This window comes from Planotetraspora silvatica, from assembly GCF_016863315.1.
GTDB classification, from domain to species: Bacteria; Actinomycetota; Actinomycetes; order Streptosporangiales; family Streptosporangiaceae; genus Planotetraspora; species Planotetraspora silvatica.
Genome location: NZ_BOOQ01000021.1, coordinates 1 through 57,433 on the forward strand (window position 1 = coordinate 1; position 57,433 = coordinate 57,433).

Consider the following 57,433-nt stretch of genomic DNA (forward strand, 5'->3'; position numbering starts at 1 on the left):
CCCGCCGAGTGGGCCCGCCGTACCGGATCGGTCACCGGCGGGTGTTCATCACGGGAAGTTCACCAGGTAGCTGGGAACCGTCGCCGTGCCCTGCGCCGGGCCTCCTGTGTTGTTGATGACGTGGGCGATCGTGCCGTTGCCGCCCAGGGATACGGTGAGCAGGTCGTGGAACTTCACGCCCGCGGCGGTCGGCGCCTCGAAGCCGCGCGCGGCCACGATCGAGGGATCGACGTTGAAGTAGCAGTAGCTGCCGAGTCCCCAGGCCTCATGGGTGGTCACGTTGCCGGCCACCTTGTAGGCCGCGTACCCGACGGTCGACCCGTTCATCCAGGAGCCCGCGTTCGGCGGGTCGTAGGGCATCTCGTTCTGGAAGAAGATCGTCCGGCCGCCCTGGCCGTTCCAGATCACCTCGTATTTCTGGTAGTGCTCGACGAACAGGCCGTAGGCCGTGACGTTGTTGCCGTTGACGATCAGGCCGGTGTCGGCGGGGTTGGTGGTCCAGCCGACGCCCGCGCCGTGGTCGGCGCGCCACGCCCAGATGTGGTCGATGATCGCGTTGCCGCTGTTCACCACGAGGCTGGTCGTCGCCTTGCCGGGGCCCGCGCCGCCGATCCGGAAGAAGACGTCCTGGATGGAGCTGGGGTTGGCGGCGTGCGCGGCCGACGACCCGTCCTGCCCGAGGCGGAGCAGCACCGGCGAGTTGACCGTGCCGGCGTCGAAGAGCAGTCCGGCGATCTTCACGCCGTCGACGTCGGAGACGCTCATCGGGACGACACCGTTGTCAGGGATGATCGTGGCGTAGCCGAGGCCGAGGACCACGGTGTCGGCCCTGGTCACGTTGATCGTCTGGTTGACGTGGTAGATGCCGGGGGTGAACAGGAGGTTCAGGCCCTGGGCGAGCGCCGCGTTGATCGTCGCCGCGCTGTCGGACGGCTTGGCGACGAAGAACTGGGTGAGCGGGATGGACGTGCCGGGAGTGGCCCCGTTGGCCCAGCTGGCTCCGCTCGAGTTCTGCCGCAGCGACGGGACGAACACCCGGTAGGCGCCGCCCGCGTCGAGGTAGAGGTACGGCTTCTCCCGGGTCACCGGGCTCTGGGCCAGCGTCGTGTACGGCGGGTTCGGGAAGCTCTGCGCGGGAGCGCCGACCACGCCCGAGAACACCATGTTCCATACCGCGTTGGTCCATCCGCCGATGTTGCTGTTGCGGGTGAACCACTGCTGCTGGGAGTACGGTCCGACCGTGCCGTCGATCTTGCTGTCGGCGATGTAGCCGCCGCTGGCCCAGCCGTAGCCCGCCGGTGCCAGGTTCAGCCCGCCGCGGACGTGGACGCGCCGGAACGGCGCGGCCTGCGACACCGCCCACCGGTCGGTGCCGTTCGACGGGACGATGGCCAGATTCTCGACGGAGCGCCAGAAGTTCTGGGTGGCGTTGCCGCCGAACCAGCCCGCGTCGACGGTGACGTCACCGTTGATCGTGACGTCGTCGGGCGACTGGCCGAGGCCGGCGATCGAGGTGTAGAAGCCGGTCTGGGCGTTGATGTTGTTGTAGGTGCCCGGCTTGAACATCAGCGCGTACCGCTGCGAGCCGAACTGGTTGGACTCCTGGGTGGCGAACACGCTGTTGAGCTGGCTCTGAATGGTGGCCGCGGGCTGGGACGGGTCGAAGACCAGCACGTTCGGGCCGAGCGGGCCGCCGCCCTGGATGGGGCCCCCACCGCCCCCGCCGACGAGTGTGCCGTAGACCTGGAACTCCCACAGGGAGTAGCCGTAACCCGTGTTGCGGACGGTTCCGTACATCCGCACGTAGCGGCCGGTCCCCGACACGGCCAGGGTCTGCGTGCCGCCCGTGCCGGTGGTCGTCGAGTAGACGTCCGTCCAGGCCGACCCGTCGGCCGAGACCTGGATCTTGAATGCCTTGCCGTACGCGGTCTCCCAGTTGAGCACGACGCTGCTGATGGTGGCGCCGGCGCCCAGGTCGACCTGGAGCCACTGCGGGTCGCTGAAGGCGCTCGACCAGCGGGTGCCCGTGTTTCCGTCGACCGCGGCGGACGCCGGCGTGCCGCCGTTCTCGGTCGACGAGGCGGTCGCCGGCTTGCCCTGCGACAGCAGTGTGTCCGCCGCGGCGGCGGGACCGATCGTGAGATAGGACGCGACCAGGGTGAGGGCCGCGACGAGGGTGGCGAGGAGGCCTAATCGGCCTGACCTGCGGGATGGATGCACTGCTTCTCCTCGGGGCGGGGGGCCGTCGCATGAGCGGCGACGGGCGGGGAGAGCGCTCTCTACCGGGTAGAGCGTGCACTTGTGCAGTCAAGGCTGTCAATACTTAATTTAACCCTTCGGCAATAGGGTCGACTTATCCGCGAAACGCACCGGCAAGCAGGCATGGCCAGGCAAGATCGCGAAAATCTCACGGTTCGGACGGCCGCGAATGACGGCGTCCGGGGACGTCAGGGCACTTGACCGCAGCTGGTCGAGGCGTGCGATGATCGCGCTCTCAGAGCCCGCCGCGGCCCGTTTCCGGCGCGCCGCACCTGGCGCGTTCCTGGCGGACCGTTACGGCGGACCGTTCCCGGCGGGCGCGTGAAGCGCTCCGGCCGCCGTCGGCCTCAGACCACCGCCGGCGTGCGCGCGGCGCCGCTGTCGCGCAGGAAGTCCTCCACCACGAGGGCCGCGGCCCCGAGCGCCACGGCGTCGGGGCCGAGGCTGCCGAGCACGATGGCGCCGGGCGGCAGCGGATGGACGAGGCAGTTCTCCGCCACAACGGCGCGGATGTCGTCGAGCCGGTGCCGGCCGAGCATGAGCCCGGCCCAGCCGCCGATGACGACCCGCTCGGGATCGAACAGATGGATCATGTTGGCCAGGCCGATGCCGAGGTAGGCGATGGTCTCGTCCACGACGGGTGAGCCCTGCTCCAGCAGGCCGGCCAGGGCCTTCTCCTCGTCGGCCGCGTCGACGCGGATCCCGGCGCGGTCGAGGATGCCCTCGGCGCCGGCGTACGCCTCCAGGCAGCCGCGCCCGCCGCAGCGGCAGGTCCGCCCGCCGATGGTGACCTTGACGTGGCCCAGCTCGCCCGCGGCGCTGGCGGCGCCCCGGTAGGTGGTGCCGTCGGTGACGAGCGTGGCGCCGATGCCCGAGCCCAGGAAGACGATCACCGCGTTGCCCGCGCCCCTGCCGGACCCGAACCACAGCTCGGCCTGGCCCATCGTCTTGGCCCCGTTGTCCACGAACAGCGGCAGCGAGGTGCCCTCGCGCAGCAGCGCCTTCAGCGGCACGCCCTCCCAGCCGAAGGTCTTCGCCTGGACGAGCCCGTCAGGACCGCTCTCCACGATGCCGGGCACGCCGACGCCGGCCCCGAGCACCTGCTGGGTGGTGACGCCGCCCTCCGCGAGGACGACGTCGATGCCGGCGAGGATGTGCCGCACGACGAGTTCGACCTCGTGCCTGGCCGTACGCAGGGCGTACTCGACCTTCGCGCGCTCCTTCATGTCGAGGTCGAACAGCTCGACGCGGACGTGGGTCTCGCCCACGTCGACCCCGACGGCGAAGCCGAACTCGGGGTTGACGCGCAGCAGGACACGGGGACGGCCGCCGTCGGAGTCGACCTGGCCGGCCTCGACGATGACGTTCTCGGCCAGCAGGTCACCCGTCATGTTGCTGACCGTCGCGGCGCTCAGGCCGGTGGTGGCGCTCAGTTCGTTCCGGCTCGCCGGACCGCCGAAGTACAGCGCTCGCAGCAGCACCGCCCGGTTGCCTCGCCGAAGATCGCGGACGGTCCTGCGCACGGGCCTCGTCATGCTGCTACCTGCCTCCCCTATCTGCCCGGACATGTTAGTTCAGGGTCCGAAACCAGTCATCAGCGGGCCATGCGTGCAGGCCGAATTCCGCCCGATTTCGAATAACGGAAAGCGTGACGGCGCGTCTCGGCCGCGTTACCGAAGCGTTTCCAAGAGAGGTCATGACTTTTTTTTACACTTACATTATCTTCTGATCACCCCCCAATGAGGAGAAGTGAGATGAGCCGAAAAGTCGCAGGAGCCGCTGCCGCCATAGCTCTGATCGCCGGGCTCACCGCATGCGGCGGTGGTTCCGACGCGGGTGACGCCCCCACTCTGACCTTCTGGATGTACCAGCCGCGCACGCCCCAGGCCGGCCAGATATACGAGGATCTGCGCAAGGGCTTCGAAAAGGCGAACAACGTCAAGGTCAAATACGTCCAGATCGCCAAGGACGACTACAACACCAAGCTGAGCAGCGCCATCGCGAGCGGCACCGCCCCCGACGCGGGCGTCCTCGACCAGCCGCTGGTGTCGCGTTTCGCGCTGGACAAGACGACCGTGGAGGTCCCCGCGGGGACCATCGACGAGAGCGCCTTCTACAAGGGCGCGCTCGACACCAACCTCTCCGAGGGCAAGCTCTTCGGCCTCCCGCTCGACCAGACCACGGTCGGCCTGTTCTACAACAAGAAGCTCGTGCCCACGCCGCCCAAGACCTGGGACGAGCTGAAGGCGACGGCCAACCAGGTGCACCAGGCCGACTCCAAGATCGCCGGCATCGTGGTGCCGAAGGGCGACGGCTACGGCGCGTGGATGTGGCCCGGCTTCGTGGCCGGCGCGGGCGGCGCGCTGACCGACGACGCGAGCAAGAAGGTCCTGTTCGACCAGCAGCCCGCGGTCGACACGCTGCAGATGTGGGTGGACCTGCTCCCCTCGTCGCCGCGGCAGATCACAGACTCCGACAACGCCTTCGCGAACGGCCTGGCCGCGATGATGATCTCCGGGCCGTGGGACGTCGCCACCATCAAGGACCAGTTCCCCGACCTCGACTTCAACGTCGCGCCCCTGCCGTACAAGACCGAGCCCGCCGGCAACATCGGCGGTGAGAACGGCGTGGTGTTCAGCACCAGCAAGAACACCGCCCTGGCGTGGAAGTTCCTGCAGTACATCACCAGTGACGCGAACAACGCGAAGTTCGCCGACGCCTTCGGCGGCTACCCGACCAACATCAAGGCCGCCGAGCAGACCGCCGCGACCATCGAGCCCCAGCAGGCGGCGTTCCTCGAGCAACTCAAGGTCGCGCACGCCCGCCCCGCGGTCCCGCAGTGGATCCAGGTCAACGACGAGATCATCGCCCCCGCCCTGGAGAAGGCGCTCAGCGGCAAGGCCACCCCGCAGGAGGCGCTGACCGAGGCCGCCGACAAGACCCGCAGCCTGCTCGGCTGGAACAGCTAGCCGAGAGCGCGAGGATTCTCCGTGGCAAATCCGGTGCAGGCCGACAGGCCCGCCGCGACGCCTGACCGGCCTGGGCGGCGACCCCGCCCAGGCTTCGGGCGCCGCGACTCCATCGTCGGGTGGCTGCTGATCGCGCCCGCGTTGGTCTACTTCGTCGCCTTCCTGCTCTACCCGGCCGTCGCCGCCCTCTACTACAGCTTCACGGACTGGAACCTCCGGTCCAGCCCGAGCTGGGTGGGCCTGGCCAATTACACCGACCTGCTGTTCGACGACGTGAAATACCCGCACTTCTGGAAGTCGGTGCAGGTATCCCTGATGTACACCGTGGTGGCCGTGCCGCTCACGCTGGTGGCCGCGCTCGGTCAGGCGCTGCTCGTCAACGCGATCCGCAAGGGCTCCAACCTCTTCCGGCTGTTGCTGTTCCTGCCCGTGGTCACCGCGGAGGCGGCGGTGGGCGCCATCTGGCGCTGGCTGTACGACCCCCAGTACGGGCTGATCAACGTCATCCTCGGGTGGTTCGGCGTCCCCCCGCAGAACTGGCTCAACAACCCCGACCTGGTGATCCCCGCGCTGGCGTTCATCGCGGCCTGGCAGTGCGGCATCTCGATGATCATCTACCTCGCCGGGCTGAAGGGCATCCCCCTGTCACTCAGGGAGGCGGCCATCATCGACGGAGCCGGGCCCGTGCAGCGGTTCCGGAAGATCATCATGCCGATGCTCAGGCCCACCACGTTCTACCTGCTGGTGACGGGGGTGATCGCGGCACTGCAGGTGTTCGGCCTGGTGTACGTGATCTTCTCTGCCGCCAACAAGAGTGTGACGGGCGGCCCCGAGCAGGCGGGCCTGACCTACGTCCTGCATCTGTACCTTTTCGCGTTCCGCTACGACGCGATGGGCGCGGCCTGTGCGATGTCGTTCATCCTGCTCGTCTTCATCATGATCATCACGGCGCTGCAGTTCAAGTTCGTCAAGCAGGAGGCGGCGTGAGGAACGTCAGGCTGGCGCCCATCTACATCGCCCTGATCCTCCTCGCGGCGATCTCGGTCGTGCCGTTCATCTGGATGCTCGCGACCTCGTTCAAGCACGGCCACGACGTCTACACGAAGGTGCCGAGCCTGCTGCCGCTCGACCGCAAGACCGGCGAGTGGGCTCCCACGCTGGAGAACTACGAGTACGTCTTCGACCTGAGAGGTCTCGGCACGGCGTTCCTCAACAGCGTGTGGGTCTGCCTGATCCTGATCCCGGCCAAGCTGCTGATCGACGCGCTCGCCGCCTACGCGTTCGCCCGCATCCCGTTCCCGGGGCGCGACAAGCTGTTCGTGCTGATGCTGGGCGGCATGATGGTGCCGACGATCACCCTGCTGGTGCCGCGTGTGTTCGTGACCCAGGAACTCGGGCTGTTCGACTCGCAGTGGGGCCTGATCGTGCCCAACATCGCCTCGGTGCTGGACATCTTCCTGTTGCGGCAGTTCTTCATGTCGCTGCCGGGCGAGTTGGAGGAGGCGGCGCGGATCGACGGCGCGGGACGGATACAGATCTTCTGGCGGATCATCGTGCCGCTGTCCAAACCGGTGTTGTCCGTCGTCACGATCACGAGCTTCATCTTCCACTGGAACGACCTCGTGTGGCCCCTCGTCGTGCTCAATGACCCGGAGAAATACACTCTGCCCCTGGCACTGCAACAACTCGCCACCGCGGAGGCCGGGCGCTCATACTACATCATGGCCGGCGCGGCGGTGGCGGTCATCCCCGTGATCGCCGTCCTCCTGGTGTTCCAGCGCCGCATCCTGCAGGGAATCGCGTTCAGCGGGCTCAAGAGCTGAACGCCGACCACGGCCTCAGCGCCAGATCACGAATGGGAGTGTGAGCGTGACCATCGAGGTCCGCGACGGAGTCACCGTCATCGACGGGCGGCCCCAGGTGCTCGTCACCGCCGACTATCCGTACTACCGGGACGACCCCGCCGTGTGGGCCGACCGTCTCCGGGCGATGCGCGACGAGCTGGGCATCGAGGTGATCACGAGCTACATCCCGTGGCGGCACCACCAGCCGGAGCCGGACTCGGCTCCGGACTTCACCGGCCGGACCCACGCGAGCCGGGACGTGGTGGGATTCATCGAGTTGTGTCACCGGCTCGGGCTGAAGCTCGTCGCCAAGCCGGGGCCCTTCATCCACGCCGAGGTCACCTACGGCGGGCTGCCCGACTGGGTCTGCCCGTCGTCGGATCCGTCGATCGAGCCGCTGCTCGACGCGGACGGTGCGGCCTCGTTGTGGTCCGACGGCGCGAACAGGGCCGGCCGGCCGCTGCCGGCCCCGTTCGGGCCGGTGTTCTCGGCGAAGGTGACCGAATGGTTGTCCGCGGTGGGCAAGCTGGTGCTCGACGGCACCACCCACCCGGACGGCCCGGTCATCCTGATGCAGATCGCCAACGAGGGCATCTACACCAACGGAGCCCGCGCCCTGTCGGCGTACGACTACAGCGCGTCGGGCCTGTCCTTCTTCCGCGACCGGCTCCGCGCCTGGTACGGCACGCTCGACGAGTACGACCGCGTGCACGCGACGACCTCGGGCAGCTGGGACGAGATCGAGCCGCCGCGTTCGTGGACCGGGGCGGACAGCCCCGAGCGGATGCGGGCGTACGCGGACTGGGGCCGTTTCCACGCCGACTACACGGCCGAGGTGTACCGCCGCTGGGCCGACGCGGTCGGCTGCTCCGTGCCGACGGTGGTCAACCTCAACCCGCCGACGGTCGAGGAACTGGACGACTGGCTCGCCCGGGTGCGGCCGGAGACCTGGCGGGACATCGCCTACGGGTTCACCAACTGGATGGGCGTCGTCTCCACGGACCCCGACTCCCAGGCGCGCTACGTCATCGCCGCCAAGCGGGCGCCCGGCCCCAACCTCGAGGAGAACTGGGGCTTCTCCGTCCTCTACGACCAGGCGTACTCCGACGCGACGACGAGCTACCACCAGACCCTGCTCGCCCTCGCCGCCGGAGCCACCGGGTTCAACGTCTACACGGGAGCCGGCACCTCCGGCTGGCTGCCCGACCTGGACACCGCGCACACTCCGCCGTACCCGGACTGCGCCCCGATCTCGGCCGACGGGTCGGCGACGGAGAAGGCGCCGGTCGTGCGCGTCCTGGCGGACTTCCTCGCCCTCCACGGCGAGGAGTTCCTGGAATGCGGCCCGGTCACCGGGGGGGCATTCGGGCTCTACGCGCCGTACGCCGGGATCGCCGCCTGGGCGGGACCCGGGCAGGACGGGATCCCGAGGTGCGGCGGTGCGCTGCGGGACTTCCACGACCGCATGCGCGAGGCGGGTCTCGACTACGCGCTCCTCGACCTGGAGACGGTGACGGCGGAACGCCTGGCCGCGCACGCGTCGGTGACGGTCCCCGGCGGGCCGTTCCTCCACCGCCACGTCCAGGACCTGCTCGCGGGATACGCCGCGAGCGGAGGCAGGGTGGTGCTCGACGGCCCGGCTCCGCACCTCGACGAGGACCTGCGCCCGTACACCGTGCTCGCCGACGCCCTCGGCTCCGCCGTCGGGACCGGTTCGGGTCCTGTGCCGGGCGACGTGCTGGAGGATGCCCCGGTGGCACGGGTCGTGTCGGGTCACGCGGACGCGTTCCTGCGGGCGCATCCCTCGCGTGACGTTCAGTACCTGACGGTGCTCGTGCAGAGCGACAACGACGGGCCGGTCCGGGTGGAGACCCCGCACGGCGTCGTGGAACTCCTGTCCGCCCAGGGCGGGGCCGCGGTGGTACGGCTGGCCGGCGGCGCCCTGGACGACTTCGTCGTCAAGGGGCTCAACGGTTTCCTGGACTCGGCCGTGCCGGCCCGCATCGCGATGAGCGACGCGGAGTCGCAGGCGGACCGTCCCGCCGACCTCGCGCGCGTCGGCGGGACTCTCCGCCTGCTGTTCTGACCACGGACAGGTGAGGGCCTCCGGGCGTGGTGTGAGCCGACCAAGGACTCACAACCGCCGGAGGCCCTCCGCCATGTCCGGGGGCATCCGCCGTGCCGCGACGAGGGCGCGCACACCGGCGAGGGCCTCCGGCACGGCCGCGCCTGATTCCGGTTCATGCCGTCCGTGCCGGCTTAGTGAACGGACGGCATGAACCGGCGTCCACCTTAGGGATGTCCGACCCGATTTATCCCTTTATTGTCGGAAATATGTCGGGCGTATTCCGTCTCGCCACCTGAGCGCGGCGAAAACCCGGCCCGCGGTGACCAGCCGCGGCGACGACCCTGCTCACGGTGACCGGCCCACCGCGAGCAGCCCACCGTGATCGGCCGCGCTGACCAGGCCGCACTGACGCATCGGTGAAACCCGTATTTATCGGGTGTCTCGCCTTCTCCGCTCCCCCACGCTGAGCGTGTTCGCCCCAACCGGAAGCGTGAAGGAGAGGAATCGCGGCCCATGGCGTACGACATCGACCCTGGAGGGCCTGCGGAGGAGGTCATCACCTGCGAGTCGGCACGCGAAGCCGGCGCCGCGGATGGTCGCAACCAGGCTCTCTACCAGGTGTTCATCACCGATCCCACATTCCAGCCCCCGTTCGTCGCCCGGATCTCGGCCTACTTCAACTCGCGCCAGGGCCGCCTGCTCATCGAGCGGGCAGAGGCCCTGGGCCTGATCGAGCGGGACGCGCAGACCTCGTCGGTGTCCCTCACCAAGAGGGTCAACGAACTACAGGCGATCAGCGGGGCGGTGAATCCCGACATCCTCGCGCTGGGGAAGGCCGGCGGGGCCTCGGCCGAGTCCTGGGGCGAGGTGCGGCCCCTCACCGTGGAGGAGGCCGACCAGGAGCGGATGGAGAAGAGACTCCGGCAGTACAACGCGGAGATCGAGACCCGGGTCACCTCCCTGTCGACGGCGAGCAACAACTGGCTGCAGTGCTGGACGTCCTTCCAGGAGAAGGCGCGCATGACGCTGGACGAGGCCAACGCCCTGGTCGCCTGTTACAAGGACGGCCTGCTGAATTCCCACCAGCACGCCGAGGAGATCGCGCGGCGGTGGCGGCCCCAGGAGTTCGCCCTGCGCGACACCTGGTTCCAGGACCCCACCGCGCAACTCCAGATCGCGATACCCCGTGGCGTCCGGGACAGCGTGAGCCAGGCCTGGGAGCAGTGGCTCGACCTGTGGCGCCGCGACCATCACCCCCACTCCCTCGAGAGTGGCGACTCCTACGACGGCAGGTGAGACCCCCATGCACATCCCGGCCACCGCACCACGCCCCGCCATCGCGGCCCTCGCGGTCGCCTTCGTCACCTCTCTCTCGTCGATCACCGGCTGCACGGCCGCGGACGCGAAGCCGACGAAGGCCGCCTGCGGGGCGGTCATCGACATCACCGGCTTCCGCGGGTACCCCCAGGCGGAGGAGTTCCTCAACCAGAACCTGCGCAACTTCCTGAAGGGCTGCGACTGGCTCGCGTACGCCGCGATCACCGGGAACTCCGAGGGGTCGCCGTGCCAGGCCTCGCCCGTCCCCCTGTACGCCCGGCCCGAGGAGAACCCCAACGACAACCCCAAGATCGCCGCTGCCGTCACCAAGGCGCATCTCGCCGAGGCCGTCACCAAGGCGAAGCACCTGCTGACCTGCGACGAGGACGACGCACAGGGGTCGGACGTCCTCGGCGGGCTCCGGGTGATCGCCGCCCAGGTCGAGGAGGCGCCCGACGAGGACATGGAGCGGCGCGTCGTCGTCTTCAGCGACATGATGAGCAACGTCGGCGCCCTCGACCTGTCCTCAGGCGACTACGGCGCCGAGGCCGCGCGGACGGCCAAGGTGAAGGAGCTGAAGGAAAAGAACCTCCTCCCCGACCTCACAGGCGCCACCGTCGACATCTACGGCTTCAACCTGCTGTCCGAACGGGAGCCGGACCGCGTCCCCCCGCTGAAGCTCCTCTGGAAGGCGATCCTCGTCGCCTCGGGGGCCGACGAGTCCAGCGTGAACGTCCACCAGTGATCCCTCAGCCGTCCCTCCGGCCTTGTGACAGATCGGAACGACCATGGCCATGAAGCAGACCGTCTCCCGTCAGCCCGCCCACGACGAGCCCCCCGCGCCTCCTCCAAGCTGGCGACCCGGTGCTATCCGCCTGCCGGACTGGGACAGCCTCAAGAACACGGCCGAGGCCAAGGGCGCCGACGACGCGGCGAGCCCCGGCTTCGACTCGATCACGTTGAAGACGCAGGGCTACGAGCCCCCGCACCTCCTCGTGCTCGACGCCCAGCGGCAGCTGGCCATCGACGACCTCAACGCGCAGCTCGCCCAGGAGGAGCTCGCCGCCCGGGCCGCCCAGGCGGCGCACGCCAAGCGGGCCGAATCCGTCGGCCACGACTACGCGCGGGCGAGAGCCGTACACGAGACGGCGCGTGGGCGGGTGGAACGCCTGGAGATCGGCCCTTCGCAGTGGCCCGGGGACGGCAAGCCCAGCTCGATCGCGCTCCGCGGAGGCTGGCGCGAGGTGCTCAAGCAGTGGGGCGTGCCCCTGCTCCTGCTCCTGCTGCTCCTCACCGTGGAGGTCCCCATCTACTACCAGACCTTCCTCATCTGGGGCGACACCACGACCATGACGTACGCGTTCGCCATCGGCGCGATCTTCGTGTTCGTCTTCGGACCGCATTTCTACGGCCGGAAGTTCCGGGAGTGGGAGGAGTTCCGCGGGTCGCGCAGGCACGCGGCGGACCGCGGCGGCGACCGCCGCGGCACAGAGCGGGATGGCGGGCGGCAGCGGCGCAGGGGCCTCGCCGGGCGGCCCGTCATCCTCTTCCTCATCCCGGTGATCTGGCTGGCCGCGATCGCGGCGGTCGCGGCACTGCGGCTGCTCCTGATCGACGGCGTGAGCTACACCGACTCGAACGGCGTGGAGCAAGAGGCGCCCTCACTCATCGAGGGGTGGGGGCTGATCCCGACCGTGATCCTCGTCTTCACTCTGATGATCTTCACGGCTCTCATCGCCACCGAACTCGGCCGCCGCATGGGCAACCCCAACGACCACGACCTCAAGGAGCAGCGCGCCGGGTTGCGCCGCGCGGCACAGGTCCTCAAGGCCGCGGAAGCACGCCAGGCCGAGTCCGACGCGTACGCGTCCGAACTCGCCCAGTACCTGTCGACCGCCCGGCAGAACCGGGACATGCACACGATGCGGATCGAGGGCGGCTTCGACCACCTCGAGACGATCTACATGGACGCGCTGATCCGGAGGATCGACGACCCCAAGGCCTCGCTCTACGGTCCCTCCGTCCTCGACAGGCATCAGCGGCGCCGGCACGACTACAACCAGTCCGACACCTGAGGAGACCCCCGATGGGTGTGAACCTTTCCAAGGGCGGCGACGCCCTCCTGTACGGTCCCGGCCTGACCAGGGTCCTGATCGGGCTCGGCTGGCAGGCCGCGGACACGACCGGCCGTGACGTCGACCTGGACGCCTCGGCGCTGATGGTCGGCCGCAACGGGCGGGTGCTCACCGACGAGCACTTCGTCTTCTACGGCAAGCTGACCAGCCCGGACGGCTCCGTCGAGCACACCGGCGACGACCGGACCGGGTCGGGCGCCGGCGACTGCGAGGTCATCCGGGTGGACCTGGAGGGTGTGCCCCCCCGGTGCGTGCGGATCGTCTTCACCGTGTCGATCTACGAGGGCGACCGGCACGGTCAGACGTTCGGCCAGGTCCGCGACGCCTACATCCGCGTCGTGGACGAGGCGACCTCCGCCGAGTTGGTGCGTTACGACCTCAGCGAGGACGCCTCCAAGGAGACCGCGGTGATCTTCGGCGAGCTGTACCGCCACAACGCCGAATGGCGCTTCCGCGCCGTCGGCGAGGGATACACCACGGGCCTGCGCGGCATCGCCGTCAGCTACGGGGTGGACGTGACCTCATGATCCTCCGCACTTTCGGCTGGTCCTTCGGGGTGACCGGACTCGGGCTGGTCGCGGCGCTCGCGCTGGGCGGCCCGGGCGCCCTGGCGCTGGTGGCGATCCTCGCCGTACTGGAGATCTCACTGTCGTTCGACAACGCGGTCGTGAACGCCCGGGTGATCGAGCGCATGAGCCGCTTCTGGCAGCGGATGTTCCTCACCGCCGGCATCGTGATCGCCGTCTTCGGCATGCGGCTGGCGTTCCCGCTGCTCATCGTGGGCGTCACCGCGCACCTGAGCCCGGGCGAGGCGATCGGCCTGGCGCTGAACGACCCGGCCGAGTACGGCAGGCGCCTGCACGAGGCCCATCCGCTGATCGCGGCCTTCGGCGGCATGTTCCTCCTCATGATCTTCCTGGACTTCGTCTTCGAGGAGCGCGAGTTCGCGTGGCTCGCCTGGCTGGAGCGCCCACTGGCGAAGATCGGCAAGCTCGACCAGTTGTCGGTCGTGGTCGCCCTGGCCGTTCTGTTGTCCGCCACGTCCGTCGCCGCGAGCGAACCCGGCGGGGTCCTGGGCGCCGGCGTGCTGGGCATCGTCACGTATCTGCTCGTCAACAGCCTGGGAAAGCTGTTCGAAGCGGGCGGCGCCGACTCGGACGACGCCGGGACCGTGGACAGTTCGGCGGGCAGGACGGTGGGCAACGCGGTGGGACGGGCCGGGTTCTTCCTGTTCCTCTACCTCGAGGTGCTCGACGCGTCCTTCTCGTTCGACGGGGTGGTCGGAGCCTTCGCCATCAGCGACGACCTCCTGGTCATCGCCCTCGGCCTCGGGATCGGGGCGATGTACATCCGCTCCCTCACGATCTTCCTGGTCCGGCGCGGGACGCTGAACGAGTACGTCTACCTCGAGCACGGCGCCCACTGGGCGATCGGCGTGCTGGCCGCGATCATGCTGATCGGGCTCGGCCATGACGTGCCCGAGATCGTGACGGGACTCATCGGCCTGGCCTTCATCGGCACCGCGATGCTCTCCTCCACCCTGCGCAACAGGCGCGTGGCCGGTGCCGCCGGCGACGGACAGGACCTCGCCCGCGGAACCGTGCTCGCGGGCGCGCCCGCGAGTTCCGCCGACCCGGTCGGCACGCTCAACACCGGGACCCCCGGCCGGAACTGACCGGCCGACCGAAGTGCCGCGGGGGACGACCGCGGCGGAAAGGCGGGACGGCGATGGAGAACTACCGGGTCGTGCTCACCAAGGAGGCACCGAGGATGTCGCTTCCCGCCGAGGCCGGCCGGATGCGCGTCACCCTCAACTGGAACGCCGCCGGGCCCACCCCCATCGACCTGGACCTGTGCTGCCTGTGGGAGTTGGCGGACGGCTCACGCGGCTGCGTCCAGGCCTTCGGCGGGAAGTTCAGCGCGCCCCGGAACGCCGCGGTCCCGGTGATCGCCCACGACGGCGACGAGCGAAGGGGCGGTCCCGAGGGCGAGAGCATGACCATCGACATGTCCCAGGTCGAGCTGATCCGCCGGATCCTCGTGTTCGCCTACATCTACGACGGAGTGCCCAACTGGGCGGCCGCGGACGGTGTCGTCACGGTCTATCCGGTCAGCGGGCCGCCCGTCGAGGTCAATCTGGACGAGTCCGACCCGCGGGCGCGGGTGTGCGCCATGTTCCTGCTGCGCAACGTGGGCGGCGAACTCCGCATCCGCAGGGAGGTCCGCTACTTCACCCGCGGCCACCGGGCGATGGACGCGGCCTACGACTGGGGGCTCACCTGGGGGCGCGGCCGCAAGTGACGCGGGCCGGGCCCCGGCCGGGTCGCCCCGGCGGGCGGTCAGCGCGGGAGGCCGGGGTCCTTCGGCCTCCTGAGCGGCGGCGGCACGAGGATCCACGCCGTCTCCTCGAAGCCCTTCTCCGGCAGCTTCGCGGTCACCGGCTGGAAGTCCGCGGGATCCAGGTCGCCGCTCCCCTGGGCGATGACGTCCATGAAGACCGAGTCGGACACCGCGAGCACCAACATGGCCGCCTTCTCGTCCTGGAGCGCCGCGCGGACGGTCGGCGCGTCGAGCATGCGATGCACGGCGATGGCGGTGGTGCCGACGTAGCCGTTGGCACCGCGCCGGATGTTGCCTCTGCACATGGCGACCCGTAGCCGCAGAACCGCGTCGGCGTTGAGGTCGGCGTTCACGTCGTGCAACTCCATCCGCAACGCCCTGACCAGGTCGGGGATGACCTTCGCCTCCTCGATGCCGGGCGGCAGCACGGCGAACTGGCCGTCACCCTGTTCCTGCAGGTCCACGCTCGTCTCGTCGATGCCCGCCCTGCGCCGGGCGGCCGTCAGCACGGCGACCAGCCGCTCCTGGGCGCGCAGTGCGGCGACGTCGGTGAACCGGCTGTACTTCTCGATGTCGGTCGCCACGCACAGGCGTACGGCGGCGCCCGCGACGGGACGGGACGCCGGTCCGGTCACCTCGGGAAGGACCTCGCTGAACGTCTCCGCCGTCGCCAGGGCCGCGTCGAAGACGTCCGACCAGGTCCGCCGCACCCGGCTGATGGTCGTGCTCACGAACAGGCTGCCGGCGAGATCCGGGACGTCGCCGGGCAGTTCCAGCAACACGCGCAGGCCGTACGAACGGCGGGCCAGCGGACGCCCGGGATCCGCGGTGAGAGTGAACCCGAACGCCGGCCGCTGCGCGCCGAAAACCCGGGGCTCCGGGTCGCCGGGGACGTTGCGCAGCCGGTTGACGAGTCTCCTGAACCTGCCCTCCGCCGGGGTGCTCTCCAGGCCGTTCCCCGCCGTGCCGGGCGTCGTGCCCGGTGTCGTGGCGGGCGCCGTGCCCGGTGTCGTCGTGGCGGGTGTCGTGGCGGGCGTCGAGCCGGGCCAGGGGCCGACGATGTCCTCCAGCGCGCCCTCCCCCGCGCCGAGGCGAAGGGCGAGCGCGTCGTCGTCGGTGAGGCGCACCTCGAACCGCAGCCCCGTGTAGTGCCGATCGGGCGGCAACTCGTCGAGGTCGAACGCGAACAGCGCCTCGTAGTGCCGGACACCCGAGGTCGCGGCCCGGCTGCGCAGCGCGGGCGAGAGCATCTCGCCGGGCACGAGGTAGACGTAGGGCCGGGCGACGTCGACTCCGGTCTCGCGCGGACGCTGCGTGCCCGGGCCGAGGAGCTGCTCGGCGCCGTAGAGGTCGGAACGCGCCAGGATCTCGGCGTCAGGCAGAGGGGGTTCGGCTGTCTGGTCGGTCATGGGGTGCCTTCCGCGTTCGGGGTTCGGATCGGGACGCCGGGCCGGGTGCGGGAACCCAGGCCGAAGAAGGTGAACGCCGCCCACAGGTGGGGTTCCCGGGCGGAGGCCCGCTGCGACGACGCGGCTCGGGCCTGGGCGTGCCGGAGCGCGCTCACCGGCTCCCTGCCGTCGAGCAGCCAGCTCTCGTGGAAGTCGGCCATCAGCTCGAGGCTCGCCCGCTCGCCGACGGGATAGAGCGTGGTGATCAGCCCCGTCGGCCCGCCGGTGAGGAAGGCGCGGCTGAGCCCGATGACGCCGTCCGCCGTCACCGCGCCCGCGCCGGTCTCGCAGGCCGCGAGGATGACCAGGTCCGCGGTGATGCCGAGGCCCGGCACGTCTCTGGCGTGCAGGATCCCGTCGTGGTCCGCGGACGGCGCCAGCACCAGATGGGACGCCAGCGGATCGCCCCGCAGGTCGGGTACCGCACGGGCGTGGGTGCCGAAGTACAACACGGTCCCCCGCCCCGCGACCTCGCGCAGCGTGGCCACGCTGGCCGCGGGGCCGGTGTGGAGGACGTGCTCGCCGTACATGCTCGTGATGACGTCGAAACGCCGCTCGGTCCAGTCGAGAGGCTCCCCCTCGGCCATCGGCGACGGATTGACCAGTGCCACGAGAGTGGGCCGCCCGCCTGGGATCGGGCCGGTCGTCACGTCCGGGGTCAGGGCCAGCGCGGGAAGCACCCGGATCGCGTGCCGCTCGACGAGGTAGGAGCCGGACCCGTCCATGAGGGCGGAGAACGGCACGCGGAACAGCTCGGCGTGCGGGACGACGGTGACCGGCTCGTCGGGGTCGGCGGGCAGCAGCCCGTCCGGGATGACGTCCCACAACACGGCGCCTAGGCGGCTCAGCACACCGGCCGTCGCCGTACGCGATGCGGCGTCGTGCCGGGGGGTGCGGGCGAGCCGTCCGAACTCCGCGACGTCCTCGGTCAGCCGGGCGCGGTCGATCCTGCGGGTGACCGAGGTGACCCGACCGCCGCGGGAGCAGACCCAGATCGCGAGGAGGTCCCCCGACAGGAAGTACTCCACGACGGCGGCCTCGTGCGAAGTGAGCAGGTCGAGCAGCGCGGCCCGGTTCACCGGTCCGGCGCCGGCCAGGCCGCGCGACGGTCCGGCCGCGCCGGCCGCGTGAAGGGCGTCGGCGAACGCGCGCGCCCTGGACATCTCGGACACGGCCAGGGCGTCCACGGGAAGGTCCAGGTCGAGCAGGAGCGTCACCATGCGCTCGTAGAACGGCAATGCCAGGTCGGTGGAGAGGATCTTCTCCCAGGTGTCGTCGAGCAGGGCCCGCCAGGTCTCCACGTAACCGGCGGTGATGTGCGACGCCTGCCGCGCCTGCTCACGGACGAACCGGGCCGCGGACGCCGGATCGGACCGGCGCAGGTGGGTGCGGAGCAGCGCGAGCGTCTCCACGCCGTCGCGGATCGCGATCGTCACCGTCTCGTGTGCCGTGGCGGCTTCGGCTCCCGCCTCCGGCGGCCCGCCGGAGGCGAGCCGGCGTGCGGCCGCGCCCAGTGTCTCCTGCCCCCTGGCCAGGAGGCCGTCGGCGTGCACCCACGACGTCTCGACGGACTCGGGATCGCCGGGACGAGAGCCGATCTCGCGGAGGGCCGCGCACATGGACCCGGTCGCCGCGGCGGACTCCTCCGCGGCCGCGTGCAGGGCGTCCGCGCCGGGAGGCCCGGTCCGTCCCCGCCAGGGTCTGCGCCGGTACGCGCCGGTGAGGTCGGCCAGCCGGACGAGCGTCTCGTTCAGGGCTTCGGCCGACGACCTGACGAAGCGGAGCGCGTCCAGCCAGGGATTGAACGCGCGAGGGCCGACTGTGAGCTCCCTGCGCGACTCGGCGGCGGTCACGAGCAGCCCGGGCAGGCGCGTGTAGGCGGACTCCGCGAAGGCGCAGCGGATCCGCGCGTCAGCCAGGACGAGACGATCGATCAGCTCCCCCGCTCCCTGCGGCGGGTCATCACCGTACAACTCGGCCGCGAGGTCCAGCACGGGCGCCGCCTGCGCGTGCCGCCCCGCGGCCAGCAGGTCGGCGCCGAGCCGCCGCAGCGCCGGACGGTCCTCCACCGCGAATCCGGTCAGCGGGGCTTCGAGGTCGCGGACCAGCACCACGAGGGACCAGCCCTCCTGGCCGGGTGCCAGCCCGACGGCGACGTCCGGACCCCGCGCCAGTCGCAGGAATCCCCCGCCGAGAGCCTGCCCGCCCTCGATCAGCCCTTCCGGCTCCGTGACGGCCAGGCTCTCGACCGGTCCCAGTGCGCCCAGCCACCGGCCGCGCAGCGAGGCCCGGCTCAACCGCGTCCTGAGCTCCCTGACCGCGGCGGACTCGTCCGCGCCCACCGCGTCCGGCTCCGGTTGCGGCTCCGGCTCTCCCGGCGATGCTGACGGCGACGCCCCGGAGTGCCGCCCCGGCGGTGGTTCCGACGGTGGTTCTGACGGCGGCGACCAGGGCTGCGGCTCCTGTGCCGGCTCCTGGCCGGACGACGATGCCTGGTGAGGAACGAGTCTCTGCCTGACGTGGGCGATGACTCCGCCTACGCGCCCCCGGCCGGTGTAGACCGCGTCGAACTCCCAGGCGGCACCCTCCCCCGGTGCGCCGTCGGAGCCATCGCCGTCCAACCCACCTCTGGCGTCACCGGCCGGGAGACGACCGTCGAGCGTGCTCCCGTCGCCGGACCGGGTGGTCACCAGAACGTGCCCAGAGCGGGACCGCCAGGTGCCGGCCAGCGAGGTGCCCGTGCCCAGCTGCGCCTCGGCGGAGCCGTCGGGACGAAGGCGCAGTTCGAGACCGGTGAACAGGCGTGTCAGGAAGGAATCCCGCGGGCGAGGTGCGACCTCCCGCCAGCCCGCGGGCCCGCCGTCCGATGCCCGGGCGGGCTCGGCGAGCGTGATCGTGGGAGTGCGCCCGATCAGGCTCCGTCCGCCGGCGGCCATGTCACCCGCCGAGGGCGTACACGTAGGCCGGCAGGGATCTCCCGGGCATGGCGGCCGTGAGCGCGACGGAGACGGGGCGGAATTGCCCCCGGTGCAGGTCGGCTGACTCGGGATAGGCCAGCTCGTCGAGGAGCTGGCCCGAGATGATCATCGCGAGGTCGCTCCGCGGGCTTGCGCCCAGCTCCGCGTGCAGATGCTCGCTGGCGCACAGATCGCCGACCACGGTCACCGCCTGACCTTCGAACCCGTCGTCGGTCAGCCTCACCAGCCCCTGGTGGAACGCGATGCGGCAGCGCAGCCTCGCCCCGGCCTCGCTGCGGTTCCGCCGCCACAGGCCGTTGTGCAGCTCACGTGTGAGGTCGGCGACGACGCGCGGCTCGTTGACCCCCGAGTTCAGCACGAGCAGGATGCCCGCGGGCAGGACCTGGAAGGTGACCTGGTCGAGGCCCGCGGCCATGCTCGCGCCCTCCGCGAGGTCGACGAGCGGCCCGCTCGGGTCCCCCTGCGCGGGCGTCTCGGCTCCCATCGCCACGCACAGCCGCCGAACCGGGTCCAGGCCGTCCATACGTCCTCCGAATGCAGGGCGAGCACGTGATCTCGTCAGTCCTCCTCACTCTGCGGGCCGGAAGACGGCCAGACCCCGTATTCAGGCGGGATTTCGCTGATTCCGGCGTCCGCGTACAACGCCGCGCTGTCCAGGATGAGGATCCGCCCGTACCTCGTCGCGATCACCTGGCGTTCGCGCATGGAACGAAGGATCTTGTGCACGCTGTGCTCCCGGGCGCCGATCATGGCGGCGAGCTCCGGCTGCGTCAGCGAACCGATCAAAACGCCCTCGGCCGTCGTCTCGCCGTACCGCTGGGCGAGGTAGATCAGCACACGCGCCACGCGAACCGGCATCGGCGACGTGCCGAACTCGATGCGGTGCCAGGTGGCGTGCCGCAGCTTCCCGACGACGTTGGCGTTGACCGCGAGGGCGACGTCCGGGTGGTCCGCGAGGAAACCGAGGAAGTCCCGCTGGCTGATCTTGCGGACGAAGCAGGGCCCGACCGTGACCACTGACGCCACCCGCGGGCTGCCGTCGAGGCTGGCGAGCTCGCCGACGAGGTCGCCGTCGGAGCGGATGGCGAGCAGGACCACCTTGCCGTCCGCGCTGTTGCTGACGACCTTCATGTAGCCCTGGACGATGAGGAAGACGTCCTTGGTCCGTGGGTCGCCCTCCATGATCAGGGTCTCGCCACTGACGAACTGCGAGAACGTGCCGAGCGACAACAACGTCTCGCGTATCCGGGGCTCCAGCGAGCCGAGCAGCGTGGCGGGCGGCCACGGTCCCAGCCTCCGCGGGCCGTGGGGGTGCCTCGGCGTCGGTGTGGCCATTTCCTGCCTCCGCCTTCAGGCCGCCGGGGGTGACGATCCCGTTTATAGCGCAATAAGTGGCTCATGTGGCAGAAATACTGGACCGTTCCCGCTGATCGGTGCCACGATCTCTCCGGGCGATCCCCGCAACCCTGTTGGAGGATCCGTGGACGCCGTCGCAGTCTGGTCGCGGCACCTCGCCGCGCATCTCGCGCCCCATGAGGCCGCGTCCGCGGAGCGCGTCGGCACGGCGTACGTGGCAGGGGGACGCCGCCGCCGTGACCTCATGCGGAGCACCACGCCCGAGCCCGGCGGCTTCGGCGGCGCGGGCCCGGGAGAGCTGCCGATCATCCTCGACGGCCTCCGCGCGGTGGCGGGCGACCTGCTCGGCCTGCTCGCGAGCCATCCGCTGGCCAACCTGCTCGTCCTCGTCGCGATGCGCGGAGCCGGACGCCCGGCGCGTGACCCCTCCCAGGCGGCTCCCCACGGGTACGGCGCCCCGCCGTCCCCCGCCGAGGCCGTCCCGTCGCTCGGCCAGACGATCGACGCGCTGCGGAACCGGCTGACCGCGCAGGGGATCCCCGCCGACCGGGCGGACGAGCTCACCTACGACACCCTCAAGCTGATCTTCCAGCAGGATCGCGGCCCCGCCGAGATCGAGGCGTTCCTGCGGGCCCTCGCGGGCAGCCCGCCCTCGGGCCCTGCCGCCGGGAGCACCCCGCCCTCCGCGCCGGGCGAGACCTCCGGATGGATGTTGCCGCCCTGGCTCTGGCTCTACTTCCTCGGCGTCCTCGCCCCGTCCGTCCCCTCGGCCGTCGAGGGCTTCCAGGACGACGTCGCCGGCATGGCCACACTGGTCGGCTATCTGGCGGCCAACGTCCAGCGGGCCGGGACGGCGATCCTGACCGCGGCGGGCGTCCTGGAGTTCCTCCCCGCTCTCCTGCTGCTCACCGGAATCCTGGGAGTGCTGCTCCCAGGCACGCGCGGCCGCTGGGCGGAACGCCGCCACCGGCTCCAGCCGAGCGACGACCCGGTGATCGGCGAGATGACCGCCTACGTGCGGCGCCAAGCGCCCGCCGCCGGACTCCGGCTCGGCGAACGCGACGATCGGCTGGCCCGCGTCTACCCGGTGGGCTGGAGGGAGGCACGCGTCGCCGTCTATCCGCCGCTGCTGCGCCTGTGGAGCCGGGACAGGGACGCGGCACAGGCCGTACTGCTGCACGAGGTCGCCCATCTGCGGCAGGGAGACCATCTGATCGTCGGACTGGCCAGCCCGTTCGCGTGGTTCGTCAGGAGCTGGGGCGTCGCCCTCACGGCGCTCGCCCTGGTGCCGGCGGCGGTCTATCTCGCGGTGGGCGGGACGGGGACGTCGCCGGTGCTCAACTCCGTGTTGTACGTCGCGGTCGCGGTCCCGATCAGCCTGATCCTGCCCGTCGCCGGGCTGTGGGTCGCCGAGCTCAGCGCCGACCGGTACGCGATGAGCGTGGCCGGGCCCGCCGCGCTCGCTCGCGCGCTCGGCCCGGCCCGGCCGGCCGGGCCCGTGATCGGCCGCCTGCTCGGCCTCCTCAGCCATCCGCCGCTGCGGCTGCGGCTATGGGCCGCGCGTTCCTGGCCGCGAGGCACCGCGGCTCTGGCGGCGCTGTGGCCGCTCGCCTTCGTCGTACGGCTCATCGCGATCACGGTCTACGAGCTGTTCGCCCGGATGCTGAACGGATCCTCCTTCACCGAGGCCGTGCAGGTCGTGGCCGGCGGCCTTCCCGAGGAGTTGTCCTCGGTCCGGACCCTCCTGGCGGAGATGGCCGCGCTGCTCCTCAACTGGCCGCTGATCGCACCACTGTGGCTGCGCATCTGGGCGCCGCTGCGCGCCTCGCGGCATCGTTTCGCCCCCTATCTGCTGTCGGCGCTGGTGCCCGGACTGCTCGTCGCCGGCGGGTTCGCGGCCGGCCCGGCGGGCGAGGTGTCCGTCGCGTCGAGCGGCCCATCTCCCTCCGCGGCTTCTCCCGCGCAGCCGGCCACAGGCCCGGTGACCGAGCCCGCCGCCGGGCCCGCCGCCGAGCCGGCGACGGAGCGGACCGGGCTGGTCGACGACCGCCCGTGGACCGGGCACTCCCTCCCCGCCGACCTCCGGATCACCACGTTCGTACGGCTCGACCAGCAGGGCGGAGATCCGGGCTGGAAGGCGCGGGCGGCGGGCAGGCTCGGCGCGGGCGTCTGGCGGGCGGACGAGGACGGGCGGCTGACCTTCTCCGACCTGGCGGGCGGATCCGACCTGCGCCCCGGCGAGGGCGGCTGGCTCCGCATCGGCGACGAGGTCACCTTCTGGCTGCCGATCGAGCAGGTCACCGAGAGCGGATCGGTGGCCACGGAGATAAACGGCACGATCGACCTTGGCGGTGGCCCGGCGGTCATGAACGCGTTGTGGGCCCGCAAGCCGGACGGCTCCGCGGCCGATCTGCTCGCCTCCCCCGCGCTGGACTTCACCGCGCGTCTCGACGTGCGGACCGCCCCTTGACGCGGCACCGGGGACCCGGCCCGGCCTCGTCCCCGCCAGGCGGCGCAGACTCTGGCTATGAAAGAAGTCCTCATCATCGGCATCGGCGCCGGTGATCCCGACCACCTCACACTGCAGGCGGTCAAGGCCATCGCGGCGGCCGACGTGTTCTTCGTCCTCGACAAGGGATCCGGAGAGGGGCCGGGGGCGCACGACCTGACCCGGTTGCGCAGGGACGTCATCCGGGCGCACGCGCGAGAGCCGTACCGCCTCGTCGAGGCCCGCGATCCCGAGCGCGACCGCACCAGCGGCGCCTACACCGAAGCCGTGGAAGATTGGCGGTCCCGGCGGGCGGACGTCTACGAACGGCTCATCCTCGACGATCTCGGCGACGCCGAGACCGGAGCGATCCTCGTCTGGGGAGACCCGTCCCTGTACGACAGCACGCTCGCCGTCCTCGAGGAGGTGCTCGCCCGGGGCTCGGCGCGGTTCGGCCACACCGTCATCCCCGGTGTCAGCAGCGTGTCCGCGCTGGCCGCGCGGCACCGTGTCAGCCTGACCCGCGTCGCCCGGCCCCTGCACATCACCACCGGGCGCCGTCTCGCCCGGGCGATCGCCGGCGGAACCGGCCTGCCGGGCGGGGCCGGCGACGTCGTCGTCATGCTCGACGCGCACTGTGCCTTCGCGGAAATCCCCGGAGACGCCGACATCGACATCTACTGGGGCGCCTACCTCGGCACTCCCGACGAGATCCTCATATCGGGGCGCGTCGGTGACGTCGCCGAGCGGATCCGCGGCACCCGTGCCGAGGCGCGCGCCCGCAAGGGCTGGATCATGGACACCTATCTGCTGCGGCGTGCCCCTGAGGCCGGAGGCCGCCCACCGGACGGCGCCGACCGCGGCTGACGCCGCAGAGTGTGACTTCGCAGAGTGTGACGCCGCAGGATGTGACGCCGCGGGCCGGCCCGTCGCCCGGCCTGCGACGAGGGTCCGTCACCAGGCCTTCTGCCACATAGCGTGCCGGGCGTTCATCTCCTTCGTCTCCGGGTCGACCGACTCCCGTCCGGTCGAACGCCGTGCCGCGACGGGCGCCTTCGCGGGCATCGTGGCAGGTGCCGTGACGGGGACCATGGGGGCCCTCGCGGGTGACGGCACGAGGGAGTCGCTCATGCTGACGTCGAGGGAGCCGATGCTGCCCAGCATCGCCAGCCCCTTCTCCGTCAGGCTTCCCGGCTCGGCCTGGAAGATCAAGAGCTGCTGGCCGGGAGCGCTGTTGACGGTGAAGGACTCGCAGACGAGGGTCAGGCGGCCGACGTCGCGGTGATGGAACCCCTTGGATTCGTGCTTCTTGAAATGCACGTCATGCCGGGCCCACAGACGCCGGAACTCGTCGCTCTCCTCGGACAACTCCTCAACGAGCTCGGGCAGGAACGGATCGTCCGGGTCCGTGCCCGCCGCCGCACGCAGGTGCGCCGCCTTGTGATACGCGACCTTCTCCCAGTCCACGTAGAAGTCGCGCGACTCGGGATTGAGGAAGACCATCCGAATCAGATTGTCGTTGTGCGCCAGCCCGTCGTAGAGCGCCTCGGCTATCTGGTTGGTGGCCAGAACGTCCATCCACCGGCCGAGCACCAGCGCCGGTGTGTGGTTCCACCCCCGGAGCAACCGCATCAACATCGGGCTCACGCGTTCCACCCGGCTGGCCGGCGTGCCGCGCCGCGTCCGAGGGTGCGCCAGGGCGTACAGGTGCTGCGCGGACTCCGAGTCGAGGTCGAGCGCCCGCGCGAGCGCCGAGAGGACCTGGTCCGACGGATTGCGCTCCCGCCCTTGTTCAAGGCGGCTGTAGTAGTCGGTGCTGACACCGGCTAGGTAGGCCATCTCTTCCCGGCGCAAACCGGGGGTCCGGCGGCGGCCGGAATGCTTCAACCCGATCTCATCGGGAGTCACCAGCTTGCGCCGCGCTTGTAGGTACTCACCAAGAAGCTTTCCACTGTCCACCACACCACGTTAAATCCAAATAGAGAATTAAGGGTGGGTGCATCTCACCCATTACCAAATTTCCGGTAAAGTAGATTGTTATTTGCATAAAGGTAAAGCGGGCTGAATTATGTGTTATTTCCGATGAGCTTACGGCCCGGAACGCCGGCCGGGAGAGGGCCGGCGCGCCGGGGATGCGAGCCTCAGGGGGACGCGAGCGCCTCCGTCGGCGACATGCGGGCAGCGCGGACCGCGGGGTAGAACCCGGCGACACCTCCGATCACCAGCGTCGCGAGCACGCCGCCCGCCATCGCCCAGACGGGAACGATGGACGGCCAGCCCTGGGACGTGGCGTAGGCGGCGGTCACGCCGATGCCGAGCAGCACTCCCCCGGCCCCGCCGATCAGCGACAACAACAGGGATTCGACGAGGAACTGGGACCGGATCTGCCCTCGCGTGGCCCCCAGGGACCGGCGCAGGCCGATCTCGGCGCGGCGTTCCAGCACGGAGATGACCATGGTGTTGGCCACGCCCACCCCGCCGACGATCAAGGCGACTCCGCCCAGGCCGAGCAGCAGCGCGTTGAGCGTCGCGTCGGTCGCCTGCTTGGCGGCGAGCGCGTCGGAGGGCCGGGAGACCTCGACCTCGTTGGGGTTCTCCGGGTTGGCGGTGGCCGCCAGGACGTCCCGCACCGCGACGACCTGCTCCTCCTCGGCCCTGGTGTAGACCGTCGTGGGGTAGCCGTCGAAGTCGAGCCGCTCCTCGGCGACCGGCCAGCCGACGAGCGCGGCGGCGTCCAGTTCGGGGGCGAGTGGCACCGGCGCGAGCACGCCGACGACGGTGAACCACCGGCCGCCGAGCCAGACCCGCTGGTCGGGCCCCGCCTTGGTGACCCCCAGCCGGTCGGCCGCCCTGTCCCCGAGGACCACGGCAGGAAGGCCATGGGTGGCCTCATTGAGCCAGGTGCCGCTGGCGACCGTCGCGCCGACGTCCCCGAGCAGGTCGAGCCTGGCCGCCTGGACCGAGATGCCGCCGGTCTGGCCCTCCGGGATGTGGTCGTTCCGGTAGACCTTGGCGCTCGTGGCGCCGATCGCGGTCACCGAGGTGACGGGGGCGATCTGGCCGATCATCCCCTCCGCCTCGGCCGGCAGGTGGGAGTTCTCCCCGAAGAAGGTCTGGCCCGGCGAGACCGTGAGCAGGTTGGTGCCGAGCGCGGCGAGTTGCCGGTTCAGCTTCTCCTGGCTGGAGGCCGAGATGCCGACCACTCCGATCATCGCGGCGATGCCGATCGCGATTCCGAGCGCCGACAGGAAGACCCGCAACGGCCGGGCCCGCAGCCCGGCCCCGCCCACCCTGATCACATCCCGTGGGCGGAGCCGCGCGGGAGTCGGCCTGCCGGACCGCCCGCCCCTCGCGTGCCCCGGGATCGGTTCCGCCGGGTTCTGCGCCGTGGTCAGCATGCCGGCACCCGCCTCACCTGGGAGTCCTCCATCACGCGGCCGTCGAGCATCTCGATCCGCCTGGGCAGCCCGGCGGCGATGTCCCGATCATGCGTGATGATCACCACGGTGGTCCCGCCCTGGTGGAGCTCCTGGAGCAGCCCCATCACGCCGGCGCCCGAGGAGGAGTCGAGGTTGCCGGTGGGCTCGTCGGCGAGGAGCAGCAGAGGGTCGCCGACGACGGCGCGGGCGATCGCCACTCGCTGCCGCTCGCCGCCGGAGAGCTCATGCGGGCGGTGGTCGAGCCGGTGTCCCAGGCCGACCCTGCGCAACGCCTCCGCGGCACGTCCGCGCCGTTCGCCGAGCGCGGCGCCCGAATAGAGCAGCCCGTCGGCGACGTTGTCGAGGGAGGGGACTCCGGCCGCGAGGTGGAAGTGCTGGAAGACGAAGCCGATCACCCCGGCCCGCAGGGCGGACAACTCCCGGTCGGACAACTCCGCGATGTCGTGGCCGGCGATCCGGACCGTGCCCTCCGTTGGCCGGTCCAGCGTGCCGATCATGTTCAGCATCGTCGACTTCCCCGAGCCGGAGGGGCCGACGATGCCGACGAGTTCGCCGTAGCGGATGGTCGTCGCGGCTCCGCGGAGCGCGGCCACGCCGCCGCCGTAGACCTTGCTGACGCCCGCGAGTTCCACGATGTACGGTCCGCCGGCCGCCTCGGGCGTGGTGACGCCGTCCCGGCTCACGAGGGCACCACCACGGTCGCACCCTCGTCCACCCCGGTCACCTCGACCTTGCCGTCGGCGAACATCCCGGTCTCGACCGCGACGTAGCGGGTGGCGGGGCCCTCCACGACCTGCACGCCGTACCCGCCCTCGGCCAGGGCCACCAGGGCACCGACCGGGACGACGAGCACGTCCTCGCGCTCCGCGGAGACGATGGTGACGTCCACGGGAGCGGTGTCGTAGGTCTTGAGCTCGCCGTCGTCGCGCACCGAGACGACCACGTCGACCGTGGTCGTCGTCTCGTTCTGGGTCGTCGTCTCCGTCGCCACCTTGCCGACGCTCGTCACGGTGCCCTGGACGGTGGAACCGTCCGGCAACTCGACGCTCGCCTTGATCCCCTTCTTGACCAGGTGCTGGTCGGCCACGTCGAGGGGGACCGTGACCTCGCGGGTGGTGCCGGTGTAGGTGAGGACGGGCCCGGCCGCCTGGCCGCCGAGCGCGGCCTTGAGTTCGGCGATCCGGAGCGGGCCGTCGTGGACGACGACGTCGCCGGGCGCGACCTGTCCCGTGACCTTCAGTCCGAGGTCGTCCTGCCATTCCTCGACCGCCTCGCGGGTGGCCCAGGTGAACTCGTCGTCCACGGTGAAGCCGTCGTATCCGAGCTTGGCCAGGTTCTGCTCCAGCATCCTGACGTCCCGGCCCTCGACCCCGTTCTGGAGGACCCGGTAGAGGGGCGTGACGCCGTAGAGGAGCGGGACCCGGTCGGCGTCGGCGCTGTAGACCGCACGCCCTCTGGTGATCGTCGCGCCCGGAGCCGGGAGCCAGGTGATCGTGCCCTGCCCGCGGCCGGTGACGGTGGCCGTGTCACCGTAGCCGAGGGTGCCGTCGACCTCCTTGGTGTCGGTCAGCGTCGCCCGCTCTACCGTGGCCGTCGCGGGGGGCGTCCGCTCTGCGGCCGCCGGGCCGCTCTCGCCCCCCACGCCGATCGCGGTCGCGGCGACGGCCGCCGCGAGCAGCGCGACGCCGCCGGTCGCGGCCGCCGTCCTGACCACCCGGCGCCGTCGCGGGCGACGGACCGGCTCGTCCCGGCGTCCGGTCTCGTCGTGCGGCGTGTGCGCCGCCGAGTGCTCGCCGGCGCGCTCCATCGCCGTCTCCCGGGTGCCGGTCACGGCCTGCCTCCCACCGGGCCCAGTTGGCCCAGCTTGTCCCTGCACGCCTCTGTGGCCTTCTGGAACTTGGGATCGTCGGGACCGAACCCGGGACCTCCTCCGGTGATCTTCACTCCGCCGCCGCTGAAGTCCGGATCGGGCATGTCGACGCCGTGGTCCCGCATGCACTGGGCGAACGCGAGAAGCTTCTCCTGCTGCTCGGGGGTTACCTCGGGGCCCTTCTCACCGAACGGGTTCAGGCTGCGGCACGCCTCCATCGCCTTCTGGACCTTCGCCTCGCCGCCCTTCTCACCGTCCACGCGCAGGCGCATGCCTCCCTTCCCGTCGGTCTCCGGATCGGGCATGTCCACGCCGTGGTCCCGCATGCACTGGGCGAACTTCCTGCCCTGCTCCGCGGGGTCCACCGAGGGTGTCGGGGAGGCGCTCGCCTGCGACGCGGTCTCGGTGCCCTTGACCGAGGCCACGCCCGGCGAGCCGTCGGCTTGTCCGCATCCGACGGCGAACGCGAGGAGCGCCGCCGCCACAAGTGTTCTTCGCATGAGCCCGATGCTGCTCGGCGCCCATCGGAGCCGGCCCGGAGCTACCTCGGAGCACCATCAAAGTCCGGATCTTCCTGCTCCCCCGGCGAGGTGTGGAGCGGCAGCAGGACGCGGAACACGGCGCCCGTCTCAGCCTCCCTCTCAGCGCCCGTCGTCGTCCCGGAGGGTGCCAGTTCGACGCGTCCGCCGTGCGCCCGGACGATCGCGGCCACGATGGCGAGCCCGAGCCCGGCTCCGCCTTCGGCGCGGGAACGGCTCTGGCTGACGCGGTAGAGGCGCTCGAAGATGTGCGGCACATGGCCGGCCGGGATCCCCGGCCCGGTGTCCGCGACCTCGATGACTCCCATGAGCCCGGGAGCCGCCGCGCCCACGGCGATGGCGGGACCGGACCCGGCCATGGCGACTCCCACCCGAACCGTGATCTTCGCATCCGGCGGCGTATGAGCGAGCGCGTTGGCCACCAGGTTGGCCGGCACCTGCCGCAACCGCGCCTCGTCCCCCACGACCACGACCGGGGCGAGCGACGAACCCAGACCGGCCAGCCGTACCTGCCGGTCGGGCACCCGGGCACGGGCGTCGCGGATCGTGTCGGCGGCGATCTCCAGGAGGTCGACTGGATGGCTGTCCATGGGACGTTCCTCGTCCAGGTGGGCCAGGGTGAGCAGGTCGTCGACCAGGACGCCCATCCGGCCGGCCTCGTCCTCGATCCTGCGCATGGCCTCGTCGAGCGGCGGCCCCGCCGGAGTGCCTCCCCTGCGGTACAGCTCGGCGAAGCCCCGCACGGAGGTGAGCGGCGTGCGTAACTCGTGAGAGGCGTCGGCGAGGAACCGGCGCATGCGCGCCTCCGACTGCGCCCGCGCGGCGATCTCCCTCTCGACGCGGTCCAGCATCACGTTCATCGCGATGCCGAGGCGGCCGGGCTCCGTGTGCGGGTCGTCCGCCGGGACGCGCCGGCCGAAGTCGCCCGCGGCGATGTGCCCCGCCGTCTCCTCCATCCTGGTGAGCGGGCGCAGGCCGAGCCGTACCAGCGCGGCCGCGGCCAGTCCGAGCAGGAGCAGCACCACCGCCATGACTCCGGCGTCGATGGCGAGCAGCCACTTCTGGATGGCCTCGATCTCGGCCATCGACGAGGCCGTCACCATCGTCCCCCCGCCGGGGACGTCCACCGCCATCACGCGCCAGGACGGCCCGCCCCTGCCGGGCACCGTGTACGGCTCGCCTCTGTGGATCTCCTCGAAGGAGCCGAGATCCGGCCCGCTGATGGGCTGGGAGGGGAACCCGCCGGTCAGCCTTCCGTCCCGGGAGAAGAAGTAGATCGCCCGGTCGCCGACGATCCGCGCGACGATCTTCTTCTCCACCGGGATGCCGGCCTCCCCCGGGTCTCCCGGAGCGGTGAGCCCGGCGGGCGGGCGATCGGCCAGGGCGATCAGGCCCGAGGAGGCGACACCCGTGGTGGCGCTCAACTGGTCGTCGAGCCGGTCCATGAGATAGCCGCGCAGCAGGGCCAGCCCCGCCGTGTTCGCCAGCACGAGCGCGAGACCGGTCAACGCGACGGCGGCCACCACGAGCCGGGTGCGCACCGTCCAGCGGCCCGGGCCCCTCACGCGTCGCCCTTCCGCGGCAGCTTGAGGGTGTAGCCGACCCCGCGCACGGTCTGGATCAGCGGTGGATCCCATTTGTCGATCTTCTTGCGCAGGTAGTAGACGTACGACTCGACGATGCTGGAGTCGCCGTCGAAGTCGTACCGCCAGACCCGGTCGAGGATCTGCGTCTTGCTCACCACCCGCCCGGCGTTCGCGATCAGGTAGGCCAGCAGGTTGAACTCGGTGGGCGACAGGTCGACGAGGATCCCGGCGCGCCGCACCTCGTGGGCGTCCGGGTCCAGCTCCAGGTCGGCGTAGGACAGGACGTTGCCCTGCGGCGGCTCCGCGGCCCGGCTCCTGCGCAGGATCGCCCTGATCCGCAGGACGACCTCCTCGAGGCTGAACGGCTTGGCGACGTAGTCGTCCGCGCCGATGCTCAGGCCCTGGACCCTGTCCTCCACCGTGTCCCGCGCGGTCAGGAACAACACGGGCACCTCACCCAGGCGCCGCGCCACCTCGAACCCGTCGAAGTCGGGCAGCATCACGTCGAGGACCACGATGTCGGGCTCGAACTCCCTGACCGCGGTCAGCGCCTGCGAACCGCTCTCGGCCGTTCTCACCTCGAAGGACACCAGGCGGAGCGTCTGGGACAGCAGCGTGCGGATGTTCGGCTCGTCGTCGACGACGAGAACCTTGGCGGCCCGATCCATATCTCAGGGTCTACCTGAGAATCCTCAATTTCCGCTCAAAGCCCGGTCATCAGGTCATCCCGGCCTCCGGAGGGCGCCTCGAGGACGGGCGGGCGCCCGGCTGGTCAGGTAACCCTTACTTAGGATAGCCTTACCTAAATTTTGCTCGGACCTGAAGGAGTGCGGCGTGCGACTGGTGCTCCGGTTCTACAGCCGGCTGCACGTCGCCGAGTACACCGGCCTGGCGGCCGTCCTGGTGGCCGGCTTCGTGCTGGTGCGCAGCGGGTCCGCGTCCATCGGGACGGCGACGGCGGCCACGCTGTACTTCCACAGCCTGTTCGGCCCGATCAACTCGGCGCTCGTGCTGATCGACGACGCCCAGTCCGCGGGCGCGAGCCTCGCGCGACTGGTCGGCGTGGCGGCCGCGCCTCCCGGGGAACACGACGCCGGGCGTGAAGCCGCGCACGAGAACGGGCGCGCGGGCGATCAGGCGGCCGTGACGGTCTCCGGCCTCGGGCACGCGTACGAACCGGGCCGGCCCGTCCTGCACGACGTGGACCTCGTCCTGCGGACCGGCGAACGCGTGGCTCTGGTCGGGGCGAGCGGCGCGGGCAAGACCACGCTCGCCAAGCTCATCGCGGGGGTGCATCGGCCGGCCACCGGGTCGGTACGGCTGGCGGTCGCCCCATCCGCGGACGACGGGCGCCCGGTCGCCCTGGTCACACAGGAGGTGCACGTCTTAGCGGGCCCCCTCGCCGACGACCTCCGGCTGGCCCGGCCCGGAGCCGCCGACGACGACCTCCGGGAGGCGCTCACCCTCGTGGGCGCGCTCGACTGGGCCGAGGCGCTGCCCGACGGCATCGCGACCGTGGTGGGCGAGGGCGGCCACCGCCTCACCCCGACGCAGGTCCAGCAGGTCGCCCTCGCCCGCCTCGTCCTGGCCGATCCACCGGTCGCGGTGCTCGACGAGGCGACGGCCGAGGCGGGCAGCACGGGGGCACGCGCCCTGGAGTCGGCCGCGGACCGGGCGATCGAGGGCCGCACCGCCCTGGTCGTCGCGCACCGCCTGACCCAGGCCGCGACCGCCGACCGGGTCGTCGTCATGGACGCCGGCCGCATCGTCGAGATCGGCCCCCATGACGAACTGCGGGCCGCCGGCGGAAGTTACGCCGCGCTCTGGGAGGCGTGGTCGGACACCCGCGCACCGCACCCGCCCGGCCCCCCTCACCTGCCCGGCCCTCCTGACACCCCGCACCGCCCTCACCCGCCGAACGACGCCCCCCGGCACACGACGAATCCGAAATCGACATGAAGGGTCTTTTGATGTTCCGCTCCCTGAGAGGCACCCGGCTCGCGGTGGGACTCGCCTCCGCCCTGCTCCTGTTCGGCGCCGCCGCGTGCGGCTCGGGCTCCGGCACCACCGGCTCCGCCTCCGGGCAGCCCTCGGCCTCCACGCCGCAGACCGGCGCCTTCCCGGTGACGATCCAGCACAAGTTCGGGTCCACCACCATCCCGGCCGAACCCCAGCGCATCGTCACCGTGGGCCTGACCGACCAGGACGCCGTGCTGGCCCTCGGCAAGGTGCCGGTCGGGACGACCGAGTGGATCGGCGGCTACAAGGGCGCCATCGGGCCGTGGGCCGCCGGCAAGCTGGGCTCCTCCGCCGTGCCGACCGTGCTGAAGGACACCGGCACCGGCCCCCAGATCGAGAAGATCGCCGCGCTGCGCCCCGACCTGATCCTCGCCCTGTACTCGGGGCTGACGAAGGACCAGTACGAACTGCTCTCGAAGATCGCCCCGGTCGTGGCCCAGCCCGCGCAGTTCTCCGACTACGGCATCCCGTGGCAGCAGCAGACCCAGACCATCGGCACCGCGCTCGGCAAGCAGGCCGAGGCGAACAAGCTCGTCGCGGACGTCGAGGCCCGCTTCAGCGCCGCGAAGCAGGAGCACCCCGGCTTCATGAAGGCCACGGCGGTGATGGCCACGCCGTACGAGGGCATCTTCGTCTACGGCAGCCAGGACGGCCGTTCGCGGGTGCTCACCTCGCTCGGCTTCACGCTGCCCGCCGGTCTGGACGCGGTCGTCGGCGACGAGTTCGGCGCCAACATCAGCAAGGAGCGCACCGACCTGCTCGACACCGGCGCGATCGTGTGGATCGTCTCCGACCCCACGAAGGGCGCGGCCACCCTCCACGCGGACAAGCTGTACGGCGACCTGAACGTGGTCAATCAGGGCCGTGAGGTCTACATCCAGGAAACCGGTGACTACGGCAACGCCATTTCGTTCGTGTCGGTGCTGAGCCTGCCGTACACGCTCGACAGGCTGGTGCCGCAACTCGCGGCGGCCGTGGACGGCGACCCCGCGACACCGGTGGAGCAGGCCGCCTCCTGACACTCCCATGAGCCGGTCTCCCTGAGCCTCGCCTCCGGCGCAGGGAGACCACGAGGGGCCGGGCCGCGATCGCGGCCCGGCCCCTCTGCACGTCTCCCGGACATACCCGACCCGGCGAGCGGGTCAGGAGGCGGCGGACAACAAGGTGAGTGCGGCGTGGCGGGCGTGCTCACCCGCGCCGGCGCCGCCGTGATGCGCGGCGACGACGGTCGCACCCTCGACCAGCATGAGCAGCTGCCGCCCCAGAACCTGGGGGGCGGAGGCTCCGGCGCGCTCGGCGATGCCGGTCAGCAACTCGAGGTATCGGTCGAGATGACGTGCGGTGATGGCGCGTACGGTCTCGACGTGGTGCTGGGCGGCCGCGTTCAGCATCGCGCAGCCGCGGAAGACCGGGTCGTCGTACCACTGCTGGAGGGCGTCGAACACGGCGGCGAGCTGGTCGCGGGGGTCGTCGCCGGCGGCCACGGCGGCCGCGGCCAGCCATTGCACGACGCGCTCGCTGCGCTGCCGGAGCATGGCCTCGACCAGGCCCTCCTTGGTGCCGAAGTGCCGGTAGAGCGTCTCCTTGGACACCCCGATGCGGCTGCACAGCTCAGCGACGCCGACGCCGTCGAGGCCGCGCTCGTACAGCACCGCGGTGGCCGCTTCCAGGATGGCGGCGCGGGTGCGCGCCGGGTCGATCGTCGAGCCTTTGGCGACTGGCATGGGATGGATGGTACCGCTCGGTTCGATCTGATGCTAGCGTCTCGGATCGTACCGATCGGTTCGACCTTGGGGAGTCCTCCATGATCAACCCACTTGCCGCCGCCCTCCGTGTGACCCTCACACGTACGATCTCGAGCTTCCCCGCGCAGGGTTCATGAGGCAGGACCTGTCGCGGGCGCGGTGGCAGGCGCTGCGGTTGGCTCTCGGCACCGCTTCGGCACTGGGACTGGCGCGCTTCGCCTACGGACTTCTTCTGCCGGCCATGCGTGACAACCTTCACTGGACCCTGGCCGACGCCGGCACGATGAGCGCCGCCAACGGGCTCGGCTACCTCCTCGGCGCTCTGGCGACCCCCGTCGTCCGGCGACGGCTGGGCACTGCCGCCACCTTCCGCTCGGGGATGGTCCTCACCGCCATCGCGCTCGCCGCCACCCCCCTCGGTGGTGACCACCTGGCGCTGCTGACCGCACGGGTCGTCGCCGGCGCGGCGGGGGCCCTGGTGTTCGTCACGGGCGGTGTGATCGCGGCGCGCATCGCCACCGGCATCTCCTCCGGCATGCCCATCGCCGTCTACTTCGCCGGCACCGGTCTGGGCATCGTGTTCTGCGGCGTGACCATTCCGGCCCTGGGGGATCGCTGGCAACTCGCCTGGGTCTGCCTCAGCGTCGCCGCCGGCCTGGCGGCACTGGTCAGCTGGTCCGCGGCACGCATCGACGAGGACGCCGAGGAGGACGGCCCCGCGTCGGCCACCCCCGCCGGCCACCGGCCGGTGCGCCCGCTGTCGCGGACGGCCGTGGCCTACCTCCTGTTCGCCGCCGGATACATCACCTACATCACCTTCCTGTCCGCGTACCTCGCAGACCGGTACGCGCCGGTTTCGCAGGTGACGTTCACCTGGACGGCCCTGGGGCTGGCCGTCATGGCGGCACCCTTCCTGTGGAGCCGTCCCATCACCCACTGGCCCGGCAGCAGAGCCCTGGCCGCGCTGCTGGCCATCCTCGCCGGCGGTGCGGCACTCCCCCTCATGTCCCCGGCGGAGCCGGTCATCCTCGCCTCCGCGATCGTGTACGGAGCGACGTTCATGGGCGTCCCCGCCGCCGTCACCGCGCTCATCAAGGCCGCCGTCTCGCCCGCCCGCTGGACCGCCGCACTGGCGGCCTTCACCACGCTGTTCGCCGCCGGCCAGACCGCCGGCCCGTGGCTGGCCGGGCTCCTCGCCGATCGCACCTCGACCGGCGCGACCCTGGCGTGGACCGCGATCCTGTGTGCCGCGGCGGCTCTGATCGCCACGATCGGCAACCGCTCACGCCTCTCCACCGCGCCCTCCACAACCTCCCAGCCAGGCGGCGTCATCGAGACGGACGCCTGAGACGACTGGTTCATCCACGATAAGGAACACGGTTATGGCAACTTTCGTACTGATTCCCGGTATGTGCCACGGCGGCTGGTGTTTCGATGAGCTGACCGAACAGCTCCGCGGCCACGGGCACCGCACCTACCCGCTGACGCTGACCGGGCTCAGCGAACGCGGTCACCTCCTGCACGGCGGAGTGAACCTCGACACGCACCTCCAGGACGTGACCGGCGTCCTGGAGGTCGAGGACCTCCATGACGTGGTCTTGGTCGGCCACAGTTACGGCGGGATGGTGATCACGGGCGTCGCCGACCGCATGCCCGGCCGCGTCGCCGCCCTGGTCTACCTGGACGCCATGGTGCCGGGCGACGGCGACTCGTGCTGGAGCGTGGTCTCCGATCGAGAACGGCAGTGGTACACGGACGTGGTGGAGACCGGGTACGCGGTGCGGCCGCTGCCGTTCTTCGACACCCGGGCCACACCCCACCCGATCGCCTCGCTGCTCCAGCCCCTGCGCCTCACCGGGGATCCGGCGCGGGTCCGGCGCCGGGTCTATGTGTACGCGGCGGGCTGGGACGGCGAGTCCCCCTTCACACCCGTCCATCAGCGGCTGCTCAAGGACCCCGCATGGGCGACGTACGCGCTGGACAGCGGGCACAACCTCATGCGGGACGCACCGCAGGACCTGCTGAAGATCCTTCTCGAGGCAGCGGAACCCCGGCTCGGATCGACGTGAGGTCGGTGTACCGGACGGCGGGCGGTCGTGGCCCGCGTGCAGGATGACGGCCACGGGGGCTCGGCCGACGGCTCGGTGCCCGCGGTCGCGGTGACCGGCACCGACTGCTCGCCCGCGACGGCGAGCAGCCGGTCGTCCGCAGGGCTCCGGACGGCTCGGCTCGGGTCAGCCCCGCTGCTCCTCGGGACACGGTGAGCCGCGACCGCCCGACATACTAAGGTAAGGATTACCTAACTACACAAGACCGTCCCGGGCTACAGTTAAGGCCTGCCTAACCTAAGGATGCTGAGTCGTTGGACAGACCCCGGTGACGCGGGACAGGGGGCTCCGTCCCGTCCTCCTCGCGGCGGTGCTCGCCGCCCTCCTCGTGGTGCTCTGCCTGCTGTCGATAGCGCTCGGCGCGCTGAACATCCCGCTCGACCAGGTCGTCCGCGCGCTGTTCGGCCACCCCGACAGCACGCGCGTGGAGAACGTCATCTGGTCGGTGCGGATCCCCCGCACGGCCCTCGGCCTCGCGGCCGGCGCGGCGCTCGGCCTGTCCGGCGCGCTCATGCAGGCCCTCACCCGCAATCCGCTCGCCGACCCTGGAGTGCTCGGAGTCAGCGCGGGCGCCTCGTTCGCGATCGTCTTGTCGGTGGCGGTCCTGGGGGTCGGGTCGGTGTTGGGTTACATCTGGTTCGCCTTCGCGGGAGCGCTCGTGGCGAGCGTGCTCGTCTACCTGCTCGGCGGCCTGGGCCGTTCGGGGCAGACACCGGTGAAGCTGGCGCTGGCCGGAGTCGCCATCACCTCGTTGCTCACCTCGCTCACCAGCGCGATCGCGTTGACCGATCCCGACGCGCTCAACCGCTACCGGTTCTGGAACGCGGGATCGCTCGCCGACAGGGACGGCGGCGTGGTGCTTCAGGTCCTGCCCTTCCTCGCCGTGGGCGCCGTTCTGGCGTTGTCGAGCGCGCCCGCGCTCAACAGCCTCGCGCTCGGCGACGACGTGGCGGCCTCGCTCGGCCGGCGGCTCGGCCTGGTGCGGTTGCAGGGGGTGGCCGCGGTCACCTTGCTGACGGGAGGCGCGGTGGTGGCCATCGGGCCCGTCGTGTTCGTCGGACTGGTGGTCCCGCATGTCGCGCGGGTCCTCGCCCAGCAGGCCGCCATCGGCCCCGACCATCGGTGGCTCCTACCCCTGTCGGCGGTGCTCGCGCCCTGCCTTGTCCTCACGGCGGACGTCATCGGACGCCTCGTCGTCCGCCCGAGCGAGATCCAGGCGGGGGTCCTGGTCGCGTTCATCGGCGCGCCGTTCTTCATCGCCCTGGTGCGCCGCCGACGGCTCGCGGAGGTGTGAGCGTGACTCCGTCCCCGTCCGTGCTCACCCACTCCTCCCGCCGCACGTTCCGGCTGGCCGTACCGCCCGTCTCCGGTGTGCTGCGGCCCCGGCTCGTCGCGGTCTGCGTGACCCTCGCCGTCGGCGCCTTCCTGGTCTTCTGCTGGGGCGTCGCGATAGGCGACTACCCGGTCGGCCTGGCCGACGTGATGAAGGCGCTCGCCGGCTCGGGGGATCCCGGGACGCTGCTGGTCGTCAGGGAGTTGCGCTTGCCGCGCGCGATGGTCGGCCTGCTGGCGGGCGTCGCGTTCGCCCTGTCCGGCGCGCTGTTCCAGACCATGACCCGCAATCCGCTGGCCAGCCCGGACATGATCGGCATCATCGAGGGCGCGGGGACCGCGGTGGTGGCCGGCATCGTCCTCGGCTGGGACGGCGGTCTCGGCACCCAGGCGCTGGGCCTGCTCGGAGCCCTCGCCACCGCCCTGCTGGTCTACCTGCTGGCCTGGCGCCGCGGGACCACCGGCTACCGGATCATCCTGGTCGGCATCGGGGTCGCGTGGATGTGCACGAGCGCGACCGACTTCCTCATGGCGCGCGGCGGGCGGTTCCAGGCGCAGGCCGCGCTGGGCTGGCTCGTGGGCAACCTCAACGGCCGCGACTGGGCCCAGGTGGGCCCGCTGGCCGTCGCCATGGCCGCCCTGGTGCCGGCCGCGCTGCTGCTCGGCCGCTGGATGCGGACGCTCCAACTCGGCAACGACCTGGCCACGGGCCTCGGGACGCCGGTGCAACCGGTCCGGCTCGCGCTGCTGCTCGTCGGCGTCGGGCTGATCGCCTTCGCCACCGCCGCGGCGGGCCCGGTCGCGTTCGTCGCATTGGCGGCGCCGCAGATCGCGCAGCGCCTGGCCGGCACGGCGTGGCCGCCGCTGGTGGCGTCCGGGCTGACCGGGGCGCTCGTCGTCCTGTCCGCCGACCTCATCGCGCGGACACTCATCCCCGGCACGGAACTGCCGGTCGGAATCGTCACCGGCGTCCTCGGCGCGCCGGTCCTGCTCTGGCTGCTCATCCGCGCGAACCGCGCGGGCTCAGGAGGCTGAACGGATGTCGACCACAAGCCCGGACCTGCGGGCGAGCGGGCTGCGTCTGGCGTACGACGACCGGCTGATCGTCGACGACCTCGATCTGGCGGTCCCGCCCGGCCGGGTGACCGCCATCGTCGGCGCCAACGCCTGCGGCAAGTCGACGCTGCTGCGGGCACTGGCCCGGCTGCTCACGCCCCGCGGCGGCGCCGTACGGCTCGACGGGCGGGCTCTGCAGTCCGTGCCGACGAGGGAGCTGGCCCAGCGCCTCGGCATCCTGCCGCAGTCTCCTGTGGCCCCGGAGGGGTTGACCGTCATCGACCTCGTCAGCCGCGGCCGGTCCCCCCACCAGACGTGGTGGCGGCAGTGGTCGGAGGCCGACGAGCGCGCCGTCGCCGGAGCACTGGCCGCCACGGGACTGACCGGGCTCGCCGACCGCCTGGTCGACGAACTGTCCGGCGGCCAGCGTCAGCGCGCCTGGATCGCGATGGCCGTGGCTCAGGGCACCGAGGTGCTGTTGCTGGACGAGCCGACCACCTACCTGGACCTGGCCCACCAGATCGACGTCCTGGACCTCGTCGCCGACCTCAACCGGCGCGAGAACCGCACGGTCGTGATGGTCCTGCACGACCTCAACCAGGCCTGTCGTTACGCCGATCACGTCGTCGCCATGAAGTCGGGCCGGATCGTGGCGGAGGGCGCGCCCGCCGACGTCATCACCGCCCAGTCGGTCGAGGAGGTCTTCGACCTACGCTGTCAGGTGATGACGGATCCGGTCAGCGGCACGCCCCTGGTCATCCCGATGGGCCGCCACCACGACGGCGCGGCCCAGGAGACGGCGGACGGCGGCGCGGAGGTCAGGGCCGGGCGGTGAGATAGCCGCCGGCGTGACGGCGGGCATCTACCTCCAGGGTGGAACCGAGCACAGCCACGGCCTCACCTCGACCCTGCCGTCCACCACGGCCGTCCGGGCGGGCGAGATCCGCGACTCCCTGCTCACCCGCCGTACGCCCCGCGCGTCGTGACCGCCACGCGCGGGGCCACCCCGGTTCCTACTGGACCTGCGTGCCGAAGGTGCACAGGGAGACGACGGTGTTGACGTCCTTGGTGACCCTGGCCTCGATGTCGGACGGAGGCGCGGTCTTCTTGTCGAGCGCCTGAACGAGGTCGTCGTAGTCCCCCGCCAGCGTGGTCATCGCCTTGCGCACATTGTCATCCTTGGCCTTGTCCCCGGCCGTGTTGAGCTTCGTGACGATGGTCGTCAGCTCCTTCTTGAGCGTGGCGGGATCCGACGAGAGCTTGAGGGCGTCCTCGAGGATCACCGACTTCCCGGCCGTGCAGCCCGGGTCGAGAACGGTCGCGACGTTGTCGCCCACGGCCCTGACCACGACGATGGTCAGCCCGGTCCAGCCCGCCGTGACGACCAGCGAGATGATGATGCCGGCGATCGCCAGGCCCCTGCCCTTCCCGCCGCGCTTCGGCGCCACGACCAGGCCGATGATGCTCAGGATGAACCCGATCGGGGAGACCAGGAACGCCAGGACGAATCCGGCGACGGCGAGCCCGTTCGAGGTCTTCACCGGCTCGGTGCCGTATCCGTACGGACCACCGGCCGGAGGCTGGCCGGGGTAACCGGGCTGACCGGGGAAACCGGCGGGGGGCTGCGGGGGGGTACTCATAGTTTCATCCATTCGAGAAATTCATTGATTCGCGGCATCCGGGCGACCGGTACGGATCGAGGAGCCGCGACCACGCTCCCGCGAGCGCGAAGGCGCTCCAGGCGGCGGTGAGGGAAGACCAGCACAGACGTGGTCGAGCATCCGTCCGGCGGTCAGGTCATTCGAGCCTCTCTCACGTTCTCGCATCTGTCGGCGTGTACCGCCGACACGATTCCGAGGAGTCGGGTCGAATACGGCCGGAGCGCGACTTTACTGACACCTTCCTCGCCGAGCAAGGCTCATATGGGTAACGCATTCGCCCGGGTGAAAATGTGGTGAAAAGTTGTCGAACCAGGGCCTGGCACGCTCCAACATCCCGTATCGAACTGCGCCATGTCCACCCGATTCGACATCACTCGCGCCGATCACAGGGTCGTGGGCGCACAACCACGAATACGACGATCTATCACCGAGGCGTCCAGATCCCCGTAAGCCGACCACGATCCCTGCAATATAGTTAGTTGACATTAGGTAACTAGTTGCGGAGTCCGAAGGGGCTGGCCGATGGCGGCTGACGGAACACTCGAGTCCACCTCGAAGCGCAGATGGGGCGGTGCGCCGAAGATCGATTCCGATCATCCGCACTACAAATGGGTGGCATTGTCCAACACGACACTGGGCACGCTGATCGCCACGATCAACAGCTCGATCGTGCTGATCTCGCTTCCGGCGATCTTCAACGGGATACGGCTCGACCCCTTGGAACCCGGCAACGTCAGCTACCTGCTCTGGATGCTGATGGGATACATGCTGGTCAGCGCCGTCCTCGTGGTCAGCTTGGGCCGGCTCGGCGACATCTTCGGCCGGATCAAGATCTACAACGCCGGTTTCCTGCTGTTCACGCTGACCTCGATCGCGCTGTCGCTGGATCCGTACCACGGGGGCGCGGGCGCACTCTGGCTGATCGGCTGGCGCGTCGCACAGGCGATCGGCGGCTCGATGCTGATGGCGAACTCGGCGGCGATCATCACCGACGCGTTCCCCACCCGGCAGCGCGGCATGGCGCTCGGTGTGAACATCGTGGCCGGCATCGCGGGCTCGTTCATCGGCCTCGTGCTGGGCGGCCTGCTCGCCGAGTGGAACTGGCACTCGATCTTCTGGATCAACGTGCCGATCGGCATCGTGGGGACCATCTGGGCCTACCGCTCGCTGCACGACACCGGCGTGCGCAGGCCCGCGAAGATCGACTGGTGGGGCAACGTCACCTTCGCCGTCGGGCTCACCGCGCTTCTCGCCGGGATCACGTACGGCATCCAGCCGTACGGAGGGAGCACGATGGGCTGGACGAACCCCTGGGTGCTCGCGGGCCTGATCGGCGGCGTCGTCCTGCTCGCGCTCTTCTGCTACATCGAGACCCGGGTCACCGACGCCATGTTCCCGCTCAAGCTGTTCCGGAACGCGGTCTTCGCCGGCGGCAACGCCGCGACCCTGCTGGGATCGATCGGACGCGGCGGCCTTCAGTTCATGCTGATCATCTGGTTGCAGGGGATCTGGCTGCCCCTGCACGGCTACAACTACGAGGACACTCCCCTGTGGGCCGGCATCTATCTACTGCCGCTCACGGTCGGGTTCCTGGCCGCCGGGCCGCTCGCGGGTTACCTGTCCGACAGGTTCGGCGCCCGCCTGTTCGCGGCGAGCGGGCTCGTGCTCATGGCGGTGTCGTTCCTCGGGCTGCTGGCGCTGCCGACGGACTTCGACTACTGGGCCTTCGCGGCGCTGATCTTCCTCAACGGCCTCAGCGGCGGCCTGTACGCCGCACCCAACACGTCCCTGATCATGTCGGCCGTGCCCGCGGAAGCCCGCGGCGCGGCGTCCGGGATGCGGGCCACCTTCCAGAACGCCGGCATGGTGTTGTCGATCGGCGTCTTCTTCTCGCTGATGGTGGCCGGCCTCGCGAGCTCGCTGCCGCACACGCTCAGCACGGGTCTCACCGCGCAGGGAGTCCCCGCCGCGTCGGCGAACGCGATCGCCGCGCTGCCCCCGGTGGGCACTCTGTTCGCCGCCTTCCTCGGCTACAACCCCATCCAGCAACTCCTCGGCCCGCAGACGCTGGGCCAGTTGCCGGCGGCCAACGCGCACACCCTCACCGGCAGGGAGTTCTTCCCCAACCTGATCTCCGGCCCGTTCCACGACGGACTGGTGGTGGTGTTCTGGCTCGCGATCGTCATCTCGCTCATCGCGGCGGCGGCCTCCCTCATCCGCGGGCGCGACGGTGCGGAGTCCCAGCCCGATGGCGTTGGCGGCCAGAGTCCCGCGCGCGTGGGATGAGAGCACGCGGGCTGACGGGCCGTCACGGTCCCACCCGTACGGCGGGCGCATTAGATGTCCCGATCTGTGCGGGTATGGACCGGGCGGCCCAGCCCGTACGGTAGGACCGTACGGAGTCGGCAGAGGACCGGAGGAACGATGGGTGACCCGACCGGGCAGCACACCCGGCAGGCCACAGGCGGGGATCTCGACCCGGAGGAGGTGGGCAGGCTCCGGCTGGTGATCGCCCGGCTGCACCGCCAGATGGCGCAGGCCTCCGGCAGCCAGGACCTCACCTTCGCCCAACTGTCGGCCCTCGCGCGGATCGAGCAGCGCGGCCCGATCCGCCTGGGCGAACTGGCCACGCGGGAGGGCGTCTCCGCGCCGTCCATGACCCGGACCATCACTCCCCTGTCGGCGGCCGGGCTCATCGGCAAGGCCTCCGACCCCGAGGACGGCCGGTCGTTCCTGGTGGACATCACGGCGACCGGCAGGAAGACCCTCGCGCGCATCCGCAGAGAGCGGTCGGCGCTGCTCGCCCGGCGCATCGACCGGCTGGACCGGGAACAGCGTGAGGCGCTGGCGGCGGCGATCCCGATCCTGGAGATCCTCGTGGACGAGTCGGCCGAACGATCCTGACGGATTCCCCGGGCCGTCCTCCTCCACCCGTCGGCTGATCTGCGCTCGAGACTCCCCGGCCTCCGGCCGGTCGATCTATGCTCGAGCGCATGAACTCAGGCGAACGTGGCGGATCGCACGAGGACCGCTGCTCGCTCCTCAGCGCCGAGATCGACCGGTTGGTGGACGTCGTGCGGGGCGGCGATCCCGCGGCCGAGGTCCCCACCTGCCCCGGGTGGACCCTGACGCGGCTGCTGAAGCACGTCGGCATCGTTCACCGCTGGGTGCGCCATCTCGTCGCCGAGCGGGTCACCGAGCCCCTGTGGTCTCGCGACCTCCCGGTCACCATGCCCGGCGACCCCGGGGCGTACCCGGACTGGCTGGCGGAGGGAGGCGCCGAACTGGTCACCGCGTTGCGGGACGCCGATCCCGGCACCGCGGTGTGGTCGTGGAGCGCACGGCCCGATGTGGGTTTCTGGAGTCGGCGGATGTTGCACGAGACCACGGTCCACCGCGCCGACGCCGAACTCGCCCTCGGGCGCGAGCCTCACATCGAGGCCCGCACGGCGGTCGACGGCGTCGACGAGTTCCTCGCCAACATCAAGGTGGCCCCGTGGATGACCGAGTCCCTGCGGGAACTGGGCGGGGCCGGGGAGACCCTCCACATCCACGCCACCGACACCCCCGGTCGCGACCCGCACGCCACCCCCGGCGAGGGCGTCCCCGCCGCCCACCCGCACGACCGTGACTCCGGCGAGTGGACGATCACGCTGAGCCCCGGCACGTTCACGTGGACGCACGGCCACGGCAAGGGCGACGTCGCCGTGCGCGGGCCGATGAGTGATCTCCTGCTCCTGCTGTACGGCCGCCGCGAGCCGTCCGACGGGCGCTTCGAGGTGTTCGGCGACCGCGACCTGCTCGCCCGCTGGCTGGCGAAGACCTCCCTCTGAGATCAGCCGATCTTCTCCGGCGGCCCCGCGATCATCCGGCATTGATGGTCGCCGTATTCGAGGCATTCCGCGCAGGACAGCCGGCCGTCCAGATGACCGTCGCAGACGCGTCGTTCACGAGTGTGGTAGCAGTCGCACGAGAAGACGGCGGACCAGGTCGCGATCGCGTCACAGGTGCCTCCATACGGATGATTGATCACTTCACACCGAGGCGTCCTCGGCCGGGCGTGTTCCGGAGTGTCGGACATCGGAACTGGGCTCCCTCGCTCGGACTATGGCGAGCATCGTGCGTGCCGGCCCGATCCGTCCTGGTCATCGCGGATTCCCCTGGCGTCCCAGCCTTGCCCGCGTGGGCGGGGCGGTCGACGCCATCAATGAACCATTCATCCTCACTTAATGCCATATAAGCGGTATGCGTGCTTTGTGTACCGATGGATGGACTGTGGGTATAGGTGCCGAGAGGAATGTCCGGGGCAGGCCCCGCCTCTCATCCCGGCGGGACGGCGAGGAGGCACCGTGAACGAGCGACCGGGCCAGGTCCTGGTGCTGTACGGCATCACCGGGGACCTCGCCAGGAAACTGGTCCTCCCCGCGCTGTACAGGCTCACCCTCCACAAGAAACTCGATCTGCCGATCGTCGGCGTCGCCCACGGCCACCTGGATCACGATCAGCTCCGGCGGCACGTGCACGACAGCGTCGCCGCCGCATGCGAGCAGGTCGACGAGGCGGCCGTGGAGGCTCTCCTCTCCCGGATCGAACTGGTCTCCGGCGAACTCGCCGACCACGCCACCTACGAAGGCGTCGGCCGGGCCATAGGTGACCGGGGATTCGCCGTCCACTACCTGGCCGTGCCGCCCTCCCTGTTCGCGCAGATAGCCGAGGGACTGGACGCGGCGGGTCTCACCGCCGACGCGCGACTGGTGGTGGAGAAGCCGTTCGGGGACGACCTCGAGTCCGCGGAGCGCCTCAACGAGGAGCTCCATCGGCACTTCCCCGAGGATCGGTTGTTGCGGGTCGACCACTTCCTCGGCAAGGACGCCGTCGAGAACCTCCTGATGTTCCGCTTCGCCAACAGCATCCTCGAGCCGGTCTGGAACCGCGCCCACGTCGCCTCCGTCCAGATCACGATGGCCGAGTCGTTCGACGTCGCCGACCGGGGCAGGTTCTACGACGCGGTCGGGACCGTCAGGGACGTCGTGCAGAACCACCTCCTGCAGGTGCTGGCCTACCTGGCGATGGATCCGCCGTCCGACGACAGTGCCGAGGCCGAGCGCGACGAGAAGCGGCGGCTGCTGTGCGCGGTGCGGGCGATCGACCCGGGCGAGACGGTGCGCGGGCAGTACGCCGGCTACCCGAACACTCCGGGCGTCGCCGCGGGGTCGACGACGGAGACGTACGTGGCGACGCGGCTCTGGATCGACAACTGGCGCTGGGCCGACGTCCCCTTCCTCATCAGGGCCGGCAAGGCGCTCGCGGTCACCACCACCGAGATCGCCGTCGAGTTCCGCAGGCCGCCGCGCGTCCTGTTCCTGTCCCGCGACTGCGAACGTCCCGCGCCCAACATCGTGCGGTTCCGGCTCCAGCCCGGCCCGGGGGTGACGTTCCGCCTGCTCGCCAAGGATCCGAACACCCCCGTGGGCACCCGCGAGGTGAACGTCTCGGTCGACTTCGCGAGCCAGCTGGGCTACACCGAGAGCGCCTACGAGCGGATCTTCACCGGCGCGCTCTCCGGAGATCCGCGACTCTTCGCCCGCGAGGACACCGTCGAGGAGGCCTGGCGCATCGTCGATCCCATCCTGGACGCCAAGGCGCCGCCGGAGCCGTACGAACGCGGCAGCTGGGGGCCCGCCGCGGCGGACCGGCTCGCCCCAGGCGGCCGCTGGCTTCCGACCGAGGTGCACCCATGACCGACCTAGACACGCTGTCGATCAACACCATCCGCGGCCTGTGCGTCGATGCCGTGCAGAAGGCGAACTCCGGGCACCCCGGGACTCCGCTCGACATCGCGCCCGTGGCGTACACGTTGTGGCAGCGCTTCCTGAGGTTCGACCCGGCCAACCCGATCTGGCCGAACCGCGACCGTTTCGTGCTCTCGGAGGGCCACGCCTCGGCGCTGCTGTGGTCCCTGTTCCACCTGAGCGGCGTTCGCGCCGTCGATCCCGACTACGAGATCCTCGGCCGTCCGGCCGTCACACTCGAGGACCTGGAGACGTTCCGCCAGCTCGGGTCGCACGCGCCGGGGCATCCCGAATACCGCCTGACCAGCGGCGTCGAGGCGACCACCGGCCCGCTCGGTCAGGGCGTGGCGACGTCGGTCGGCATGGCGATCGCCGGCAGGTGGCTGGCCGCGCGCTACAACCGGAAAGGGTTCCCGCTGTTCGACTTCGACGTGTACGCGCTGGCGGGCGACGGCTGCATGATGGAGGGCGTCTCGTCGGAGGCCGCCTCACTCGCGGGCCATCTGGGCCTGGCGAAGCTGTGCTGGATCTACGACTCCAACCGGGTGACGATCGAGGGCCGCACCGGGATCACCTTCACCGAGGACGTCGCCGCCCGCTTCATCGCGTACGGCTGGAACGTCACGACGGTGTCGGACGCGAACGACCTCAACCAGGTGAGCCGTGCCCTGCACGCGTTCAGGGCCGAGCACGAGCGGCCCACCCTCGTGGTGGTGCACAGCCACATCGGCTACGGCTCCCCCGTCGAGGACACCCCGAAGGCTCACGGGGAACCGCTCGGGCCCGACGGCGTCAGGGCGGCGAAACGCTTCTTCGGCCTGCCGGAGGACGCCGACTTCCACGTCCCGCCGGAGGTCTACGAGTGCTTCGCCCGGGGCGTCGGCGAACGCGGGGCCAAGGCCAGGACCGCCTGGGAGACGACCCTCACGGCGTACCGGGGCGCGCATCCCGACCTCGCCGACGAACTCGACCGGATCCAGCGCAGGGAGCTTCCCGACGGATGGGCGGAGGCCCTGCCGGTCTTCCCGGCCGACCCCAAGGGGATGGCCACCCGCGACTCCTCCGGCCACGTGCTCAACGCGCTCGCGCAGGCGATCCCGTGGCTGCTCGGCGGCTCCGCCGACCTTTCGCCCTCGACGAAGACCCACCTGTCCTTCGAGGGCGCCGGTGACTTCCAACCGGGCGAGCCGGGCGGGCGCAACCTCCATTTCGGTGTGCGGGAACACGCGTCCGCCGCCGCCGCGAACGGCATGGCCCTCACCAAGCTCCGCCCGTTCTGGTCGGGCTTCCTGATCTTCTCCGACTACGCGCGGGGGGCCATCCGGTTGTCGGCGCTCATGGAGATCCCGGTTCTGCACATCTTCACGCACGACTCGATCGGCGTCGGCGAGGACGGGCCCACACACCAGCCGGTCGAGCAACTCGCCTCGCTGCGCGCGATGCCCGGTCTGCTGGTCTTCCGGCCGGCCGACGCGAACGAGGTGGTGGAGACCTGGCGGATCGTGGCCGGGCTGCGGCGCGAGCCCGCGGCGCTGGTCCTGTCCCGGCAGGCGCTGCCCACGCTCGACCGGTCCCGGTACGGCGCGGCCTCCGGGGTGGCGAAGGGCGCCTACATACTGGCGGAGGCGCCCTCGGGCGACCCGGACGTCATCATCCTCGCCACGGGCTCCGAGGTGTCGATCGCCCTCGCCGCCCGCGACGACCTGGCCGAGGAGGGAATCGGCGCCCGCGTGGTGAGCATGCCGTGCTGGGAGCTGTTCGACCGCCAGCCCAGGGCGTACCGCGACGAGGTCCTGCCGCCGGCGGTGAAGGCCAGGGTGGCGGTCGAACAGGCCTCGACCCTCGGCTGGGACCGCTACGTCGGCGACGGGGGTGTCGTCGTCGGCATGCACACCTTCGGCGCCTCCGCGCCCCTCAAGCAGTTGCTCACGAAGTTCGGCTTCACTCCGGAACGTGTGGCGGGGATCGCCCGCGACCTCGTGACGGGGGCGCGCGCGTCCGATGCGGATCCCGGGTGAGCAGCGGACCGAACGCATGGGGAAGGATGCAATCACTGAGAACTTTCGCAGCGACCGCCCGCCCGGCGGCCACCTCGCCAGCGACCGGAGGAATTACCGATGTCCACCACCCCGCTCCGTGACCGCGCCTCCTGGAAGGCGCTCGAGCGGCATCACGCCGAGATCAGCGGTCGCCACCTGCGTGAGCTGTTCGCCGAGGACCCCGGGCGGGGCGAGCGCATGTCCGCGGAGGCGGCCGGGCTGTACCTCGACTACTCGAAGAACCGCGTCACCGACGAGACGATGGGCCTGCTGGCAGATCTCGCGCGGGAGTCGGAGCTGGAGCGGCGCAGGGACATGATGTTCCGCGGCGAGAAGATAAACACCTCCGAGGGAAGGTCGGTGCTCCACGTCGCGCTGCGAATGCCGAAGGGCGCCTCGCTCGTCGTCGACGGCACCGACGTCGCCGCCGAGGTCCACGACGTCCTCGACCGGATGGCCGACTTCGCCCGCCACGTCCGGTCGGGCCAGTGGAAGGGCCACACGGGCAAGCCCATCAAGAACATCGTCAACATCGGCATCGGCGGCTCCGACCTCGGGCCCGTCATGGCCTACGAGGCTCTGCGCCACTACACCAAGCGCGACCTGACGTTCCGTTTCGTCTCCAACGTCGACTCGACCGACTTCGCCGAGGCGACCCACGACCTGTTCGCGGACGAGACGTTGTTCATCGTCTCGTCCAAGACGTTCGGCACACTGGAGACGCTCACCAACGCCCACTCCGCGCGTGACTGGGTCGTCGGCCAGCTGGGCACCGACGAAGCGGTCGCGCGGCACTTCGTCGCGGTCTCCACGAACGCCGAACGCGTCGCGGAGTTCGGCATCGACACCGCCAACATGTTCGGCTTCTGGGACTGGGTCGGCGGCCGGTACTCGATGGACTCGGCCATCGGCCTGTCGACGATGCTCGCCATCGGGCCCGAGCACTTCGCCGAGATGCTGGCGGGCTTCCACGAGATGGACGAGCACTTCCGCACGGCGCCGCTCGCGGAGAACCTGCCGGTGATCATGGGGTTGCTCTCCGTGTGGTACGTGAACTTCTTCGGCGTGCAGAGCATCGGCGTCATGCCGTACGAGCAGTATCTGAAGCGGTTCCCCGCCTACCTCCAGCAGCTCACCATGGAGTCGAACGGCAAGCACGTGACCCTGGACGGCCGGGCGGTCGACTACGACACCGGCCCCGTCTACTGGGGCGAGCCGGGCACGAACGGCCAGCACAGCTTCTACCAGCTCATCCACCAGGGCACACGGCTGATTCCCGTCGACCTGATCGGTTTCGGGAAGAGCCTCAACCCGCTGCGCGACCACCACGACCTGCTGATGGCCAACGTCTTCGCGCAGGCGCAGGCCCTCGCCTTCGGCAAGACGGAGGAGGAGGTCAGGGCCGAGGGCACCCCGGACCACGTCGTGCCGCACCGGGTCATGGAGGGCAACCGGCCGACCAACGTGCTGCTCGCCGAACGGCTCACCCCCCACCTGCTCGGGGCACTGGTGGCGCTCTACGAGCACATCGTCTTCGTCCAGGGGACGATCTGGAGCGTCGACTCCTTCGACCAGTGGGGTGTGGAGCTCGGCAAGGTGCTCGCCGGCCAGATCGCCCCGGAACTGCTGAGCGACGAGGAGCCCGAACTCGCCCACGACTCGTCCACCAACACCCTCATCCGACGGTACCGGGGGCTCAAGTAGGCCCCACCTGAGCCCGGCGAAGCACGGGCGCGACGCTCGGACTTCCCCGGGCAGGACGCTCAGGCTTCGCCGAGCAGGAACGCCCGGGCTTCGCCTGGGCGGGACGGGAGGAGCAATGGCGACGGACAGGCCCATGCAGCTCGGCATGATCGGCCTCGGCCGGATGGGGGCCAACCTCGTCCGCCGGCTCATGCGGGACGGCCATCGCTGTGTCGTCTACGACGTCGACGAGAGCGCCGTGCGCGGACTCGAAGGCGAGGGCGCGACCGGCGCCACCTCCCTCCAGGACTTCGTGGCCAAGCTGGACAGGCCGCGGGCGATCTGGCTCATGCTGCCCGCGGCCGTCGTGGAGCCGATGCTCGGCAAGCTCACCGATCTGCTCGACGAGGACGACGTCGTGATCGACGGCGGCAACTCCTACTACCGGGACGACATGACCCGGGCCAAACGGCTCGCCGCGAAGCGGATCCACTACGTCGACTGCGGCACGTCAGGCGGGGTCTGGGGCCTCGATCGCGGGTACTGCCTCATGATCGGCGGCCAGGCCGCGGCCGTCCAGCGGCTCGATCCGATCTTCCGTACGATCGCGCCCGGCGCCGGCGGCGTGGAACCCACGCCGAGCAGGGCCAAGGGGGACGGGACCGCCGCGGAGGGCTACCTCCACTGCGGCCCCAGCGGCGCGGGGCACTTCGTGAAGATGATCCACAACGGCGTCGAGTACGGCATGATGGGCGCGATCGCCGAGGGCCTGTCCATCATCCGCCACGCCAACGTGGGCAAGGAGGGCCGCGAGATCGACGCCGAGACGGCGCCGCTCCGCGACCCCGAGGCGTACCAGTACGACATCGACGTCGCCGAGGTCGCGGAGGTCTGGCGCCGCGGCTCCGTCGTCTCGTCGTGGCTCGTCGACCTGCTGGCGGACGCGCTCGCACGCTCGCCTCAACTCGACGGCTTCGAGGGGCGCGTCTCCGACTCCGGCGAGGGCCGCTGGACGGTGGACGCGGCGATCGACGAGGGCGTCCCCGCCCCGGTCATCACGGCGGCCCTCATCGAGCGCTTCGAATCGCGCGGGCTCGGGCGGTTCACCGACGTGGCCCTGTCCGCGATGCGCAGCGAGTTCGGCGGCCACGCCGAAAAACGCGCCCGCCCCACCCCTCCGGCGTGATCATGCACACCTTCGGCCGCGGTATTCCTGACCTGCCGCTTTCATGTTCGTGATCATGCACACTTTCGGTTGCGTCGCCCTTGACCTGGCCAAACTCCATCCGTGATCATGCACACTTTCCGGAACGGCGTGGCCGACCTGCTCCAATAGCGCCCGTGATCATGCACTGGTCGCGGATGCGGTGTGGCAGGGGGATGAGATCCGGGCGATCCCGGAGAAATGTCGGAGCACTCTGGTACATGTAAAGCCATGGGTGTGACCGTCGACGAGTTCCTGAAGATGCTGGGCGATCTCCCTGAGGTCAAGCTGAGCGACAGCGACAGCTGGATCGCGCTGAAGGTGCGCGGCAAGGGCTTCGGCTACCTGTGGGAGCGGACCGAGACCGTGGGCCTCAAGGCGACGATCGAGGAGCAGATCGCGTTGGTGGCCGAGCGCCCCGACGTGTTCGAGGTCCAGTTCACCACGGGCAGGTTCGGCTGGGTCGTCGTGCATCTGGCGAAGATCGATCGGGAGGAGCTGTTCGAGCTCGTCACCGAGGCATGGTGCCTGACCGCCCCCAAGCAACTCGTCACCGCCCACGAGTCCCGCCACTGACCCCCCCTGGCGTGATCATGCACAGATTCGGCAGAGGCACCCCTGGTCGGCCCCGACCTTGTTCGTGATCATGCACGCATTCGGGAAAACCACCCCTGACCAGCCCCGACATCGGGCGTGATCATGCACTGGTTCCGTTGCATTGCCTCCGACCAGCCACGACGCCAACCGTGATCATGCATGGATTCGTGACCGAGACGGCGAACTCCACGGTCGATGATCACATGACACGTACGTGCATGATCACCAAGCCATCCGGCCCAGGTCAGAGCCGCTTTCCTCGAATCTGTGCATGATCACGAACGACAAATCCCCAAATCAAGGTGGCTTGCATCGAAAGTGTGCATGATCACGGCCCAAGTTGGGGCTGGTCCGGCGTGCACGTCGTCACGAACGAGTCCTTCGCCGGCGCGCCCGTCGAGGCCGATCCGGACACGATGAGAGCGATGCTCGACAGATCCCTGCAGGCGACCAGGTTCGAGATCGAGTTCGGCAGGTGACGCCTCCCGGCTCTGCGTCACACCCTGGTCACGGTCACGCCGGCCTCGGTGAGACGAGCCGCCGCGTCATCGGACAGTCCGTCATCGGTGATCAAGCTGTCGATCGCGTCGATCGCGCAGATCCGCGCGAACGCCCGGCGGCCGACCTTGGACGCGTCGGCGACGACCACGACGCGGCCGGCCCGCTCGATGAGCTGGCTGTTGACGCTCGCCTCCCCCTCGTGATGCGCGGTCGCCCCCGCGTCGACGTCGATCGCGTCGACCCCGAGGAAGGCGATGTCGATCGCCACCTGTTCCAGCACTCCCGACGCCAGCGGGCCGATCAGCTCGTATGACTGCGGCCGGGCCACCCCGCCGGTGACCACGATCTTCACGTGCTGGCGGACGGTCAGCTCCGCCGCGATGTTCAGCGCGTTGGTGACGATCGTGAAGCCGACCTCCGGATCCGCCACCGTGGCCAGTGCCCGCGCCACCTCTGACGTGGTCGTGCCACCGTTCATCCCGACCACGGCGCCCGGTTCCACCAGGGCCGCGGCCGCCTTGGCGATGCGCTGCTTCTCCCCCGCGTGCCTGGCCGTCTTGTACCGCAGGGGGAGGTCGTAGCTCACGCTCTGGGTGACCGCGCCGCCCCGCGTCCGCATCAGCAGCTGCTGGCCCGCCAGTTCGTCGAAATCACGCCGGATCGTCGCGGTGGAGACCTCCAGCGACTGCGCGGCCTGTTCGACCGACAACCGGCCCTCCTCCGCGAGGAGTTCGAGGATGGCGTTCCACCGCTCGTACCTGCTCACCGTGCCTCACCCTGCCTACTCACGCTGCCCCGCCTCCTGGCGCACTCGCCGCGCACCAGCCTGGCACACACACCGGATGCCACCCCCAGCTCTGCACAAAGCTGTTCAATAATGCTATGAAATATGCAGAAACGAACCCTATCTGGAGGCGGCATGACCACCCACACCGAGGCCGAGATCGCCTCACAACCGGACTGCTGGCGCGAGGTGGCCGCCATTCCGGCCCAGGCCCTGCCCGCCCCCGGTGAACGCGTCGCCGTCGTCGGCTGCGGCACCTCCTGGTTCATCGCCCAGAGCTACGCGGCCCTCCGCGAGCGCGCGGGACACGGCGAGACCGACGCGTTCCCCGCTTCGGAGACCCCTCTCCGGCGTCCTTACGACCGCATCGTCGCCCTCACCCGGTCGGGGACCACCACCGAGGTCCTCGATCTCCTTCGCCGCGTGAAGGAGTCCGGCTCCTCCACCAGGACGACCGCCATCACCGCGGACGCGGACACGCCGGTGACCGGTCTGGCGGACGAGACGATCGTCCTCGGCTTCGCCGACGAGCGGTCCGTGGTGCAGACCCGCTTCGCCACGACCCAGCTCGCCCTCCTCCGCACGCACCTCGGCGAGGACCTCACCTCCGCCATCGCGGACGCAGAGCACGCGCTCGCCGAGCCGCTCCCGGAGTCGCTGATCGCCGCCGAGCAGTTCTCCTTCCTCGGCACCGGCTGGACGTACGGCATCGCCCAGGAGGCGGCGCTGAAAATGCGGGAGGCGTGCCGGGCCTGGACCGAGGCCCACCTCGCCATGGAGTACCGCCACGGCCCCATCGCCATCGCGGGACCGGGACGGATCACCTGGACGCTGGGCACGGCCCCCAGCGGGATGCGCGACCAGGTCGAGGCCACCGGCGGCACGCTCCTGGAGACGACCCTCGACCCGATGGCCGAACTCATCCGCGTCCAGCGGGTGGCCGTCGCCCGCGCCCACGCCGCCGGCCTGGACCCCGACCGGCCGCTGCACCTCACCCGGTCGGTCATCCTCCCCGCCTGACGGCACGACTCCGTAACCGAAGAGGTTGAGCGCCCGGCCGTCGTCCCGCTTCCGTACGGCGGGGCGGCGGCCGGCGCCTCGCCGTCCACGGGCCCGATCGGCGGGCCGGACCCGAAACCGAGCAGCACCATCGGCACGACGATCGAGGCGAGCGAGGTACGCCGCAATCCATACCTGGACGGGCCGGATCAGGCCTCGTGAAGCCCGCGGGCGATCAGCCGCCGTACGGCGTCGACGACGGTGCGCCTACGGCGGTCGCGGTCGGCCGGAGCGTTCGTGCCCAACTCGGGGGTGACCGACGCCCACGCCCCCGCCACCGAGATGACGAGCGTGAGGAGCTCGACCGGCGTGTAGTGATCCGACAGGACGCCCTCTCGCTGCGCCCGCGCCACCTTCTCGAGCTTCCCGACGTTGGAGGTCACGATGGCCTGCAGCGGAGCCCCCTGCGGCCGCTCCAGCCGGTACCAGGTGGCCAGGCGAACGGTCGCGGGATCGTCCTCGTAACGGTCGAACAACCGCCCGGCGTACCCCGGAAGGTCGGCGGCGTCGAACGGCACGTGCTCGATGGTCGCGGCGACCAGAGCGGTGAAGACCGCGTCGAACAACTGGTCCTTGTTGCCGAAGTACGCGTAGATCATCGCCTTGTTGCATCCGGCGGCTTCGGCGATGCGGTCGACCCGGGCCCCCGCGATGCCGAGCGCGGCGAACTCGACGGCCGCCGCCTCCAGAAGCCGCTTCTTCGTCCGATCCGCGTCCCGCACCATGCCCGTGACCCTACCACTCGGTCCAACCAACCGGTTAGTTGACACAACTCGCCCGGCGGGTGTTTCCTGACTCGTATCCAACTGGTCAGTTAGTTAGTGAAGGAACCCCTCATGTCCAAGACCTGGCTCATCACCGGCAGCTCCCGGGGCTTCGGCCGGGAGCTCGCCAAGGCGGCGCTCGACAACGGCGACCGGGTCGTCGCGACCGCGCGGCGCCCGGAGCAGCTCGACGATCTCGTGAAGGAGTACGGCGACGCCGTACGGGCGATCGGGCTCGACGTCACCGACGCGGCGGCCGCCCGCGCCGCCGTACAGACCGCGGTCGACGAGTTCGGGACGCTCGACGTCGTGGTGAACAACGCCGGCTACGCCAACAGCGCCTCCATCGAGGACACCCCCGACGACGATTTCCGCGCCCAGATCGAGACGAACCTGTTCGGCGTCGTCAACGTCACCAAGGCCGCCCTGCCCGTACTGCACCGGCAGCGGTCGGGGCACTTCATCCAGTTCTCCTCCATCGGCGGACGCGTCGGCGGCACTCCGGGGATGGGCGCGTACCAGACCGCCAAGTGGGCCGTCGAAGGCTTCTCCGAGGTTCTCAGCAACGAGGTGAAGCCCTTCGGCGTGAAGGTCACCATCATCGAGCCCGGCGGCTTCCGCACCGATTGGGGCGGCTCCTCGATGCGCACCCCACCGGTGAGCCAGGACTACGACGAGACGGTCGGCGCGATGAACCGCTACCGGGAGTCCACCGTGCACCAGTGGGCGGGCGACCCGGTCCGCGCCGCCAGGATCATCACCGACATCGTGGGCCTCGACGAGCCGCCGCTGCGCCTTCTGCTCGGTGCGGGCGCGGTCGACCTGGCGGAGCAGGCCTCCAGGGTGCGCGCCGCGGAAGCCGAGAAGTGGGCCGACGTCAGCAGGTCCGCCGACTTCCCCGCCGACGAGTCCTGACAGGGACGACCTTGACCGCCCGGCGTCCATCCGGTGCCGGCGGATCCGCTGCCTGCTCGCCGGGCAGGACCCGGAGTTCGCGGGTCACCGGTAGACGCTGGCGATCGCACGCAGGTCGGGATGCGTCTCCGAGGCCGGGCGCAGGCGCGGCGCGAGGGAACGCTTCAGCTTCCGGGGCACGCCCGGTCCCAGCCCCACATATTCCAGGCGGGTACCGGCGGGGACACCTCCCAGAAGGGTCGTGGCCCCCCGCCCGGTCACCCCGGTGTGGCGAAGCTCGAGCCGACGGAGCGGGCTGCCCATGAGCGCTCCGGTGAGCGCCTCCACGCCGAGGTCCCCGGTGACGTTGGCGGGTGCGCCGAGGGCGCGCTCCGACGGCGGCCGGCCGAGGTCCAGCACCTCGATCCCGTCGAGAGCCGCGGCCAGCGCACGGGCGCCGGCGGGTCCGATCCCGTTGCCGCCGAGGCCGAGGCCTACCGGCCGGGCGGGATCGGCCGCCGCCGCGAGCGCGGCGGCACCTTTGTCGCCCAGATGATTGGCCGCCAGGTAGAGCTCGCGGACACCCGCGTCGCGGATCAGCGCCGCCAGCAAAGGTGCGGCGTCGGGACCGAGGCCGTTGCCGCCGAGGAAGAGCCGCTCGATCGGCCGGGACCTGTCCGTGAGTGCGGCGAGAAGGGCGCCCAGCCCGTCCACGGTGAGCCCGGTGTTCACCAGGTCGAGCGTGCGGAGCGTGGTGTTGCGGCGCACCATCGTGGCGAGCGCCCGGACTCCCGCGTCGCCGATCGGATTGCGCTTGAGCCAGAGGCCGTGGACGGTGTCGTCACCGGCCAGCCGGTCGGCCAACGCGGCGGCTCCACCCGGGTCGATGCGGTTGCAGCCGAGATACAACGTCCGCAGCGGGTGGCCCGGCTGCAACGCCCCGGCGATCGCCCGGGCTCCCTCGGAGCCGATGGCGTTCGTGCCGAGCAGCAGATGGGCGACATGGGGCGAGGCGGTCACCACGGGCAGCAGCCGGATGACGCCCACCGGGCCGAGTCCCTGCTTGCAGAGGTCGATCCGCCCGTCCGGCCGTACGGTCCCCACCGGGAACGTCTCGTCGGCGCTGACCGGGTCCGAAGTGGCCAGCCTGGCGAGGAGCGGTCGGAGCGCCGCGGGGTCGGCGAGCGGCACATCGGGATGCTCGATCGCGGGGCAGCGCACGGGCGTCGGCTGCGTCATCACCACTCCACCGGTTGGAAGTCCTTCAGGAACAGGCCGGACATCCGCTGCCCGCCGACGCCTCGTACGACGGGGTCGTAGACGCGCGCGGCGCCGTCGATGACGTCCAGCGGCGGCCGGAAACCGGACTCCCGCTGGGCCGTCTTCGCAGGATGAGGACGTTCGTCGGTCACCCAGCCCGTGTCCACGCTGTTCATGTGAATCCCCGAGGCCGCATAGTCGGCGGCCGCCGTACGGGTCAGCATGTTCAGCGAAGCCTTCGCCATGTTCGTGTGCGGGTGCCGGACGGTCTTGTTCACGCGCGAGAAGCTCCCCTCCA

General features: G+C 70.7%; 51 protein-coding genes and 1 pseudogene (1 of these 52 cut by a window edge). 32 read left to right on the forward strand and 20 right to left on the reverse strand.

The window, feature by feature from the left end; translation table 11 throughout:
* Positions 1–48: 48 nt before the first annotated feature.
* Positions 49–2,220, reverse strand: a complete 2,172-nt coding sequence (locus tag Psi02_RS15850; protein WP_203974826.1) for a discoidin domain-containing protein — start codon at positions 2,218–2,220, stop codon at positions 49–51.
* Positions 2,221–2,606: 386 nt separating this feature from the next.
* Positions 2,607–3,794: an ROK family protein gene (locus tag Psi02_RS15855; protein WP_203974828.1), complete on the reverse strand. Its 1,188-nt coding sequence runs from the start codon at positions 3,792–3,794 to the stop codon at positions 2,607–2,609.
* A 219-nt stretch (positions 3,795–4,013) separates the two neighbouring features.
* Here Psi02_RS15855 and Psi02_RS15860 point away from each other — a divergent pair, with 219 nt between their 5' ends.
* From Psi02_RS15860 to Psi02_RS15905, 10 genes are all read left to right on the forward strand, one after another.
* A complete protein-coding gene (locus Psi02_RS15860; protein WP_203974830.1) occupies positions 4,014–5,228 on the forward strand; it encodes an ABC transporter substrate-binding protein in 1,215 nt (404 codons plus the stop codon).
* Positions 5,229–5,249: 21 nt separating this feature from the next.
* A complete protein-coding gene (locus Psi02_RS15865; RefSeq protein ID WP_203974832.1) occupies positions 5,250–6,215 on the forward strand; it encodes a carbohydrate ABC transporter permease in 966 nt (321 codons plus the stop codon).
* The gene (locus tag Psi02_RS15870; RefSeq protein WP_203974834.1) at positions 6,212–7,051 is read left to right on the forward strand and encodes a carbohydrate ABC transporter permease; all 840 of its coding nucleotides are present in this window, start codon (positions 6,212–6,214) and stop codon (positions 7,049–7,051) included. Before Psi02_RS15865 ends, Psi02_RS15870 begins: the two co-directional genes overlap by 4 nt.
* 46 nt (positions 7,052–7,097) lie before the next feature.
* The gene (locus tag Psi02_RS15875; protein WP_203974836.1) at positions 7,098–9,158 is read left to right on the forward strand and encodes a beta-galactosidase; all 2,061 of its coding nucleotides are present in this window, start codon (positions 7,098–7,100) and stop codon (positions 9,156–9,158) included.
* A 495-nt stretch (positions 9,159–9,653) separates the two neighbouring features.
* Positions 9,654–10,436 carry a hypothetical protein gene (locus Psi02_RS15880; RefSeq protein ID WP_203974838.1) on the forward strand — a complete coding sequence of 261 codons (783 nt, stop codon included), beginning with the start codon at positions 9,654–9,656 and terminating at the stop codon, positions 10,434–10,436.
* Positions 10,437–10,443: 7 nt separating this feature from the next.
* Positions 10,444–11,202, forward strand: a complete 759-nt coding sequence (locus tag Psi02_RS15885) for a hypothetical protein (protein ID WP_203974840.1) — start codon at positions 10,444–10,446, stop codon at positions 11,200–11,202.
* Between the two features lie 43 nt (positions 11,203–11,245).
* Positions 11,246–12,532, forward strand: a complete 1,287-nt coding sequence (locus Psi02_RS15890) for a hypothetical protein (RefSeq protein WP_203974841.1) — start codon at positions 11,246–11,248, stop codon at positions 12,530–12,532.
* Between the two features lie 11 nt (positions 12,533–12,543).
* Positions 12,544–13,119, forward strand: a complete 576-nt coding sequence (locus tag Psi02_RS15895) for a TerD family protein (RefSeq protein WP_203974843.1) — start codon at positions 12,544–12,546, stop codon at positions 13,117–13,119.
* Entirely contained in the window at positions 13,116–14,267 is a 1,152-nt protein-coding gene (locus Psi02_RS15900; RefSeq protein WP_203974845.1) for a DUF475 domain-containing protein, read from the forward strand. The genes Psi02_RS15895 and Psi02_RS15900 overlap by 4 nt, the downstream gene beginning before the upstream one ends.
* A gap of 53 nt (positions 14,268–14,320) precedes the next feature.
* Positions 14,321–14,893, forward strand: a complete 573-nt coding sequence (locus tag Psi02_RS15905) for a hypothetical protein (RefSeq protein ID WP_203974847.1) — start codon at positions 14,321–14,323, stop codon at positions 14,891–14,893.
* Between the two features lie 38 nt (positions 14,894–14,931).
* Here Psi02_RS15905 and Psi02_RS15910 read toward each other — a convergent pair whose 3' ends face one another.
* The 4 genes from Psi02_RS15910 to Psi02_RS15925 are packed head-to-tail and all read right to left on the reverse strand — an operon-like array spanning position 14,932 to position 20,693.
* Positions 14,932–16,341 carry a hypothetical protein gene (locus Psi02_RS15910; RefSeq protein ID WP_203974849.1) on the reverse strand — a complete coding sequence of 470 codons (1,410 nt, stop codon included), beginning with the start codon at positions 16,339–16,341 and terminating at the stop codon, positions 14,932–14,934.
* Entirely contained in the window at positions 16,338–19,316 is a 2,979-nt protein-coding gene (locus Psi02_RS15915) for a CHAT domain-containing protein (protein ID WP_203974851.1), read from the reverse strand. The genes Psi02_RS15910 and Psi02_RS15915 overlap by 4 nt, the downstream gene beginning before the upstream one ends.
* A gap of 1 nt (position 19,317) precedes the next feature.
* Positions 19,318–19,881, reverse strand: coding sequence for a hypothetical protein (locus tag Psi02_RS15920; protein ID WP_203974853.1), 564 nt, complete (start codon positions 19,879–19,881; stop codon positions 19,318–19,320).
* Positions 19,882–19,916: 35 nt separating this feature from the next.
* Positions 19,917–20,693, reverse strand: coding sequence for a Crp/Fnr family transcriptional regulator (locus Psi02_RS15925; RefSeq protein WP_203974855.1), 777 nt, complete (start codon positions 20,691–20,693; stop codon positions 19,917–19,919).
* 145 nt (positions 20,694–20,838) lie between these two features.
* On the opposite strand from Psi02_RS15925, the gene Psi02_RS15930 reads away from it, so the two are divergent.
* Both Psi02_RS15930 and cobF read left to right on the forward strand, forming a co-directional pair.
* Complete coding sequence (locus Psi02_RS15930) at positions 20,839–23,184, forward strand: M48 family metalloprotease (protein ID WP_203974857.1); 2,346 nt, start codon at positions 20,839–20,841, stop codon at positions 23,182–23,184.
* A 57-nt stretch (positions 23,185–23,241) separates the two neighbouring features.
* The gene (gene cobF / locus Psi02_RS15935; protein ID WP_203974859.1) at positions 23,242–24,069 is read left to right on the forward strand and encodes a precorrin-6A synthase (deacetylating); all 828 of its coding nucleotides are present in this window, start codon (positions 23,242–23,244) and stop codon (positions 24,067–24,069) included.
* 87 nt (positions 24,070–24,156) lie between these two features.
* Here cobF and Psi02_RS15940 read toward each other — a convergent pair whose 3' ends face one another.
* From Psi02_RS15940 to Psi02_RS15965, 7 genes are all read right to left on the reverse strand, one after another.
* Entirely contained in the window at positions 24,157–25,161 is a 1,005-nt protein-coding gene (locus Psi02_RS15940; RefSeq protein ID WP_203974861.1) for a helix-turn-helix domain-containing protein, read from the reverse strand.
* Between the two features lie 182 nt (positions 25,162–25,343).
* Positions 25,344–26,600 (reverse strand): ABC transporter permease, encoded by a 1,257-nt coding sequence (locus Psi02_RS15945; RefSeq protein ID WP_203974862.1) that lies wholly within the window; start codon positions 26,598–26,600, stop codon positions 25,344–25,346.
* Positions 26,594–27,325 carry an ABC transporter ATP-binding protein gene (locus tag Psi02_RS40085; RefSeq protein ID WP_239094927.1) on the reverse strand — a complete coding sequence of 244 codons (732 nt, stop codon included), beginning with the start codon at positions 27,323–27,325 and terminating at the stop codon, positions 26,594–26,596. The genes Psi02_RS15945 and Psi02_RS40085 overlap by 7 nt, the downstream gene beginning before the upstream one ends.
* Positions 27,322–28,473 (reverse strand): peptidoglycan-binding domain-containing protein, encoded by a 1,152-nt coding sequence (locus Psi02_RS40090; protein ID WP_239094928.1) that lies wholly within the window; start codon positions 28,471–28,473, stop codon positions 27,322–27,324. The genes Psi02_RS40085 and Psi02_RS40090 overlap by 4 nt, the downstream gene beginning before the upstream one ends.
* Positions 28,470–29,012 (reverse strand): hypothetical protein, encoded by a 543-nt coding sequence (locus tag Psi02_RS15955; protein WP_203974863.1) that lies wholly within the window; start codon positions 29,010–29,012, stop codon positions 28,470–28,472. Before Psi02_RS15955 ends, Psi02_RS40090 begins: the two co-directional genes overlap by 4 nt.
* Before the next feature lie 41 nt (positions 29,013–29,053).
* On the reverse strand, positions 29,054–30,616 hold the full coding sequence (locus tag Psi02_RS15960) for a sensor histidine kinase (RefSeq protein WP_203974864.1): 1,563 nt from the start codon (positions 30,614–30,616) through the stop codon (positions 29,054–29,056).
* The gene (locus Psi02_RS15965; protein ID WP_203974865.1) at positions 30,613–31,305 is read right to left on the reverse strand and encodes a response regulator transcription factor; all 693 of its coding nucleotides are present in this window, start codon (positions 31,303–31,305) and stop codon (positions 30,613–30,615) included. The genes Psi02_RS15960 and Psi02_RS15965 overlap by 4 nt, the downstream gene beginning before the upstream one ends.
* Before the next feature lie 163 nt (positions 31,306–31,468).
* On the opposite strand from Psi02_RS15965, the pseudogene Psi02_RS15970 reads away from it, so the two are divergent.
* Positions 31,469–32,488, forward strand: a pseudogene (locus Psi02_RS15970) (ABC transporter ATP-binding protein); the annotation flags it as partial.
* Positions 32,489–32,607: 119 nt separating this feature from the next.
* The gene (locus tag Psi02_RS15975) at positions 32,608–33,675 is read left to right on the forward strand and encodes an ABC transporter substrate-binding protein (protein WP_203974866.1); all 1,068 of its coding nucleotides are present in this window, start codon (positions 32,608–32,610) and stop codon (positions 33,673–33,675) included.
* Between the two features lie 123 nt (positions 33,676–33,798).
* On the opposite strand, the gene Psi02_RS15980 is transcribed toward Psi02_RS15975, so the two are convergent.
* Complete coding sequence (locus Psi02_RS15980; protein ID WP_203974867.1) at positions 33,799–34,380, reverse strand: TetR/AcrR family transcriptional regulator; 582 nt, start codon at positions 34,378–34,380, stop codon at positions 33,799–33,801.
* 154 nt (positions 34,381–34,534) lie between these two features.
* Between Psi02_RS15980 and Psi02_RS15985 the strand changes: the two genes are divergently transcribed.
* The 7 genes from Psi02_RS15985 to Psi02_RS16015 all read left to right on the forward strand — a co-directional run bounded on the left by Psi02_RS15985 (position 34,535) and on the right by Psi02_RS16015 (position 39,883).
* Positions 34,535–35,749, forward strand: coding sequence for a YbfB/YjiJ family MFS transporter (locus tag Psi02_RS15985; RefSeq protein WP_203974868.1), 1,215 nt, complete (start codon positions 34,535–34,537; stop codon positions 35,747–35,749).
* A 34-nt stretch (positions 35,750–35,783) separates the two neighbouring features.
* Positions 35,784–36,470, forward strand: a complete 687-nt coding sequence (locus Psi02_RS15990) for an alpha/beta fold hydrolase (protein ID WP_203974869.1) — start codon at positions 35,784–35,786, stop codon at positions 36,468–36,470.
* A gap of 27 nt (positions 36,471–36,497) precedes the next feature.
* Complete coding sequence (locus tag Psi02_RS15995) at positions 36,498–36,665, forward strand: hypothetical protein (protein ID WP_203974871.1); 168 nt, start codon at positions 36,498–36,500, stop codon at positions 36,663–36,665.
* Positions 36,666–36,777: 112 nt separating this feature from the next.
* Entirely contained in the window at positions 36,778–37,803 is a 1,026-nt protein-coding gene (locus Psi02_RS16000; RefSeq protein ID WP_203974873.1) for a FecCD family ABC transporter permease, read from the forward strand.
* A 2-nt stretch (positions 37,804–37,805) separates the two neighbouring features.
* On the forward strand, positions 37,806–38,876 hold the full coding sequence (locus Psi02_RS16005) for a FecCD family ABC transporter permease (RefSeq protein WP_239094929.1): 1,071 nt from the start codon (positions 37,806–37,808) through the stop codon (positions 38,874–38,876).
* 4 nt (positions 38,877–38,880) lie between these two features.
* Entirely contained in the window at positions 38,881–39,732 is an 852-nt protein-coding gene (locus Psi02_RS16010) for an ABC transporter ATP-binding protein (protein ID WP_203974877.1), read from the forward strand.
* A gap of 13 nt (positions 39,733–39,745) precedes the next feature.
* Positions 39,746–39,883 carry a hypothetical protein gene (locus tag Psi02_RS16015; RefSeq protein WP_425564362.1) on the forward strand — a complete coding sequence of 46 codons (138 nt, stop codon included), beginning with the start codon at positions 39,746–39,748 and terminating at the stop codon, positions 39,881–39,883.
* Positions 39,884–39,910: 27 nt separating this feature from the next.
* On the opposite strand, the gene Psi02_RS16020 is transcribed toward Psi02_RS16015, so the two are convergent.
* Positions 39,911–40,537 carry a DUF4190 domain-containing protein gene (locus Psi02_RS16020; protein WP_203974879.1) on the reverse strand — a complete coding sequence of 209 codons (627 nt, stop codon included), beginning with the start codon at positions 40,535–40,537 and terminating at the stop codon, positions 39,911–39,913.
* Positions 40,538–41,080: 543 nt separating this feature from the next.
* Between Psi02_RS16020 and Psi02_RS16025 the strand changes: the two genes are divergently transcribed.
* The 3 genes from Psi02_RS16025 (at position 41,081) to Psi02_RS16035 (ending at position 44,391) form a co-directional block, all read left to right on the forward strand.
* Positions 41,081–42,844, forward strand: a complete 1,764-nt coding sequence (locus Psi02_RS16025) for an MFS transporter (protein WP_203974881.1) — start codon at positions 41,081–41,083, stop codon at positions 42,842–42,844.
* A 138-nt stretch (positions 42,845–42,982) separates the two neighbouring features.
* A complete protein-coding gene (locus tag Psi02_RS16030) occupies positions 42,983–43,462 on the forward strand; it encodes a MarR family winged helix-turn-helix transcriptional regulator (RefSeq protein WP_203974883.1) in 480 nt (159 codons plus the stop codon).
* 89 nt (positions 43,463–43,551) lie between these two features.
* On the forward strand, positions 43,552–44,391 hold the full coding sequence (locus tag Psi02_RS16035; protein ID WP_203974885.1) for a maleylpyruvate isomerase family mycothiol-dependent enzyme: 840 nt from the start codon (positions 43,552–43,554) through the stop codon (positions 44,389–44,391).
* 2 nt (positions 44,392–44,393) lie between these two features.
* On the opposite strand, the gene Psi02_RS16040 is transcribed toward Psi02_RS16035, so the two are convergent.
* Positions 44,394–44,591 carry a hypothetical protein gene (locus tag Psi02_RS16040; protein ID WP_203974887.1) on the reverse strand — a complete coding sequence of 66 codons (198 nt, stop codon included), beginning with the start codon at positions 44,589–44,591 and terminating at the stop codon, positions 44,394–44,396.
* 316 nt (positions 44,592–44,907) lie between these two features.
* Here Psi02_RS16040 and zwf point away from each other — a divergent pair, with 316 nt between their 5' ends.
* The 6 genes from zwf (at position 44,908) to Psi02_RS16070 (ending at position 52,352) form a co-directional block, all read left to right on the forward strand.
* The gene (gene zwf / locus Psi02_RS16045; protein WP_203974889.1) at positions 44,908–46,299 is read left to right on the forward strand and encodes a glucose-6-phosphate dehydrogenase; all 1,392 of its coding nucleotides are present in this window, start codon (positions 44,908–44,910) and stop codon (positions 46,297–46,299) included.
* Entirely contained in the window at positions 46,296–48,368 is a 2,073-nt protein-coding gene (gene tkt, locus Psi02_RS16050) for a transketolase (RefSeq protein WP_203974891.1), read from the forward strand. Before zwf ends, tkt begins: the two co-directional genes overlap by 4 nt.
* A 99-nt stretch (positions 48,369–48,467) precedes the next feature.
* Positions 48,468–50,093: a glucose-6-phosphate isomerase gene (pgi, locus tag Psi02_RS16055; protein ID WP_203974892.1), complete on the forward strand. Its 1,626-nt coding sequence runs from the start codon at positions 48,468–48,470 to the stop codon at positions 50,091–50,093.
* A gap of 115 nt (positions 50,094–50,208) precedes the next feature.
* The gene (gnd, locus tag Psi02_RS16060) at positions 50,209–51,258 is read left to right on the forward strand and encodes a phosphogluconate dehydrogenase (NAD(+)-dependent, decarboxylating) (protein WP_239094930.1); all 1,050 of its coding nucleotides are present in this window, start codon (positions 50,209–50,211) and stop codon (positions 51,256–51,258) included.
* 249 nt (positions 51,259–51,507) lie between these two features.
* Positions 51,508–51,852: an MmcQ/YjbR family DNA-binding protein gene (locus Psi02_RS16065; RefSeq protein WP_203974893.1), complete on the forward strand. Its 345-nt coding sequence runs from the start codon at positions 51,508–51,510 to the stop codon at positions 51,850–51,852.
* 341 nt (positions 51,853–52,193) lie between these two features.
* Positions 52,194–52,352 carry a hypothetical protein gene (locus Psi02_RS16070; RefSeq protein WP_203974894.1) on the forward strand — a complete coding sequence of 53 codons (159 nt, stop codon included), beginning with the start codon at positions 52,194–52,196 and terminating at the stop codon, positions 52,350–52,352.
* Positions 52,353–52,369: 17 nt separating this feature from the next.
* Here the strand turns inward: Psi02_RS16070 and Psi02_RS16075 are convergent, their stop codons facing one another.
* Positions 52,370–53,140 (reverse strand): DeoR/GlpR family DNA-binding transcription regulator, encoded by a 771-nt coding sequence (locus tag Psi02_RS16075; RefSeq protein ID WP_203974895.1) that lies wholly within the window; start codon positions 53,138–53,140, stop codon positions 52,370–52,372.
* 153 nt (positions 53,141–53,293) lie between these two features.
* Here Psi02_RS16075 and Psi02_RS16080 point away from each other — a divergent pair, with 153 nt between their 5' ends.
* Positions 53,294–54,178 (forward strand): SIS domain-containing protein, encoded by an 885-nt coding sequence (locus tag Psi02_RS16080; protein WP_203974896.1) that lies wholly within the window; start codon positions 53,294–53,296, stop codon positions 54,176–54,178.
* Between the two features lie 188 nt (positions 54,179–54,366).
* On the opposite strand, the gene Psi02_RS16085 is transcribed toward Psi02_RS16080, so the two are convergent.
* Complete coding sequence (locus Psi02_RS16085) at positions 54,367–54,942, reverse strand: TetR family transcriptional regulator (RefSeq protein WP_203974897.1); 576 nt, start codon at positions 54,940–54,942, stop codon at positions 54,367–54,369.
* Between the two features lie 111 nt (positions 54,943–55,053).
* On the opposite strand from Psi02_RS16085, the gene Psi02_RS16090 reads away from it, so the two are divergent.
* Entirely contained in the window at positions 55,054–55,896 is an 843-nt protein-coding gene (locus Psi02_RS16090) for an oxidoreductase (RefSeq protein ID WP_203974898.1), read from the forward strand.
* Between the two features lie 84 nt (positions 55,897–55,980).
* Here the strand turns inward: Psi02_RS16090 and Psi02_RS16095 are convergent, their stop codons facing one another.
* Together Psi02_RS16095 and Psi02_RS16100 are read right to left on the reverse strand one after the other, a co-directional pair.
* Complete coding sequence (locus tag Psi02_RS16095) at positions 55,981–57,114, reverse strand: leucine-rich repeat domain-containing protein (RefSeq protein ID WP_203974900.1); 1,134 nt, start codon at positions 57,112–57,114, stop codon at positions 55,981–55,983.
* Positions 57,114–57,433, reverse strand: partial view of an SDR family oxidoreductase gene (locus Psi02_RS16100; protein ID WP_203974901.1) — the end only. Its footprint extends 1,141 nt past the window's final position; only the last 320 of its 1,461 coding nucleotides appear in the window; its start codon lies beyond the right edge, outside the window; its stop codon occupies positions 57,114–57,116. The genes Psi02_RS16095 and Psi02_RS16100 overlap by 1 nt, the downstream gene beginning before the upstream one ends.

What these genes read in the sequence shown, in the direction of transcription:
- Psi02_RS15855 (WP_203974828.1), bottom strand. Translation starts at nt 3,794, where the DNA reads ATGACGAGGCCCGTGCGCAGGACCGTCCGCGATCTTCGGCGAGGCAAC.
- Psi02_RS15860 (WP_203974830.1), top strand. Translation starts at nt 4,014, where the DNA reads ATGAGCCGAAAAGTCGCAGGAGCCGCTGCCGCCATAGCTCTGATCGCC.
- Psi02_RS15880 (WP_203974838.1), top strand. Translation starts at nt 9,654, where the DNA reads ATGGCGTACGACATCGACCCTGGAGGGCCTGCGGAGGAGGTCATCACC.
- Psi02_RS15885 (WP_203974840.1), top strand. Translation starts at nt 10,444, where the DNA reads ATGCACATCCCGGCCACCGCACCACGCCCCGCCATCGCGGCCCTCGCG.
- Psi02_RS15890 (WP_203974841.1), top strand. Translation starts at nt 11,246, where the DNA reads ATGGCCATGAAGCAGACCGTCTCCCGTCAGCCCGCCCACGACGAGCCC.
- Psi02_RS15895 (WP_203974843.1), top strand. Translation starts at nt 12,544, where the DNA reads ATGGGTGTGAACCTTTCCAAGGGCGGCGACGCCCTCCTGTACGGTCCC.
- Psi02_RS15900 (WP_203974845.1), top strand. Translation starts at nt 13,116, where the DNA reads ATGATCCTCCGCACTTTCGGCTGGTCCTTCGGGGTGACCGGACTCGGG.
- Psi02_RS15905 (WP_203974847.1), top strand. Translation starts at nt 14,321, where the DNA reads ATGGAGAACTACCGGGTCGTGCTCACCAAGGAGGCACCGAGGATGTCG.
- Psi02_RS15910 (WP_203974849.1), bottom strand. Translation starts at nt 16,341, where the DNA reads ATGACCGACCAGACAGCCGAACCCCCTCTGCCTGACGCCGAGATCCTG.
- Psi02_RS15915 (WP_203974851.1), bottom strand. Translation starts at nt 19,316, where the DNA reads ATGGCCGCCGGCGGACGGAGCCTGATCGGGCGCACTCCCACGATCACG.
- Psi02_RS15920 (WP_203974853.1), bottom strand. Translation starts at nt 19,881, where the DNA reads ATGGACGGCCTGGACCCGGTTCGGCGGCTGTGCGTGGCGATGGGAGCC.
- Psi02_RS15925 (WP_203974855.1), bottom strand. Translation starts at nt 20,693, where the DNA reads ATGGCCACACCGACGCCGAGGCACCCCCACGGCCCGCGGAGGCTGGGA.
- cobF (WP_203974859.1), top strand. Translation starts at nt 23,242, where the DNA reads ATGAAAGAAGTCCTCATCATCGGCATCGGCGCCGGTGATCCCGACCAC.
- Psi02_RS15945 (WP_203974862.1), bottom strand. Translation starts at nt 26,600, where the DNA reads ATGCTGACCACGGCGCAGAACCCGGCGGAACCGATCCCGGGGCACGCG.
- Psi02_RS15955 (WP_203974863.1), bottom strand. Translation starts at nt 29,012, where the DNA reads ATGCGAAGAACACTTGTGGCGGCGGCGCTCCTCGCGTTCGCCGTCGGA.
- Psi02_RS15965 (WP_203974865.1), bottom strand. Translation starts at nt 31,305, where the DNA reads ATGGATCGGGCCGCCAAGGTTCTCGTCGTCGACGACGAGCCGAACATC.
- Psi02_RS15975 (WP_203974866.1), top strand. Translation starts at nt 32,608, where the DNA reads ATGTTCCGCTCCCTGAGAGGCACCCGGCTCGCGGTGGGACTCGCCTCC.
- Psi02_RS15980 (WP_203974867.1), bottom strand. Translation starts at nt 34,380, where the DNA reads ATGCCAGTCGCCAAAGGCTCGACGATCGACCCGGCGCGCACCCGCGCC.
- Psi02_RS15985 (WP_203974868.1), top strand. Translation starts at nt 34,535, where the DNA reads ATGAGGCAGGACCTGTCGCGGGCGCGGTGGCAGGCGCTGCGGTTGGCT.
- Psi02_RS15990 (WP_203974869.1), top strand. Translation starts at nt 35,784, where the DNA reads ATGGCAACTTTCGTACTGATTCCCGGTATGTGCCACGGCGGCTGGTGT.
- Psi02_RS16010 (WP_203974877.1), top strand. Translation starts at nt 38,881, where the DNA reads ATGTCGACCACAAGCCCGGACCTGCGGGCGAGCGGGCTGCGTCTGGCG.
- Psi02_RS16020 (WP_203974879.1), bottom strand. Translation starts at nt 40,537, where the DNA reads ATGAGTACCCCCCCGCAGCCCCCCGCCGGTTTCCCCGGTCAGCCCGGT.
- Psi02_RS16025 (WP_203974881.1), top strand. Translation starts at nt 41,081, where the DNA reads ATGGCGGCTGACGGAACACTCGAGTCCACCTCGAAGCGCAGATGGGGC.
- Psi02_RS16030 (WP_203974883.1), top strand. Translation starts at nt 42,983, where the DNA reads ATGGGTGACCCGACCGGGCAGCACACCCGGCAGGCCACAGGCGGGGAT.
- Psi02_RS16035 (WP_203974885.1), top strand. Translation starts at nt 43,552, where the DNA reads ATGAACTCAGGCGAACGTGGCGGATCGCACGAGGACCGCTGCTCGCTC.
- tkt (WP_203974891.1), top strand. Translation starts at nt 46,296, where the DNA reads ATGACCGACCTAGACACGCTGTCGATCAACACCATCCGCGGCCTGTGC.
- pgi (WP_203974892.1), top strand. Translation starts at nt 48,468, where the DNA reads ATGTCCACCACCCCGCTCCGTGACCGCGCCTCCTGGAAGGCGCTCGAG.
- gnd (WP_239094930.1), top strand. Translation starts at nt 50,209, where the DNA reads ATGGCGACGGACAGGCCCATGCAGCTCGGCATGATCGGCCTCGGCCGG.
- Psi02_RS16065 (WP_203974893.1), top strand. Translation starts at nt 51,508, where the DNA reads ATGGGTGTGACCGTCGACGAGTTCCTGAAGATGCTGGGCGATCTCCCT.
- Psi02_RS16080 (WP_203974896.1), top strand. Translation starts at nt 53,294, where the DNA reads ATGACCACCCACACCGAGGCCGAGATCGCCTCACAACCGGACTGCTGG.
- Psi02_RS16085 (WP_203974897.1), bottom strand. Translation starts at nt 54,942, where the DNA reads ATGGTGCGGGACGCGGATCGGACGAAGAAGCGGCTTCTGGAGGCGGCG.
- Psi02_RS16090 (WP_203974898.1), top strand. Translation starts at nt 55,054, where the DNA reads ATGTCCAAGACCTGGCTCATCACCGGCAGCTCCCGGGGCTTCGGCCGG.
- Psi02_RS16095 (WP_203974900.1), bottom strand. Translation starts at nt 57,114, where the DNA reads ATGACGCAGCCGACGCCCGTGCGCTGCCCCGCGATCGAGCATCCCGAT.